Here is a 57,671-nt window from a genome sequence, read left to right on the forward strand (position 1 = left end):
GAGATGGGGAGATGGGGAGATCTGACAAGGGTAGGTTTTTAATATTATCTGTTAAGGCAGGACTAGGAAGACAAGGAGGGAAAGTAGACAAGGAAGATTTTATACGCACAATGGTCTTTTGACGGACTGTTCTTGTTACCAAGAGAATATGATTTTGTACGGTTTTCCTCCCTTGTCCACTGTCCTTCCTTGTCCACCAAGTCTAGCCCTCACGACAATGTAAAATACCTACCCTTGTGAGGATGGGGAGATGGGGGGATGCAATTTGAATGGTTTGATTAATGGCTTACGCCGTGCGTTAGCACTACAGTTAATGTCCTAAGCACTTTGGCGGTTGCTATACTAAAAAACAATAGTTTGTAAAGAAATGTAAATATTGTCATGCAGGATAAAGTCGTTGTCATTGTCGGTGCTACGGGCGGTATTGGTTCAGCCTTAACTCGTAAACTTGCGCCCACAGGAGCTAAATTGGTACTCGCAGCTAGAGATGCAGTGAATTTAGCCACATTGGCGGAGGAGTTATCAGGGGAAGTCTTAACAGTTCCCACAGACATTACTCAACCCCAACAGGTAAAGGCATTAATGCAAGCAACTATTGCCCAGTTTGGTCAAATCGATGTTTTGGTAAATGCGGCTGGTGCAGGTATCCTCAAACCTTACAACAGTATAGAACCAGCCGATTTAGATAGGATGCTGGATCTAAATTTAAAAGGCAGTTTTTACACCACTCAGGCTGCTGCTGAAGAGATGCAAAAACGTAAGTCTGGTCATATCTGTAATGTGGTGGGAATTCTAGGAAAGCATTCGATGTCAATGGCTGCGGCTTATTCTGCTTCTAAGTTTGGCGTTGTTGGTTTTAGCAAGTGTATGGCCGAGGAACTCAAGCGTTTTGGAGTCAAGTTCACCCTGTTCTATTTTGGTGGCATAGATTCTTCTTTCTGGGACAATGTGAGTTTAAAGGTAGACCGAAAAAAAATGCTCAGTTGCGAAACTGCTGCTAATGCCATTTTTTATGCGTTATCTGCCGAACCTCAGGCTGTACCAATGGAAATTAATATTCAACCGGATAGTCACCTATTTTTCTAAGTTCACCATTCTGGCTGAGGGAATACATGAAAATCTAGTATAAAAGGCACAATTGACTGTATATAAGCTGTTGCGCTGGATTTTCAGAGATTATGCTCCAAATTGATCACGTTCACTTTTATGTAGAAGATGCCCAATGGTGGCGAGATTGGTTTGTCAAGCGTCTGGGGTTTCAATCGGTAGTGAGTTCAATTTTCCCTACTCTTGTTAATCGGGGGAAATCGTTTCATACTTGCACGGAAGTTGTCAAAAATGGCAATGTCTATTTTTTACTGTCTTCACCATTGTTACTCACCAGCCCGGTAGCTGAGTTTTTGCGTCATCACCCCCCTGGTGTGGCAGATGTGGCTTTTCTGGTGACAGATGTGGAAACTGTGACAGCAAGAGCTTCTGCAAACGGTGCTAAAGTCTTGCAACCTGTCCAAAATGAGGTGTCCTTCAAATTCGCCAAAATTGCGGCTTGGGGTGGGTTGACGCATACTTTGATGGAAAGACAGGACGTAAAAATAAAGGATGGGGAGAGAAATCTTCCACCAATCCCCAATCCTCAATCACCCAACGTTTTTACGGCTATTGATCATGTAGTTCTGAATGTGGAAGTCGGCAATTTACAAGCTGCTGTCAGTTGGTATGAAAATATTCTTGATTTTCAACCCCAACAAAGTTTTAAAATTCAAACCAATCGCTCTGCTTTGTCGAGTCAGGTGATGATTTCCTCCAACGGTGGCGTACAGTTACCGATTAATGAGCCGGCTTCTCCTAATTCGCAAATTCAGGAGTTTCTAGATGTGAACAGGGGGGCGGGAATTCAACATATTGCTTTACGCACGCCTAATCTTGTGAGTGCGATCGCTCGTTTTCGGGCGGCTGGTTTATCTTTTCTCTCTGTCCCCCAAACTTATTACACTCAGCTACAAAAGCGTTTAGAGGTTCCTCTGTCACCTTCAGAACTGCAAGCGATCGCACAACAAGAAATTTTGGTAGATTGTCAACAAGATGCTCCTTTAGGGGCTTTACTATTGCAAATTTTCACCCAGCCGATTTTTTCTGAGCCGACTTTTTTCTTTGAGTTTATTGAACGCCGTTCCCAAGCTCAAGGTTTTGGCGAAGGTAACTTTCGGGCTTTATTTGAAGCCATTGAAAGCGAACAAATTAAACGCGGATTTGTCAGTCAGTAGACTGGGGACTGGTTATTCAATTACCTTTTTCCCAATTACCAATCACTGAGATAATGTTCATAAAAATTCCCATTATTTACTAATGCTGAGACTAATTACTGATTTCGACGGACCGATTATGGATGTTTCTGAGCGGTACTATCGTGTTTATCAATTGTGCTTGGATAAAACCCGATATGCTGATCAAGTAGTGACAGAACTTTCTAAAGCGGAATTTTGGCAACTCAAGCGATCGCACACCCCTGAAAAAGAAATTGCCTTAAAATCAGGTTTAGACCCAGAACAGGCACAACAATTTTCCCTTCTCCGCAAGCAAACAGTACATACAGAGCCTTACTTTGAGTATGATACCCTTGTTGCTGGAGCCGAAGCAGCCCTCACCAAAGTTCAAGAAGCCGGCATTGATTTGGTAGTGATGACGATGCGTCGGGTGCGGGAACTGGACTACGCTTTCAATAAATATAATTTAGGTAGATTTTTTCCAGAAAATCGCCGTTATTGTCTCAGTAACGACTATGTAAAAACCCGTGATGTTGAAGATAAACCTCTACTAATGGCCAAAGCATTAGCGGAACTTCCCCCTGCTAGTGATACCTGGATGGTGGGGGATACAGAAGCCGACATCACCGCTGCGAAAAGACATAGTATTAAAGTCATGGGTGTAGAAAGTGGAATCCGCGATCGCAGCCAATTAGAACTTTACCAACCAGACTTAATAGTTCAGAATTTGAGCGCCACTGTAGATTTAATTCTCTCTTAGTATTAGAGTTAGCTGGTAGTAAGGGCTTTAGCCCTTATTCAAGGACTTTAGTCCTATCTACAAACCGAACATGATATTAGACAGAATTCAAGCCGTTACGGCGGTAAATTATTTGTGCCTTTCTACTCAAAAGCTTGTTGAATCTGCTTTTTAGTTGTTAATTTTTGATTTTTAATGGCGAGAAAGCGGTATTAGAGGATTAATATTTTATTTCTTAACTAGGGGTTGCTGAATAAAACCAAGACCCGTATAAATCAAAGGTTTGAGGCTGATAAACAGGAAAAAAAGTGCAAAGATATAGTGTCTACAGGATGAAAAACCTTGCACTTTTGTGGAGTTCAAGAGATGGAAAAGAAGTTTTCATATCGCCTCCAGCATAGCTGCCTCCAAGCCCATGACTTACGTCACGCTGCGCGAACACGAGAAGACTTTCTCAGCAAGCCCTAACTACACCTAGGGTGTGGACAACGCTCACAAAACCCTTGATACAGTTAGCATTGCCACCCTACAAAACTTAAAATCTTGCAGATACAGCAGAATTCAGGAGTCAGGAGACGCTTCGCAGACCTCCGGTTCAGGAGTAAAACAGGCTTGGTGTCTAGGTTTCAATTTAGATTCTGTACCTCATTGATCTGCAATCTGCTATATCATTGATGATTTCTATAGGTTGAATATTAGGAATAATTTCTAGAAAAAACTCTATTAATTATGTCTATGTGATTGAGATCAAAGTCTTGATTTACGAGATTTTATTTGGAATCATGATAAATAAGATTACTTGAAATCAAGTTTAATCTTACTAATGAGTTACAAAAAACTCACATAGAAATATAAGGAGGAATTCTCATGGCTAATATCCAAATTTCTAAACTGCTTCCTGCTGGTTATGAACTATTTAATGATGCTGCCGGCTTTTTGGATGAACTAGCTACTCAGGAATTGCAATCTGTTGTTGGAGGTGGTCATCACTCTTGCCATAATCACCACAAACACAAATCCCACAGTGGCTCATACAACAACTACAGCAACCATAAATCTCAATCTTGGTGGTAAGTAACTCATCAATTAAAAACAATAGCCGTTAGTTAACAGCCAATCATATCAACAGGAAGAGTAATTTTGATTACTCTTCCACCTTTTTTACGTACTACTTACTCAATAAATTGCATTTCTTGGCGTTCTTCTTTAGGAAGTGCTTTGCTCTTGTCGGTTTGTAAAATTTCTACTTCCAGCGATAAATTAATTGCTGAGAATTTATCCGCCACAGAATTGCAGCTACATTAGTCAATAAACAAGTAACTGCTAGACCCAGTAAAATATAAGTTGGTAACATCACCACGCCAATTATAAACCAAGTGTAAACGTGCATAATCATGATGAAAGCAAACATACTGGCAAATCCTACAGCTTGCCAGACTTGAACTGTGGGGCGGTTTATGACTGTGAGGATAAGTGTTAACAATGTGGCGAGTACGTTCGCAGGTACAAGGAATGAACAAATACCTGCACAGTTTGTGCGAGAAAATTCAGCTAAAGTTTGGAAATCAAGCATTAATTTGTGTTAGGTAAGATTAGCTTATTATTAATTTTAACTTTTTTATTTATTTAACTACACTTAGATTATCATGAAAGTGATTACTCACATCATTTTTTTACATATTTTAAAGAATTCATAAGAATTCACCTGACTAAGATTTATAACAGATATGGTGGACAATGCCCACCATAGCTGAATTAACCCATCAAAATTACAGTATCGATAACGTGAATTACACCATTATCAGCGACAATATCTGCTGCTAAAACTGTGGCATTTTTCACTTCAAAACCATCATCACAATTAATTTTTATGGGGGAACCTTCCACAGAAGTAACCGTACCTAATTTCGCTAAATCAGCCTGGGTCAGCTTTCCGGGAACCACATGGTAGGTTAAAATCCGTGCTAACTGAGGAATATTTTGTAATAAAGTTGTAATTGTGCCTGGGGGTAACTTAGCAAAAGCATCATCAGTCGGTGCAAACACAGTGAATGGACCAGGACTTTTTAATGTTTCCACTAAACCAGCAGCTTGGACAGCTGCCACCAAAGTTTTAAACGAATCATTACTAACTGCAATATCAACAATATCCGCCATTGATGTCACCTCGTATCTGCCAAAAGTTCTAAAGAATAGTAAATCATGTTTAACTTTTATTAAAAAAAATCCTGGTACAATATCCTCTGATGATTTTCTTAAGATTTGTTTATAGATGAAATGGGCGATATTACCTACGCAATTTTGGGAACTGGTGCATTAGGCGGGTTTTATGGCGCTAAACTGCAAAAAGCAGGTAATGAAGTCCACTTTTTGCTCAAAAGCGACTACTTAGAGGTAAGTCAACATGGTTTAGTCATAGAGTCTAAAGACGGTGACTTTACCCTCCCCCAAGTTCTTGCCTACAGTGATGTAGAAAAAATGCCCGGCTGTGATGTAGTAATAGTAGCGCTAAAAACGACACAAAACCACTTGCTACCGCACATATTACCACCAGTGATCAAGGATGATGGAGTGGTGTTGGTATTGCAGAATGGACTGGGCATAGAAGAAGAAATTGCTCAAATTGTCGGAAATGTGAGAATTATTGGTGGGTTATGTTTTCTTTGTTCCAACAAAGTTGCCCCAGGACATATTCGGCATTTAGACTACGGACAAATTACCTTAGGTGAATATAAATCCAACTATCAGGCCGCAGGAATTACAGAAAAAATGCAGCAAATTGCTGAGGATTTTCAAAATGCGGGGATATCAATAGAACTAGCAGAAGATTTACTGTTAGGACGTTGGAAAAAACTAGTTTGGAATATTCCCTACAACGGATTATCTGTAATTCTCAACGCTAGAACCGATGAATTAATGGCAGATGTTCACACTCGCCAGTTAGTTGAACAATTAATGTATGAAGTAGCATTAGGGGCGAAAAGTACAGGGCGTGTAGTTCCTGAAAGCTTTATTCAAACAATGCTTTCTTACACTATCAAGATGAAGCCCTATCGTACCAGCATGAAAATTGATTTTGATGAAATTCGTCCTTTAGAAGTAGAAGCAATTTTTGGCAACCCATTACGAAAAGCCGAAACTGCTGGTGTAAATTTACCGCAAATTCGCTGTTTATATCAGCAGTTGAAGTTTTTGGATACGAGAATAATTCGTAATAGTGCCTACGGCAAGCTACCGCCAACGTAATAGTGCCGAATGCAGGTTATGCCGTAATGAAGATGTTTGAAAAGCCTAAATTCATACTTGTCTGGGCGATTATAAATCGCGGCTATACAGGCAAAACCCATGTGGTCAAGAGCGGCTACACTTGGATATGACATTCCGAATGCAATTTTATCTGGATTCAGGTCACGAATTACTAGTAGCTTCTGCTACTGCATGGGCGGATGCCTATCCTGGGTGTTTGGCGTTTAAGTGTATTTAAGTATAGTGATCAATTATCTATTTGTAATACATTATATAGGACTCCTATTTGATTTTTTTTGGCGCAGTCTACGCTTGCAAGAATAATTACACGTCTATATACTTCTTCCCTCCCTGCCCACACAATTAAAAATTGAGCAGCATGGTTAGCACTCTTGTCAGTATTCCCGGTTATAGCATCACTGAAGAACTATACAATGGTTTAAGAACCCTGGTTTATCGAGGGGTTAGAGAGACTGACTTCTTACCAGTGGTGATTAAACTGCTGAAAAATCCTTATCCAACTTTTGGCGAACTCTTGTCATTTCGCAATCAGTACACCATTGCTAAAAATCTCAACTCCCCCCTAATTATCCAAACCTATAGCCTCCAAGCCTATCAGAACGGTTATGCGCTGGTGATGGAAGATTTTGGAGGGATTTCTCTTCAAGAGTGGGTAGTGGGGGGAAGGGTCGAATCTTTAATGGAGTTTTTGGAAATAGCGATCGCACTCTGCAAGGCCTTAGATATACTTTACTGCGAGCGGATTATTCATAAAGATATCAAACCTAGGAATATTTTAATTAATCCCGAAACCAAACAAGTTAAATTAATCGACTTTAGTATTGCATCTTTACTGCCACGGGAAACACAAACACTAATCAATCCCAATGTGTTAGAAGGAACACTTGCTTATATCTCTCCAGAACAAACAGGAAGGATGAATCGGGGGATTGACTACCGCACTGACTTCTATTCAGTCGGTGTAACTTTCTACGAATTACTCACTGGAGTTTTGCCATTTCGATCAAATGATCCGATGGAGTTGGTGCATTCTCATATTGCGAAACTTCCACCCCTAGTACATGAAATTAACCCACAAATCCCGTCTGTAATCTCAGCGATTGTCAGTAAATTGATGGCAAAAAATGCTGAAGATAGATATCAGAGTGCGTTGGGATTGAAGTTTGATTTAGAAAATTGTTTACATCAGCTACAAGTTAATGGTATAATTGAGGGCTTTGAGATTGGGAAACGGGATGTGTGCGATCGCTTCATCATCCCTGATAAACTCTATGGACGAGAAGCTGAAGTATCAACCCTACTCCAAGCATTTGAAAGAGTTAGCCTTGATGCAACAGAAATGATGTTGGTAGCCGGGTTTTCGGGAATTGGGAAAACTGCGGTTGTCAACGAAGTTCATAAACCGATTGTGCGTCAACGCGGCTATTTTATCAAAGGGAAATATGACCAATTTCAACGGAATATTCCCTTCAGTGCATTTGTGCAAGCATTTCGGGATTTAATGGGGCAATTGCTATCAGAAAGTGACGTTCAAATTCAGCAATGGAAAAATCAAATATTATCAGCAGTTGGCGAAAATGGACAGGTAATTATTGAAGTCATTCCCGAATTAGAAAAAATCATTGGCGAACAACCACCAGCAGTAGAATTATCAGGAACTGCGGCACAAAATAGATTTAATTTATTATTTCAAAAATTCACTCAAGTCTTGACCAGTGCAGAACATCCCTTAGTAATGTTCCTTGATGATTTACAATGGGCAGATTCAGCATCACTGAAATTAATCCAGTTATTAATGGCTGATACAAATCATCTTTTATTAATTGGTGCATACCGTGATAATGAAGTAGATCCGGGACATCCATTAATGTTGACTTTGAGTGAAATTCAAAAAAACCAAGCAACTATTAATACTATTACTTTAACACCCCTGAGTCAATCCCAAATCAATCAATTAGTCGCTGATACCCTAAAAAGTACGGAAAATTTGGCATTACCCTTTTCCCAATTAGTCTATCAAAAAACTAAAGGCAACCCATTTTTCGCCACCCAATTTCTCAAAGCCCTACATGAAGAAAATCTCATTCAATTTAACTTGGAGTTAGGCTGTTGGCAATGCGATCTGTCCCAGATTAATCAACAAGCCTTGACCGATGATGTTGTAGAATTTATGGCGTTGCAGTTAGAGAAGTTACCCTTAGCAACCCAGAATATTCTGAAGTTAGCCGCTTGCATTGGCAATCAGTTCGATCTCACAACATTAGCAATTGTTTCAGAACACTCAGAAGTAGAAACCGCAGCCAATTTATGGAAAGCATTGCAAGAAGGTTTGATTTTACCAATTGGTGATATTTATAAGTTTTATCAACAAGAGTCATTAGTCATTAGTCATCTGTCATTAGTAGATAGTCAAAAACAAATGACCAATGACAATGGACAAATGACAGTTTCTTATAAATTTTTACACGATCGCGTTCAACAAGCAGCCTATTCCCTAATTCCCGATGACCAAAAACAAACGACTCATTACCAAATCGGACAACTGCTTCTACAACAGATTTCCGCACAAGCTAGAGTTGACCGGATTTTTGAAATCGTCAATCAATTAAATCACGGAACTGCTTTAATTACCCAACCAACTCAACGAGAAGAATTAGCCCAACTCAATTTAATTGCCTGTCGCAAAGCTAAAACTTCAACTGCCTATCAAGCAGCGCGTGAATATGCGACAGTGGGATTGTCTTTGTTGGCAGAAAATACTTGGCAGCAGCAATATGAAATGACCCTCACCTTGCATGAATTAGCGGCAGAAGTAGCACTGCTAAACGGTAACTTTGAGGCAATGGAACAATTCATTGATACTGTTATTCAACAGGCACATTCCTTACTAGAAAAGGTTAATGTTTACTGCATTAGAATTCAAGCAAATATCTCTCAGGGTAAACTCACTGACGCGATCGCACTTGCTCAACCAGTCTTACAACAGCTTGGTGCCACTTTTCCTGAAACACCCACACCATCAGATTTGCAACAAGAAATCCAAGAGATTGAGGAACTGATTGGAGATAGGCAAATTGCCGATTTGATTAACTTGCCTCAGATGCGAGATGCCGAAAAACTCGCTATTCTGAAGATTGCCAGTATCATTAGCCCAGCAGCTTACCTCACTGGTTCAGCGTTGTTCCCATTGCTGAATACTTTGTCCGTTAAACTCTCGATTCAGTACGGTAACACATCGACTTCTACTTACGGCTATGCGAACTATGGCAATATTCTTTGCAATTTCTTTCAAATCGTGGATACAGGAACGCAGTTTGGTTCCCTGGCACTCCAAATTATCTCAAAACTCGATGCCAAAGCAAGTAAAACAGATGTTTTGATGCTATCGGGGTTGTTTATTGTACACCGCAACTCTCACATTCAAGAAACACTACCCCTCTTGCAAGAAGGTTACACCAGTGCGTTAGAATTTGGCAACCTGGTACTTGCTGGGTACAATGGCCACAGTTTTTGTCTCAATTCTTTTTGGTGCAATCAACCCCTGGCTACCTTAGAGCAGGATATTTGCGCCTACTGCCATAGTTTGATGCAAATAAATCAATTGACAACCGCAAATTATTGTCGGATTTATTGGCAACCGGTTTTAAATCTGCTGGGTGTTGCAGAACATACCACCCTTTTGTCTGGAAAAGCCCTTGAGGAAACAGAATTTCGACCGCAGCTACAATCCGCCAATGATGGATATGGATTGTATATTTTCTATTTATATAAATTAATGCTTTGTTTCTTGTTTGGAGAAATTGAGCCAGCGAAAAATCATGCTAGTGAAGTCAGGCGCTATTTTATGGCTGGTGCGGGATTAGTCAGCGAACCAGTATTTTATCTTTATGATTCTCTGCTAACTTTGGCACAATTAAATCCACAGTTAGATGAAATATCAGAAGCATTGCAGGGTGTCATAGAAAATCAAACTCTTTTACAGCAATGGGCGGATCATGCACCCATGAATTATCAACATAAGGTTGATTTGGTAGCGGCAGAAAAATGTCGAGTGTTAGGACAAAAAGCCGAAGCAATTGAGTTTTACGACAAGGCGATAACTCTAGCCAAAGCTAACGAATATACCCAAGAAGAAGCACTTGCTAACGAACTGGCAGCAAAATTCTACCTAGATTGGGGCAAAGAGCGCATAGCCGGGGAATACATGGTTGCAGCCTATTACGCATATTCTCGTTGGGGTGCAAAAGCCAAAGTCGCTGATCTAGAAGCTCGCTATCCGCAACTACTTAGACCTATATTAGAGCAAACCCGTTCTCCTCTCTCCACTCACGAAACTCTGTTTACATTGGGTAGTGTCACCTCCACTAGTTCGGCCATATCCAGTAGTAATGTTTCTCTGGCTTTAGATTTAGCTACTATTCTCAAAGCTTCTCATACTATTTCCGCTGAAATCGAACTGGAAAATCTACTTTCATCGTTGATGACCATCGTCATCGAAAATGCGGGGGCTGATAAATGCGTGTTCATGCTTATGCGAGACGATCGCCTGTTAATCAAAGGGTCAATTACCACAGGTTCAAAGCCAGTTGTCTTGCAGCGTATTCCCATTGAAGATAGCCAGGACATTCCCCACAGACTGATTTACAAAGTCTTGCATGACAAGCAAACTGCTGTGCTGGTGAATGCAAGTGCCGATCGCACCTTAGCCAACGATCCATACATCATCCGTCAGCAGCCCAAGAGTATTTTGTGCAGTCCGATTTTGCATCAAGGGAAATTGAGGGGCATTTTGTATCTAGAAAATAATCTAGCAACGGGAGCATTTACAAGCGATCGCGTGGAATTGCTAAATTTACTTTGCGCTCAAGCGGCGATTTCTTTGGAAAATGCTCGATTGTATGAGCGATCGCTAGAGTATTCCCAACAACTAGAGCGATCGCTCAATGAGTTGAGTGCGAGTAACTCTCGCTTCCATAAGCTAGTAGACAATGTGCCTGGGGTAGTTTTTCAATATGGCATGAGTGCCGATGGGTTTATATCGTTGAGCTACATCAGTGCCAATTGTTACAGCTTGCTGGAAATTACCCCAGAGCAAGCCATGTCCAATTGGCAGTTTTTGACAGATATGGTGCATCCAGATGACATCGCAAGTTTTCGGCAGTCCCAAACTCACACCATTCAAACCGAATCTTCCTGGCACTGGGAAGGGCGAATTATCACCCCATCAGGGATTATCAAGTGGATTCATGGGGAATCTCAAATCCAAAGATTTGCCGATGGCTCTATGGTTTGGGATGGATTATTTTTGGATATTAGCGAACGTAAACGAGCAGAGCAAGAACTGCAAAATGCCCAATTACAAATAGTGCAAAGTGACAAAATGTCTGCACTGGGTAACTTAGTTGCTGGTGTCGCTCACGAAATGAATAATCCCCTCGGTTTTATTGCTGCTAGTCTCACACAAGCTAAACCTACTATCGCTGATATTGTTGAACACTTGAAACTCTATCAACAAAATCTACCAAATCCAGCCGATGAAATTATAGACCACGCTAAAGAAATTGATTTGGATTATAGCTTATCAGACTTGCCCAAGATAATTGATTCTATGTCTATAGCGTGCGACAGGCTCAAAAACATCAGCACCAGTTTACGTACTTTCTCTCGTGCCGATCAAGATTACAAAGTGCCATTTAACATTCATCAAGGTATTGATAGCACAATTTTAATTTTGAAACATCGCCTTAAGGCAAATCAACACCGTCCTGCTATTGAAGTTGTGAAAAAATACGGTAATTTACCTCAAGTAGAATGTTTTCCTGGTCAATTAAATCAGGTATTTATGAATCTACTGGCAAATGCTATTGATGCCTTGGATGAATCTAATCATGGAAGCAACTTTGAAGGAATTAAAGCTAGTCCTAACCGCATTATAATTACAACTTCAGTAGAAACTAATCTAGTTAAAATTGCCATTGCTGATAATGGTAAAGGGATGAGTGAACAAGTAATATCAAAAATATTTGACCATTTATTTACTACAAAAGCTGTTGGTAAAGGCACAGGATTAGGATTAGCAATCGCCCAGCAAATTATAGTGGAAAAACACAACGGTTCGCTTTTTGTGAATTCTACACTCGGTGAGGGATCTGAATTTGTCATTACCTTACCCATTCTGGCTGAAATTCCAGGTTAACTTTTTGGAGATTTTGCAAACCATATGTTCATAAAATTCCTATAAATCCAGCTTTTTTTCCGGTAAATGAGTTCAGATTGTTGCAAGAAGAGTGGTGATTTACATTTTTTGTGTTATAACCCTCACAGAAAATGAACTAAGGCAGACGACTACTCTATGGAACCAGACAAGCTGGCCCGGTTTAAAGAGTACGGTGAATTTATCCTCAGGAAAATTGACTCAGTACCCCAACGTCCTTCCCAACAAGAAGATTGGGTTCCTACTAGCCTCGATGATTGTTTAATGCGCCTGCGGGAGGCTGCACAGAAAACTGTAGAACTGGCTACCTCACCCGTAAAAATCGGCGTTATGGGTGAATTTAGTAGCGGGAAAAGTTTACTACTGGGTAGTCTGATTGGTTATGCAGATGCTTTACCCGTCAGCGAAAATCCCACAACTGGGAACGTTACTGCCATTCATATTCAGCCCCAGGATGGCTTTGTTACCACCAAAATAGATAATTACACGGTTGAATATTTATCTCATGAAGGTGTGAATGAGTGTTTGCACTTCATGTTGGGGGAAGCAAACCGCCGCGCTACCGCCGCCGGACTACCACCGTTACAAGTCTCCAAAATCAAAACAGGCAAAGATATTTCTATCTGGTGTGAGGAAGCATGGAAAAGCTCAAGTAATTTAGAGTTACGCTATTTGCTGCGAGAGTTAGTGTTATTTCTGCGGGCTTATCAAGCTTATGGTGAGGCTTTATGTGGTAGTCATTATCACATTGATGCTGCTACAGCCCATGAGGGATTACAACTAACGGAAATGCCCATGGCTATCCAAACTCTCAAATTTGAGGATTTACCTCCAGCCCATATCCGTTTACCAAGTGCGCCCCAAAGACTACAAACGCAATTATTACAAAATAGCTTTCTCTTGATTCGCCGTGTTGATATTGATGTGAAAATATCACAGGAAATTTGGGATGTAAATGGTGCTGAGGAATTTGTACTGTTAGATTTTCCCGGCTTGGGGGCGGCGAATTCCGGTGCAAGGGATACCTTTTTGTCACTGCGGGAATTGGCACAGGTACAGACGATTCTGGTGTTGCTCAATGGTAAATCACCGGGAAGCGATCGCGCTAATAAAATCTTCACGATGATGCAGCAGCAACGACCAGGACAAGATTTAAAAGATTTAATTCTTGTCGGTGTGGGACGTTTTGACCAATTACCTCTGGATAGTGAAGGTGGCGAAAGAATACTGGATTTTTTAATTGAAGATCATCCCAATTCTCAACCTTTGCAGACAGATATAGTTTTCCAAAAACTGAAAGTTCTACAAACTATGATTGATGGGGCGGAAGCTTTTACTAGCCAAAAAGACCGCATCGTTTTATTATCTCCATTGTTAGGATTAGCTGAACTAGCAAAACGTTCGACAACAGTTAAAGCAGGGTCAGAAGAGTTTATTGCTAATTTAGATTATCCTGATTATCTAGAACGGTCGAAGCGAATACAACAAAAATGGGGTAAATTAAGCGAACGGTTGTTAACAACTGAGACGCGGAATAATCTAGGTAGACAGTTAGGTTATTTTGCCCAAGATGGCGGTATTAGTAAACTGCGAGAATTGATTCAAAATCATGTTGCCACACATGGTTTAAAGCAATTATATGAAGATACTCGGAGGGCGGCTGATGTAGTGCGTCAGCAACAAGAACAGCTAAAAGATATCATTGAAGAAATTCACGAACAAGGTATTCCCACAGTTGATAATCCGGCTTTAGTTGAATTGCGGTTAGGAATTGAAAGTTTAGATAAAGCTTACAGAAACTTTCAAAAAGATTTGGGGAAAGAACCACTCAAAGATCGGCGGGGAGTTGTTGTCAGCGATGTCATTAAAGACGAATTGACTTATCGAATTCTCAATTGGAGTCAGTGGACTTTACTATTTAATAAATCCCAAAATGGGAAAATTGCTTTAGCAGAATCTAAAGGTGCGGCGGGGAAATTATTTGACAGAGGAAATAGGATTAATAATTCCTTACCTACCAAGAGTGATGACTTTTATCCAGAATTTGAAAAGACCATTAAAGAACTGGAAGATTTTGCCCGCGATCGCATTCGTCAGGCAGTGGTAGACTTGTTAGGTAAATTAGCCAGTCAAGTAGTTTTAGAACGGGAAAATTTACAGGCAATTCTCAAGCCAGAAATAGAACCAGTTATTGAAGAAAGGTTTGGAGTAGAAGCAGCAGACTTATTTTATAAACTCCTCTTAGGATGCGACCCTAATCAATGGAAAGAAGCAATTATCTTAGAAATCAACAGCCAAGATAAAGCGATTTCACCAGAAATGATGTTTCCCCTAGCGCGACGAGATGAGAAACACAACATTGGGCAAATTTTTGATTGGTCGCCAGAAAAAAACCAAAATTCACCTCGTTCTGCAAATCATCAAATGTTTGTTTTACGTCTGCGAGATGAAATCACAGCCAGCGCCAGTCTTCATCTTGTCCAATATGTCAGCGAAGTAAATCAGCAAGTTAATGCCGAATTAGAAGGGATTTTGGATCAAATTATTCCCAGTTTACAAAATCTATCTAAAAAAGAAGAATTACTCCGATATATTGCAGCAGGAGACGCACCTCCAGAATTAGCAATTCCCACTTGGTTACAGATTCTTTCAGGTATTGCCGAAATTAAGGAAAGTGATACCTATGAGTATCTTTAATAGGCGGGGTTGCAGAAGAGATAATTTTCCCAATAAATCATGACCAATGACCGAAGAGGACGCGGAGAGTCGCCTGTGTCCGACGTTCGACGTAAATGGTTTCCAGCCCCCGACTTGAGTGGTGGAGAAGAAAAAAGACATTCCTTGCTGGAATCCCCTGGCTTTAGACATGGGGTGTAAGAGCGTCTCCGTGTCCCCGTGTCCCCGTGTCTTCTTCAATAATAAGGAACCTACATAATGCCTGTGGAAATTAGCCTTCCACCTCGTTATCAACTGCGTGTTAAAGACAATAAAAGTTTGGATTTACCTGCTATTCAAATTGTGGCAGCTAATAGCAATATCCCGCATATTTCTCGTATTATCTGCACCGTCAGAGGTACGCCAACGAAACTAGCCGCAGAAATTCAACAAAAATATAAACACTTTAACTCGGCTACACCTAAAAAAATCTCTAACTTATGTCAACTAGGCCAATATCCCTATCAGTTAGAGGAACCCATCACAGAAGTAGTAAACTGTACTTTACAGGTAATTGTTGAGTATTTTGACTCTAATGCTACCGGAAATCCAATTTTATCTATCCGCAAGCATCTGAGTGTTTCCTGTAATCTTTGGTTTTCACCAGATTTTCAAACAATAGCAATGGATACGCCAATGAACCCTTTTGAATTAGATACCTATCTAAATAAATTAAGTCAGCAATTGAGTGAAAAATTGAACGAAAAATCTAAAAAAAGATTTCCTGGTTGGTTTGCTTTAGATTTTGGGACTTCTAATTCTACAGTTACACTTTTCGATCCTATTGAAGTTCCAATTGCGGAAATTTTACCACGAGAACAAGAACTCCGATTACGTCAACGTTTAGCAGATTGGTTAAATTCTCCTGTTACTTCTGCTTTACCTGAAGTGAGTGTGGGTGAATGGGAAAAGTTTATTGCTAATATTAGCAAAAATTTAGAAATTGAACCAGAACAGTTAAGTGAAGTTTTTGAAAGTGATAACAAAGAGCAATTTTTAGAAGCTATTCGCCAAATCGAATTATGTCTAGGAAACAGTGACCGATTTCGTCGTGCTGTCAGTAAAAAACTTTATCAAATCTATCATGAAGTCTTCCGTGTCCCGACTTTAGAATCACAGAACTTAATTCCTATAGTTTTAGATATTGACAGACGAGATACAGAAATTCCCAGTGAAATGGAAGTATTGCAACTAGCGCCATTAAAGTTGGGAATGGGTAGAGAAGCCAGAGATAATAGAAAAAAAGCGATCGCATACGGTGCGTCAAAGACAAACCCGCAAGGTACAACTACTTCTGTTAAAGAAATTATTAGCCGATTTCACCACTCTCCGAAACGCTACTTTGGTCAAAATCGTACTTTCCCGGTAATCATAGACGGGGAAGAAGAAAATATTCAAGTTAATCAACTAATTCAAGCTGCTTGGGCGCATTTGATCGAATTAACTGAAGATTATCGCCAACGCGCTAGACGCAGATTTTCTGAGGGAGATTTATTAACAGCAGTTGTCACATACCCGACAGTCGCACCTCCAGTAGTTCGCAAAGAAGTTAAACAACTGGTAGAACAATTGGGAATTGATGATGTGCAAACAGCCTATGATGAAGCTGTTTCTGTAGCCATATTCTTTTTATGGCGAGAATTTGGGGGAAATTTAAATATTGGAATTGAATCTTTTAAAACTCGCTGTCGCCAAAATGGCAATAAATGGTCACAAAATGTTTTAGTTTTGGATATCGGCGGTGGGACTACAGATTTAGCTTTAATTGAACTAACATTAGAAGATAAAACTCCATTTTTTGCTGATAATGAAGACCGAGGTTTAGGCGGACGTTATTATAAACTAACTCCTAAATTATTAGGTTCTTCAGGACATTTACAATTAGGTGGTGAATTAATTACTTTGCGAATTTTCCGGCTTTTAAAAATTGCCCTGGCTGATTTTCTTTTAACAGCATTAACTAATGGAGACATCGAAAGCGATAAATTAGATGACCTAATTAACTCTGAATTAAATGAACGCTTTTTAGAAGAAGGTAATTTTAAACCTGGAAGTTTATTGAAATGTGTAGATAAAGAAAATCCTGAAGGTGACGTTGCATTCAAAGATGCTTTAGATACAGCCGAAAAAGTATTACCTACCCGCTGGCAACAAGCACCCCAACGCCTACAAACATTTTACACACTTTGGGATCATGCCGAAGCGGCTAAACTTAAATTAGGACAAAAACCACCCGGTGACGGTTCTTTATTTGTTTTTACTCTTTCTGAACAACAAATTAGTGAACTACTAGCCCAAAGTGGAGTTAAGTTTCAAGTGATCATTCCTGATGCTATTTCTCTAACTATAGACAGTCAGCAATTTGAACGCAGTGCAGTTTCGCCAATTAAAGAAGCAATTGGAATTGCAAAAGGACTAATGGAAAGTCGCTTAGATTCTGGAGATAGTCAAAAAGTAGATTGGTTAATTCTCTCTGGCAAAACTTGCAATCTTGACTTGGTACAAAATCAAATTTACCAAGAATTTAGCAAATCTCCCTATTTTGTTTGGAACCCAGAACGAATTACGTTTGTTTTAGAATTTACCAAACTCGCGACCTCTGCTGGTGCTTGTTATGCTGAAAAATTACGCCGATTAAGATTTGATCCTGAAGAATCAAAAAGTCTACTGCGTAAAGGCGCAAACCAGTTAGAAATAGATGTTAAAAACCTATTTTATTATTTACCTTGTAACTTCAAACGTAAAACCCAAAGTAACGAATTGTTAGGAATATTTAACGCTGGACAAGAACTCTATCAACTTGCTGCATGGGAAAGCGTCGCTAAAGTTCGTACTCATTGGCAAGGTATACAATTAACAAATATTATCTATCGTCAAGACTATGAAGATGGCGATTTACGTCTCTGGGGTAGCTTTGATGGAAAAACTTTAATGGAGAAACTAGGCATGGAAGAAGCACAGTTTCTCAAACAAATTAAAGTCCAATTTGAAATTGACCAAACATTACAATTTAGCGTTTTGCTATGTCAAGGAAATCCACATTATTTAATAGATGTTGCTGGTATTGATGTCAATTCAGCTATATCAAAAGATTTAGAAACATCAGATCTATTCGCTGATGGTAAATTAAAGTGGAATATTGCCGTTGAAGGTTACTATAAAGACTTAAATGATGGTGATATTGCTATCAATGTTTTAGAGTCAGCAACGGTTGATCTACCAAATGCCTATCATTTAGTATTTGCAGTTGATAATAATGAAAATAAACGACTAGAAACATTTCACTATTTACAAGATGGTGTGACAGAACCGGGCAAAGGTTTAATTAGTAATGCTTTACCACCTTTCCCTCAAAGTGGACAACACACTTTCTATGTTTACCAAACAGATAGTGAAACTAATACAAAAAAATGGATACGCATTGGTTCACTGAGTAAGCCAGATATTACTACAGATTACCCCTGTCAATATCATATTACTCTCGACAACAAAGGTATATTGCGAATGCACGCGGGTGAAGTTCCCTACTGGACATCACACAATCAAGAATGTCTCCAACAAGAAGGATGTGTTTATCGTGCAGAATTGGAATTACAACCCAATGAAGTTGATAAAGAACGCGATCCTTTTTGCGGAATACATTAAAGTAATTCGTAATTCGTAATTCGTAATTAAGTTATTCTTGATTTTCTCCGCGTCCCCGCGTCCCTCCATCTCCCCATCTCCCCATCTCCCCATCTCCCCATCTCCGTGTCCCCGCGTCCCCCCATCTCCCCATCTCCCCATCTCCCCATCTCCCCTGCAATGCAAATTCACTATTTCTCAGCCTCATGATGCAGCATTTACGTCAATTAATAGAAATAGAAAATTCAGAATTAGCCCAAGTGCTACGATTTGGTTTATATGGATTAGAAGCGGCACTAAATCAGGCGCGAGAGGAATATTCACAAGACCCAGGAATTGAGTTATGTGATCAGGTTTTGCAAGAACTTTATGAACTTTTACGACCGATACCATTTGCACAAGTTGAGGATAGTAGAGGATTAAAATTAATTCATTTGCAAAAAGCTTTTAATTCTGACTCAGAACTAAATTTTTATCTAGGAAATTCTCCTTTACAAAGCCAAACAGATGCTGACTTGTGGAATGAAATTCAACGCTATTTGCTGCGAGTTCCTGAAGATTTAGCTACATCTTGGAGACAGTTGGCTGGGGAAATGGCGCAAGAAGTTGGCGCGGTTGAAGACAATCAAAATCTTGATGAATTGCCATTTATTCGTGATGAGTTAATTTATCCTGGATTGAGTGGAACTGTTCAAGCTAAAGGGCTATGTTTATCTCAAAAAGCACTTTTGAAAACAGAGATAACCCGGATTTATCCAACCTGTGATTTACAGTTATTAGCTGGGTTTATACTTTTATATATTAAATGTATTGAGATAGAACCAAATTTACATCATGCTTTGAAGAGCGTGTTTAGTTTTGATGTGGTTTCTTTACACACCAACCCAGAACAGCGCCATCTCTATCTTGAAGCATTGAGCGATCGCTTGCAACGTACCGAAAAAGCTGAGGAAAATACTGACCCTATCTTCAATCTACGTGCTTGGATTGACATGGATGAAGCTATCCATTCCTTAGTATTTATTCCCCCAGCCGAGCGTTATTCCTGGTGGGGGAAGTTACAACAAGAATCACGACGTATCCTCAAAAAAGTTGCGAATAAAGCCATTAAAGCAGGACATGATATCCGCATTAAACAATTATCAGGACTGTATGCTGATAATTGTACTTTTTCCAAAGATGACATCCAATTAGATTGTGGCGGTACACCAGGAGAAGTTTTAACTTGTCTGCGAGTGTATGCGCGAATTAATCACGAAGAAAATCCGGGGCGGGTTCTATTTCGGTCTTTACGGTAAAAAGGAAAACGCGGGGAGGGGGAGACGCGGAGACTGTGGGACGCGGGGAGAGGAAGACGCGGAGAAAATTAAGAATTAGCTGTCACCTGTCAGCTGCCCCCCGCCCCCTGCTTTACTGCATACGCGGAGGTGTAGGACGAGGTGTACGAGGAGCCGGTGAAGGCGAAGTTACAGGTGAGGGGGTTGGCGAGGCAAATAAAGTTTGTGGTGTATTCATAGCTTGAGAATCTTGAGGTATTGCGGCCAAGGTAGCAGTCCCCAAAAATGCAACTAAAGTCAACCGTGCGAAGGATCTCATATTTTTATCCCTGTCAAGACTTATGCTACTCTATTTTGATACATCCTCAAAACCTAGCTATCTTGCTATAGTTAGGCTCACTTATGTTTCTATAAGTAGAAAAATGCATTTAGAAAAATGTCTAAAGTTGATATTTAAGTGAGATGTAATTAATTAATGTCAAGATCAAAATACGGAGTTGATAGAAAATGCTAAAAAGCAGATGGAGAAACAAATATAGATGATTCAACCGCGCAAGCAATTTGCTCAACATTGGTTAAAAAGTGAAAAGGCACTCGACGCAATTGTCAAGGCAGCAGAGTGTAAAAGTAGCGATCGCATTTTGGAAATTGGCCCTGGTACTGGAATTCTGACTCGGCGGTTGTTACCCCTAGTTAAATCCCTAGTCGCTGTGGAAATTGACCGCGATTTGTGCAAATTACTTGTCAAACAACTAGGTCAGAGGGAAAATTTTTTACTGCTGCAAGGGGATTTTCTGACTCTAGATGTATCATCTCAACTGTCTGCTTTTCCCAATTTCCAAAAGCAAAATAAAGTTGTTGCCAATATTCCCTACAATATTACAGGGCCAATTATTGAAAAATTACTCGGTACGATCGCTCACCCGAACCCAGAACCATTCGATTCTATTGTCCTACTGGTACAAAAAGAAGTCGCCGAAAGATTATATGCTAAACCTGGCTCCAGGACTTTTGGGGCTTTGTCAGTCCGGGTACAGTATTTGGCTAATTGTGAGTTAATTTGCACAGTCCCCGCTGCTGCATTTGAACCACCACCAAAGGTCGATTCCGCAGTAGTGCGATTGCGTCCTCGTCAAATTGAAATTCCCGCCCATGATCCCAAAAAGTTGGAAAATCTGCTGAAATTAGGGTTTGGGTCTAAGCGAAAAATGTTAAGAAATAATTTGCAATCGGTAATTGACCGCGAGCAATTGACTCAATTACTGGAACAATTAGGAATAAATCCCCAAGTACGCGCCGAAGACCTCAGCGTTGAACAATGGGTGTCACTCACAAATCAGTTATAGCAGGGAACAGGGAACAGGGAACTCTTAACAGTAAAAAAGCTTGAAAGTCTTTTGGTGTATGGGTTTAATGACAAATTTATGTACTAACATACTTTATGTCCTAACCTACCTGGCAACTGCTATAAATGATAACTGGTTACTGTTAACTAATAACTAATATGCGTTCTTATAGTTTAATTGCACCTGCCAAAATCAACTTATATTTGGAAATCATCGGCGACCGCCCTGATAGATATCATGAGTTAGCAATGATACTGCAAAGCATCGACCTAGCAGACCAAATTGATATCCAATCTGCCAGCACAGAGACGATTCGCGTTCACTGCAACCACCCACAAGTACCGACAGATAATAGTAATTTAGCATACCGAGCCGCCGCGCTAATGGCGACAAAGTTTGCCGACGCGTATAGAAACTTTGGCGGTATTGACATTACTATAAAGAAGCGAATTCCTGTAGCAGCGGGTTTGGCTGGTGGTTCCACAAATGCAGCAGCGGTGTTGGTGGGGATAGATTTACTCTGGAACCTGGGACTAACTTTTGCCGAATTAGAAGAATTAGGCGCTACCCTAGGTTCTGATGTGCCATTTTGTATTTCTGGGGGAACTGCGATCGCTACAGGCAGAGGTGAACAACTCTCTCCTTTACCAAGTTTAGATCACATCCACATAGTCTTGGCCAAATACCGGAGTTTAGAAGTTTCTACTCCTTGGGCATACAACACCTATCGTCAAGAATTTGGTAGTACTTACATTAGAGATACCGCCAATTTAGCAGATCGTGCTAATGCAGTCCATTCGGGAGAAATAGTCAAAGCTATTGTCAATAAAAATACCGTAGAAATCGCCCAAAAACTGCACAATGATTTAGAAAAGGTAGTCTTGCCAGCTTATCCTCAAGTTTTGCATCTACGCGAATTATTTGCCACTCAACCAGGGGTTTTAGGCACAATGATGTCTGGTTCTGGCCCTTCAGTATTTGCTATTGTAGAATCGGCAGAACAAGCAGAAATTGTCAAATTAAAAATCCGAGAAGCAATTCCTGATCAAGATTTAGAATTATTTGTGACTCGGACAATTACACATGGAATTAAAATCGCATCATGAATGAACCAAATATCACCCCTTCCGCAGATACTAACGCCCAAGTACCACCGACTCCCCTACGCTGTATCATGGGTGCGGCTATGTCAGGAGGATTTGGATTTGCCATGTATTCCTTGATGATAGCGATCGCTACAACTTTTGCCAGCAAACCTATCCATTCAGATAACCCCATGGTAGTGAATATTGGTTCTGCTGTCCGTACCTTAGTTGTAGGTGTAATCGCTTTAGGAACTGGGATATTCGGAATCGTGGCGCTTGGTTTATTAGCTTTGGCGGTACAACTATTATTACAGCAATTGACAAAGCCTAGAAACAGTTAATTAAGTCTGACGCGGAGACACGGGGATGGGGAGACGCGGGGACACGGAGACGCGGGGACGCGGAGACACGGGGATGGGGAGACGCGGGGACACAGACACACGGAGACAGGGAGACACGGTGACGCGGGGACACAGACACACAGACACATGGAGACATGGTGACACGGTGACACGGAGAGTTTTTTTGATATGATCAACTACTTAACGGTAAATCATTTACCCATGATGAGCGGTTTTTGATGACTTGTAGCTTTGCAGTTTTGGGAATTTGCCCAAATTGATTTTGTTTTCTCCAAATTGTTGGAGCTAAGTTGTGATATTGGCGAAACTGGCGGGAGAAATGACAAGCCGTTTGATAGCCGAGTTGTGTCGCAATTTCTTCAATAGTCTGATTAGTATTTTTCAGTAAAGTACAAGCAGCTGCCATGCGGCGCTTAACAATCCAGACATTCACAGTCTCTCCCGTTTCTTTACCTACTTGGGTAGTTAAGTAAGCCGAGGAATAACCAACAGCTTGTGCCACATCAGACAATGTGATCCCTTTGTGATAATTAGCTTCAATATAGTCGAAAACTTCTTTGAGGTGGGTAACAGGCGGAAAGATGAACTCAGAATTTAATGAACCATCTGACAATTCTGGGGCTTGATGAAAGTTAGCAGCATAAGAGTATCTAAGGAGTGCTTGCTTTTCTAGTCGGATTGCGATCGCTTTGAGCAAATGATTAACTGTCAAAGGCTTGGTAAGATAGTCATCTGCGCCCAAATCCATCGCTTTTCTCATAGATGCCATCGTGTTACTAGCTGTGAGAAAAATGAACGGAATAACAGCTGTGACATAATCTTGACGCAGCTTAGTAACAACAGTGTAACCATCCATACCTGACATCATCAGATCGCAAATCACCAAATCTGGTAAATGTTCTTGTACTTGTTGGATACCAACCAGACCATTTTCCGCTCCTATCGCCACAAAGCCTTCAGCCTCAATACCTTTTAAGAAGAGATCACGGGTAGGTGCATCATCTTCAATCACAAGAATTTTTTTCGACGATTCGCGTATCATTTTGTAACCAATATAAAGTTTTCAAAGGGAATGATTACTAAACTCTTCGCTGATGATTAAGCCGAGACACAATTAAGGTGGATTTGAGAATATAGCAGATTGCAGATCAATGAGGTACAGAATCTAAGTTGAAACCTAGACACATTCGCCAGTTTTACTCCTGAACGGCAGTTGCTTTATGCCGGGGAACCCGTCCACCGCACTGCCTCCTCCTGAACCGGAGGTCTGCGAAGCGTCTCCTGAATTCTGCTGTATAGCAGTCCTTTTCGGAAACATATAGGGAATAGAGAACACAGTTATTGATGAAAAATCAAACCTCTGAATAGGGAACTGATGGCAGCATCACAGTAAATGTTGTGCCTACACCAACTTTAGTCACCCATGTGACTTCTCCGTGATGTAAATCTACAAGAGTTTTAACAATCGATAAACCTAGTCCTGTACCAGGAATATTATCAATATTACTACCTCGATAAAATGGCTCAAATAGTCTTTTTTGATCTTCTTCAGTAATGCCAATTCCTTGATCTCGAATCTGAAAGACCACTTTTCCCTCCTCACAATCAAGTATTAAATCTACTGTGCTGTCAATTGGAGAATATTTAATTGCATTATCAAGCAAATTAGTCAAAATCATATCCAAAAATTTTTTATCAATCCATGCTGTTGAGCAATCACCTCGACTGTAGAAATTAATAGAGTTATGGCTATCTTTCAGCAGTCTTTTTGCCAGCAACTCCTCGCAGAACTGAAGCAAACTAATTGGTTTTTGATCTACATTTATTTTTGCTGATTCTGTTTTAACTAAGGATAGAACATCATCCAAAATTTGGTTTATTTGTTCGACTGCTATTTGAATATGTTCCAGGAATGGTCGTATTTTATCCCCTGTCCATTGATGGATATGTCGCTGGATTAAGCTATTAGAAAAATACACAACGTTTAATGGTGTACGAAATTGGTGACAGATAATAGAAACAAAATGCGCTCTGAATTCGCTGAGTTGTTTTGCTTGTTCTAAAGCCTCATATAATTCTGACTCTGCATATTTGTAATTGGTGATTTCAATACCGATAATCACTTCAAATTTTTTACCGTCAACATCTAGGTTACCATCTAACTGAGATACAGCACAAGCTATCCATTTCTCTGTACCGTCCTTAGTCAGTATCTTCATCTCCTGATATTCACAATTGGTTTTTTCACATTGCCTTAATTGTTTAGTTTTGATTAGTTGGGCTTGTGTTTTACTTTTACGTTATTCTGGACACAACCCTATAGAATATATACCTTACCGTACTTATATCAGATTGCTCAAAAATAATTGCCTACTTGCTGGTTCTCAGCAAAATCAAACTGCCAAAAAAGATATGGAAGTGTTTAATATCAAGTCAAATTGGATTCATTTCTGAGAAGGTAAAAAATTGAGTTTATGCCTAGATACATTTCTCATAACTCCTCACGAGAAAAGTTGAAGAATGAAATTTCATAACTCATAATTCAAAATTCATAATTCATAATTCATAATTCATTCTCATCATGATTTACCCAGTTAGTATCTTTAATAGTCGGCTGCAACCTATCCTCAGAGAAATTGTTTCGCAAAAAAAGCTAGAAGTCGTACAAATGCAGCAAGAAATGTCTTTAGCTTCTTTACAACGTCAATTAACTGCTGCTCCGACTGTACGAGATTTTTTTACGGCTGTGCAGCAAAGCCTTGACAAACCGAGTTTGATTGCAGAGGTAAAACCAGTATTACCTACTCAAGGTGTGATTAAACCAGAATTTAATCCAGTAGCGATCGCTAAGGCATATGAGCGTGGTGGAGCAACTTGTCTATCTGTAGTTACTGACCAAAAGTTTTTTCAGGGTGGTTTTGAGCATTTGCGTGCTATCCGTCATCGAATAGCATTACCTTTACTGTGCAAAGATTTTATTCTCGATCCCTGCCAAATTTATTTAGCAAGGGCTGCGGGTGCTGATGCAGTATTATTGATTGCGGCTATTCTTTCAGATCGAGAGATACATAACTTTTTGCGTGTGATTCACTACTTGGGAATGAATGCTGTAGTGGAAGTCCATAACTTAACTGAATTGGATCGGGTACTGAAGTTAGAAGATTTACGCATAGTGGCAATTAACAACCGCAGTTTGGAAGATTTTAGTGTCAATGTTAGCACCACTCAGCAATTAATGGCAGCGAGGAGATCACAATTACAAAACTTAGGTATTATCGTGATCAGTGAATCAGGAATCGAAACTTCGGCTGATTTATCTCTCATTGCTGATGCTGGTGTTAATGCCGTCTTGATGGGAGATTCTTTATTGCAGCAAGCAGATTTAGAAGAAAGTGTTCGGAGTTTACTTAAGCCTAATTCCCCTGTCTATAAAGACTTGGTAAAAAAGGCAGTATAAAATTTTCTGAAAAACCGTTCTTTTCGTCTTGATTGAAGCCTTTAAACCCCCCTTTTCTATCAGGGAATGGGATAGGGGGTTAGGTTTCCAAGGCTGATCGCTTTGGAGTATATACTCAAAACGGTTAGAAACTTAACTTTTTCTTGACAAAAAAATAACTTCTACGCCTCTCTCCGTTTACGGGGAGAGGTTTGGAGATGGGTTAAGTTTTGAGACGTTTGCAGTATAGACGGCTGGGAACTTTACTTTTAAACGCAGAGGTACGCAGAGTTTTTGTTCAAGTTTTCGCTCTCTCATTTATGCAATACTGTAAAGTTCAGATATTAGGCATTTTTAGTATAATACATTGAAAATATCTTCTGGCATAAATCTATACTTTGACAACTTTTAAAGTTCTCAAACTAGTATCTGCACAACCAGTAATAAATCCGCCCATTGTCTGAATTTGTTGCAGATATTCTAAAGCTGATTGTGTGATTATTTCTCCTGGCATTAATACTGGAATTCCTGGAGGATAAGGACAAATAATTTCTGCACAGATCCTTTCTTGGGTTTTTTCTAAAGGTAATATCTCACTTTCAGCAAAAAAAGCCTCACGAGGAGAAAGACAAGAAATATAGTCTATTTTATCATCGTTCCTATATTTACATATATTGTACTGACTTGTCAATTGTGGTATCTGAGTCAGACTTTTTACTCCGTGAATTAAGGCGTTAATATCCTCCTTTGTGTTTCCCAAGCTAATGATAAATATCAGATGTTGAAGAGAGGAAAATTCTGGAGTTACACCCATTTGATTAAGAATTTCTTCGGCCGCAAAACCTGTTAAACCTAATTTAGAAACATTAATTGTTAATCGTGTTTTATCTAAATCTATAAATCCCGGTGATTTTTCTCTCTTAGCAAGAGGAGTAGATAAACCGGGAATTTGATTAATTTGACTTCTGGCTATTTCCGCTAATTGCAAAGTCTCAAACATCAACTTTTCTCCGTTAATAGCCATTTGTTGACGTGCAGCATCTAGAGAAGCTAGAAGTATAAAACTAGGACTTGTAGATTGCACTAATTGCAAAGCTTTATTGACTCTATCAATATCAATTCTATTTCCTTGAATATGTAACATTGATGCCTGTGTCATTGCACCAAGGGTTTTATGAATAGACTGCACTGTTAAATCTGCACCTGCGACTAATGCTGAAGTCGGTAATTCTGGGTGAAAATGGAAATGTGCGCCATGTGCTTCGTCTACGAGAAGGGGAATATTGTATTGGTGGGTAAGGTTTACAAATGCTTGCAAATCTCCACAAACACCGTAATATGTAGGATAAACTGTCAGCACTGCTTTTGCATCTGGATGTTTTGCTAATGCTGCTTTTACTGCTTCCGGTGTAATGCTGTGAGCAATATCTAAATCTTCATCATATTCAGGCTGAATAAAAATAGGAATTGCACCAGAAAGAATTAAACCAGAAATAACCGAAGAATGCACATTTCGCGGCAGAATTATTTTTTCTCCCATTCTGCAAGTAGCGAGAATTGCAGCTTCAATTCCACAGGTAGAACCATTAACTAAAAACCATGTTTTTTCAGCACCAAAAGCTTCCGCTGCGAGTTCTTGTGCTGCGAGAATTGCATTTTCTGGTTTGAATAAATTATCTAATTCTGCTAATTCTGTTAAGTCAGCGAGAAAGACATCTTTACCTAATAAATCAGTTAAAAGTGGGGAAATGCCCGCACCGCGTTTATGTCCTGGGGTGTAAAAGGGTGCGTGAGGACGGGTTTTACAGGCTTTTAAGGCATCTATAAGGGGGGTTTGGTTTTGATTGAGCATTTTTGGGTAAACTGATTTTTCTGAAAAATATACTGAAATAGTCTCTATAGACATTAGGTATATAAAAGCGTTAAATTGTCTTAAGAATTTATAAGTTTAGTCTGCCAATACCATGCCAAAACACAAAACGCAAGATGAATTTATCAAAGAAGCTCAGGCTAAACATGGAGATTTTTATGACTATAGCAAAGCACTTTACATAAGCTCTAACACCAAAGTCATTGTAATTTGCCCTCAGCATGGGGAGTTTCAAATTACTCCTAGCCATCACCTTCAAGGTGTAGGTTGTCGTAAATGCTTTAATGAGAGAATGCGGAATGATCAAAATAATATCATTGCAAAATTTCGTCAAACTCACGGCGAATACTATAACTATGATAAGGTAATTTATAAACGAATTGACTTAAAAGTTACGATTGAATGTCCCCTTCATGGTGACTTTGAACAAGTACCAAAAGCTCACATAGCTGGATCAGGTTGCGCTAAATGTGCCGTTGAAGGACAAGCCTTATCAAATCAGGAATTTATTATAAAAGCTCAAATCAAACATGAAGATAGATATGACTACAGCCAAGTTGTCTATATCAATAACTCTACTAAAGTAGCTATCATTTGCCCAACGCACGGACTTTTTAACCAACTGCCAAGTAATCATCTTCGAGGCAGTCAATGTCCTCTATGTTCCAAAGAAATTATTATGGCAAAAAAACATAGATTTGAATATAAAAATGTTACTTATCCTAGTATTAAATCTGCTTGCAAAATTTTGGGTAAAGATTACTGGATTGTTCTAAAAAGATTAGATGCTGGTTGGACTTTAGAACAAGCTTTTGATGACGAACCTCATAATCCTCGACATCCTTTTGAATTTGATGGAATTGTCTTCAATGGAATAGAAGATGCTGTTCGTAAACTCAATGCTCCTGTTAGTTCTACCACTGTTAGAAGAAGGCTTGCAGAAGGAATGGATAAAGAGCAAGCTTTATTTACTCCTCCTAAGTTTGGGTACGATAATGGAGTAATTTATGTAATTACTAACTGTATAAATGGTAAGCAATATGTAGGATTGACCACAACATCTATAGAAGAAAGATGGGAGAGGCACTTAGATCAAGTCTCTAGAAAAGAAGCTTCTCTCATTCACAAAGCAATCGCTGAATTTGGAGAGGAGAATTTTACACTAGAAGTTATTGATCAAGCTTCTGATATTGGAGAATTGCGAATTAAGGAGCGTGAGTGGATTAAGAAACTTAATACTTTTAAGCCTAAAGGTTACAATGTAACTTTAGGTGGAGAGGTGGGTGGTGCGCCAGGTAAGCCGACAAGAATTCCTGGAGATCCTACGCTTTATCCATCTGTTCAAGCAGCAGCCCAAGCTTTAGCTGAACGAGAGGGAATTAGCCAAGAAGCTGCTGAGAAAAGAATTTATACAGGTCGGGTTGATGCCAATAAACCTCATGGTATGTCTAAAACCAAAATTTATAAGTATTGGGACAGATTAGTTCACCAATCAGCTAACCCCAACTCTAAAGAGTACAATGGTTACATTATCTGTGAAAATTGGCAGCATTTTCATAAATTTTTTGAGGAAATGAATGAGGGATATCAAGAAGGTTTATGTCTTAAGTTGATTGATCCTTCTCTTCCTTATTCTAAAGAAAACTGTTCATGGGTTCCTAAGAGTGAATTACATAAAATTCATGGGATGGTAGGAACTAGGCTTTATGGATTATGGACTAATCTAGTTCGCAATATTGCTAATCCTGAATCAGATGCTTATAGAGGAACGCCAATAGATGATCGTTGGCGAAACTTTATTTTGTTTTATGAGGATATGGGCAATGAATATGAAGAGGGAAAACTTCTCCAACTGAAGAACTCAAGCCAGCCATACTCTAAAGATAATTGCCAATGGGTATGGCAACATGGTAAACAACAGGCTCATCCATTATTTGGAAGTTACTTGTATAAACTTTGGAGACGAATTGTAAACGAGTCTTGCAATCCACAGTCTAAAAATTACAACGGTTCTGAAATTTGTGAACGCTGGTGTGATTTTGCCTTGTTTTGTGAAGATATGGCTCTAACATACAAAAAGGGGCTTAAACTAATTAAGCTCAACTCTAATATGCCCTATTCACCAGATAATTGCGAGTGGAAAAACAATCGAGAAGCAGCCCAAACTCATGGAATGGTAGGAACAAAGTTCTATCAAATTTGGGCAAGACTAAAGCATCATCGTACTAATCCAACTGCCAAAAATTATGAAGGAACATCTCTGTGTAAAAGTTGGCAGATGTTTGAAAACTTCAAAGCTGATATGTATGATTCGTATCAAGAAGGAATGGGTTTGAAGCTAATTGATCCAAGCAAGCCTTACTCTAAGGAAAATTGCTGTTGGATGACCAGATGTGATTTGCTTAAAAAACATCCCATATCTGACTCAAAAGATTAATTTATTTAGCACCAACGTCTTAGTTAAACGTAAAGCAGTACAATTCTTAGCTAAAGCTAGATTACAGCAATTCCTGCTATATAATAATTCCAACTTTCAAAAAATATCCCCATGATTGAAATTGTATTTCTCGTTGAAGATGATCCAGACGGTGGTTATACAGCCACAGCATTAGGCCAATCAATTTTTACTCAAGCTGATGATATAGAAACACTGCGAGTAATGATTCGTGATGCTGTTCGCTGTCATTTCCCTGATCAAGAAAAATGTCCTAAAATTATTCAGTTACAAAATATTCTCTAAACAACATGAACTTCAAAGATATCAAAGAAAAATTATTCCCAATTATCAAAGTCATATCCATAACACTTATCACCAGTGCAATAGGCTTAGAATTATGGAATATCCAAACATCAATAACTAACAGTCAACTACCAAGTATCTTAACTCCCGCTTTGATAATTGCTCATGTTGCATTATCGGCTCATTTTCTAGAAGGAATAATTGCGGCTTATTATGCACCCGCTCAAAATCAGACACCAATCAAATATGGAACATATACATTTTTTGTCGGTACAATTGGGTTATTAGAATTGTTTGACAATAAGTAAATAAGCATAGCTTGCCCGTAGCGCTTACGGGAAGCCTTTATATAGGACTAATATTTGATTTTTGAAATATACGTAGGGTGGGCATTGCCCACCGTTGGAGGGTTTAGTAAGGCATAGCCCTACCTACACTACTTAAAATTTTATGGCTACGCTACGCAAGCTATCAAATATCATTTATGATTCCTATATATAAATTAAAATATATAAATTAAAATTACTCCTACAAAAAATCAAGGCTGTCACTTCATTTCTGCGTAAGTCCTATAGTTTTCTTAGTCAACCAGAGTTCTCAGCTAAATATATCGCTCTTACAGCATAGAACCCTATGTGTCGAATGGTAGAAGATTTTAGAGACAAGACGAAGCTAATCTGTTTATAGGGTTTTCTAGTCTACTGAAGTACCAAGTTATCTGCTTTCATCCTCTTCTCTATGCGGTTAATTCTTTCTTGCTGTACCTCATGAATGTGGAAATCTCTGTATACAATCACAACATTTGCTCCCCTTAAACTAAAACCAGATTTTAGCCACTTTATAAGCACTCAAAACTTGTTTGCTCATTTTGTCTGTCAGGAGAGAGAGTCAAACATCTACTAATAGATTGGCTTTTTTAGATGGATAATAGATGGTCTTTTGATACTGACAATCAATGAGCAGAATTAAGTAGAGTAATGTCAATAATTAAAGGTTTGTAGAGAGGTCTTTAGACCTTAAATTAGGGCTGTAGCCCTAACTACGAGCCAATTTCAAAATTTGATGATTATGGAGGTCTTATTGTTGATTAAACTTATGTAGTTTTTACTTGAGATTTAAGGAGAAAAGAATGATTTTTTCAAATTTGATCATGACTTTAGAGTCGTGCTATTTACATTTAGGATTAGCACCGATAAAAGCAACTGCTAAAGTGTTAACTCCCGTACAAACACCATTGATTTTTTCTAGTCCTAAATTTTTGTTGGCTTTGCTATGTGGTGTATTCATGGCATTTGCTTTTCAATTATTATTCACAAATCTCTCTGTAGCTGCGGGAATTTCAGCTATAGGAACTGGTGCATATTCTGATGTTGATGATACACAAACATTAGGTGGAAGTATTCGCAAAGTTGAAGCGAAGATTGGGACTTGGGCAATTTTTTCTTCCAGTATTGCATTGTTTATCGCTTGTTTTTTAGCGGTTAAACTCAGCTTAATTCAAAGTGCGTTTTTGGGTGCAATAATCGGTGTCGTTATTTGGTCTACCTACTTCACAGTCATTATGTGGCTGGGTTCTAATGCTGTAGGTTCATTAATTGGTTCTTTTGTTAGCACTGTAACGAATGGTATTCAAGGTTTGTTGGGTACAGCGACTTCTGCTATTGGTGCTAATGTTGCTCAAAGACAGATGGTTTCTACGGCTGAAGAAATTACCGCCGCAGTGCGACGAGAATTAACTTCTGGTTTTGATGCTGACAGTATTAGAAATACTTTGCAAAGTTCTTTGAGTTCTTTACAGTTACCACAGCTAGATGTCAAAGAAATTAGAAGTCAATTTGACCAGTTGTTAAAAGATGTAGATTTGCGAGATATCGGCAATAGTGAACTTCTAAAAAATATCAATCGTCAGACTTTTGTTGATTTAATCAGCAGCCGGACAGACTTTTCTCAAGAAGAAGTAAATAAAATTGCTGACCAACTAGAGGATGCTTGGAAGCAAGTTTTAAATCGCCAAAATACGACGGGAAAAGTGCTGGATTTATTGAAGTCTGCTAGTCCAGAAGAATTAAAATCAGAAAAATTAGGTGAAAGGCTGCAACAACTGATCACTGTTGGGGGAAACGGTAAGCAAACCAATGGTGTGCTAAAACAAGCTATTCAATATGGCTTAGGTGCAGCAGGAACAGCAGTATTAGAAAGAGCTAATATTTCTGATATCAATGTTCAAGAAATCACAACTGAATTGCAAAAAATTGGCAGTAAAGCTCAAGATGTCGATGTCAATAAAATTATTGAACAATTGAAACAGGTTCTGAATAAAACCAGTGAACAAGCAAGTAAATTAGGTACTCAATTAGGTGGAAGATTATCCACGCAACCTCAGAATAATATCAAGGCAGATGTAGAAGAATATATCCTTAATTCTTTCCCTTGGCATTTTAACCACCTGACGATTCAAGATGAATTTAGAGAAGTCATTTATGACCCCAATGCCAACCCCAGCAATGTTCGCCATAATTTAGAAGAAATCAATCAAGATTACTTTTCTAATTTGTTGCAACAACGGGCTGACATCAATGAAGACAGGAAGCGAGAAATTGCGGAACAATTAGAAAATATTCGCCAAGAAGTTCTACCCATTGTTCAACAAGCAGAAAAACAGGAAAAATCACAAAATCTTCGCAGTCAAATAGAAGATTATTTGCGGAATGCGAATAAAGAAGAATTAAATCCAGAAGGGATTGAGCGCAACTTTGGAGTTATTCTAGAAGATCCAGAAGCTGGTTTTGAAGATTTACAGGAACGGTTGAGTGAATTTAATCGGGATACTTTTTTACCATTACTTCAGCAACGCCAAGATATTAGCGAAGAAGAAAATAACAATATTATTGGTCAACTCGAAAGCACCCGTGAGAATATTATCAATCGGGCTAGAGAATTGCAAGAACAAGCCAGAAATAAAGCTGATGAATTGCGTCAAAGAGTAGAAGATTATCTGCGGAATACTAACAAAGAAGAACTCAATCCTGATGCTATCAAGCGTGATTTTCAAGTCTTGTTAGAAGACCCGCAAGCCGGAATAAATCTTTTGCGTTCTCGCTTATCACAGTTCGACCGAGATACGTTAGTACAATTATTAAGTCAGCGTCAAGATTTAAGTGAAGAAGAAATTAACCAAACTCTAAACTCTTTGGAAAGAGTACGAGATAATATTCTGCAAGCACCACAAAAAGTTGGTGAAAAAGCGCAAGAGCAGTATGAACAAACAACAACAGCAATCAGGGAATATCTGCGAAATACCAACTTAGAAGAACTCAATCCAGAAGGTATTCAGCGAGATTTGCAACAGTTGTTGAATGATCCCAGAGAAGGTGCTGTAGCATTACGTAATCGCCTTTCACAATTTGATCGGGAAACATTAGTTAAATTGCTGGCTGGACGCGAAGATTTGAGTGAAGAGCAAGTTAATCAAATCATCGACTCTGTACAACAAGCGATCGCTAATATTATTAAAGCACCCCAACGTTTGGCGCAACGCACGACTAAACAAGTGCTAGATTTTGAAGCCAATCTGGAAAATTACCTCCGTAACACCAACAAAGAAGAATTGAATCCTGAAGGAATCAAACGCGATTTGCAATTGTTGCTGTCTTCACCCCGCGCAGGTATTGGGACTTTAGGTGAGCGTGTTTCCAGAATTGACCGTTCTACATTGGTAGCTTTGCTTTCTCAACGTGAGGATATTTCTGAAGAAGAAGCAAACCGAATTGTAGACCAAATTGAATCTGTGCGTGACTCGATAGTTCAACAATTCGAGCAAATTCAGCAAAGAATGCGATCGCTAGTTGACAGTGTTTTTGGCAGAGTTCGCGACTATCTCAACGCCTTAGACCGTCCCGAACTCAGTTATGAAGGCATTCAGCATGATGTTGCTAAAATCTTCGATGATCCGCAAGCTGGATTTGAAGCATTGCGCGATCGCTTAAGTCAATTTGATCGTGATACCCTAGTTGCTCTCCTCAGTTCTCGTTCAGATATCTCCCCAGAGCAAGCTAATCAGATTATCAATCGTGTTGAATCAGCGCGGGATAGCGTATTACACCGAGCCGAACGCATCCAGCAAGAAACCCAAAGAAGACTCCAAGCTATTCGAGAACAAGCCAAACAACAAGCAATTGATAGTAAAAAAGCCCTTGCAGATGCGGCTTGGTGGTTATTTAACGCCGCTGTTGTCTCCCTAGTTGCGTCAGCAATAGGTGGAGTTTTAGCCGTAATTACTCCCAATCTATTTGTTTAAAGGCGATTTCCCAAGAATCATCTTTTTAAATGTAGAGATGTTCCATGGAACGTCTCTACAACGTTTTTTACATCATTATCAAGTTAGACTGACCATGATTAATCCCGCTGCTATCTCCATACCCGAACCCCAAATTCCCACTCCTGAAACCAACCCCCTACCACCACGTCCTCAGCCTACACCACAAGAGCCAACCATTCCCCCACCTTTCCCGGAACCAGTACCAGAAACAGTCCCCGCACCAATTCCCCAAACCGTACCAGCACCAATTCCCCAAACCATTCCTCAACCTGTTTGAATTATCTTTATAGTGGATAGTTGAAACCAAAATCTAAAATTTACAATGCTAAGAGCCGGAATTGTCGGACTTCCCAACGTCGGAAAATCAACCTTATTTAACGCTGTAGTGGCTAACGCTAAAGCCGAAGCCGCTAATTTTCCATTTTGCACCATCGAACCGAATGTTGGCATTGTCTCAGTACCAGACGACCGGTTAAACGTTTTGGCAAAAATTGCTACTTCAGTACAAATCGTACCCGCCCGTGTCGAATTTGTCGATATTGCCGGTTTGGTGAAAGGTGCAAGTCAAGGAGAAGGACTAGGTAATCAATTTTTATCCCACATTCGGGAAGTTGATGCGATCGTTCATGTCGTGCGTTGTTTTGAAAATGATGATATCATTCACGTTGCCGGTTCAGTTGACCCAGCGCGAGATATTGAAATCATTAATTTAGAACTTGGTTTATCAGACTTATTCCAAATTGAACGCCGTATTGATAGAACTCGCAAACTAGCACGCACCAGCAAAGATGCACAATTTGAAATTACAATTCTGGAAAAATTAGCCGCAGCTTTAAATGAAGGTAAATCAGTTCGTCAAGTCAGTTTGAATGCAGAAGAAGCTGAAATTATTAAAGGCTTAGGATTACTTACCAATAAACCAATTATTTACGCTGCTAATGTTTCTGAAGATGACTTAGCAACTGGGAATGATTTTGTGGAAAGAGTGCGAGAAGTTGCTGCTCAAGAAAATGCTCAAGTCGTGATTGTTTCTGCACAAGTAGAAGCGGAATTAGTGGAATTACCAGAAGCAGATAAAGCTGACTTTCTGGAATCATTGGGTGTCAAAGAAGGTGGTTTAAAATCTTTGATTCGTGCAACTTACACCCTTTTAGGTTTGCGGACATATTTTACCTGCGGCCCCAAAGAAACCCGCGCATGGACAATTAATGCCGGAATGTCTGCACCCCAAGCCGCAGGAGTAATTCATTCTGACTTTGAACGGGGATTTATTCGCGCTGAAACTGTTGCGTATAATGATTTAGTAACACATGGTTCGATGAATGCAGCCAAGGAAAAAGGTTTAGTCAGAAGTGAAGGAAAAGAGTATATTGTCCAAGAAGGTGATGTAATGTTATTCCGTTTTAATGTGTAGCAAGTAGATCAGGTGCGTTAGCCACAGCATAACGCACCCTTGCTCAGAACTAACTTTTTATTCACGACTAATTTAAGATTGCTACAGGAATCATAAATGATATTTAAAAAATTTTAAATTTCGTAGGGTGGACATTGCCCACCAAACCCTTGTTAACGAAGGCAGGAGGCAGGAGGCAGGAGGCAGGAGGCAGAAGGCCGTTTTTGTAACGGGGATTTATGCCCCGCTCCAAAAACTTTTCGCCTTTTAAGGCGAGGTTTTAGACCCGATTGTTTCGATAAATTTGTCATTGCCCACTCTAAGTATATTTAACCCATATTCCGCACTTCAAAAAGTAGCATAATCAAACTACTCAATTCAATTAAAGATTTATCTGGAAATTCTTCCTGCTCTAATTTCGTTACTTGTTTGTTAGCTTTTAAAACTTCTTACTATGTTGATATTTAGAAAATTCGCAAAGCTTTTTTGTGTACTAAAGTGAAGAGTAAATTGGCTGAATATCACATTTTCAACACTCTCAAAATCTAAAATTGACTTGGGGTTTTCATCTCATAATTAGTAAGAGATGTTAAAACATGATCTTGCCAGCGACCTGCTATAAATAAGTAGTCCCGCGAGTATCCATCTGTCAGAAAATCTAATCGTCTCAATAGCTTTGCACTTCTTACATTAGTTGGTATGTAGTTAGCCATAATTCGATGAAGTTTTAACTCATTGAATACATACGCGATCGCTCCTGTTAGAGCCTCAAACATATAACCATGTCCAACCGCTCGATAATCGAAATTGTAACCCAGATAACAAGCTTGAAATGGTCCCCGCATAATTCCTGTAAAGTTACATTGTCCAACGACAGAACCAGATGGATTGTTTTTTGAAAAAATTACTAACTCTAGTGACAGATACCAAACCTGGATATGATTGAACAAGTGGAACTGATACTTTGAGGAATTTTGACTCAAATTCTTGATGAAGTTCCAATGGGACTCTGACACGAAAAATGCGAGTGATCATTGAATGTAACAAATTTATAGTATTTGTAGGGTGCGTTAGGCAAAACCGGAACGCACCATTAATCAAGTTTACTAATACTTGTGCTGTCTAGCAGACATGGATGAGATTTATTGTCAATGCGTAACTCCTAAAGTTTTGGTAAACATCAAACAATGTTTATATAAAGCTTCAGTAAACTTGCTTAATTCTACTTTCTGGGTAAAAAATAAGTAGTGTAAGATAATTTTATTAATACCTACTAACAAAAAATACCTAATGATTTTGCGAAATAACTTCCTTAAAGGTGCAACTGGACTTAGCTTGCTCGCATTAGGAACCTTAGTATTCACCCCTTCAGCGCAGGCGGCTGCTTTCAGTGCAATTCGGATTGGTGATATTGATGGGTTCGGGTACGGAACAGCAACAGGATACCAAGGCGCATACGGCGGCCCTGCGAATGTAGATGGAGTTGGTGTACTCGGTACAGGTGACTTTCTACCCGATCTGAACCAAAACGGAGTACTAGCCACAGGTGCAGGAGACGATTTTGATAATCGTTCAGCAGCAGAGAAAGCTGGAAATTTTTTAACGGGCGGAGGGTTTACTGACAAAGGGAGTACGGGTTCAGAATATACCGATATCTCACTATCCACCAGTTTTCGCAATACGTTTCCGAATGCGACAACGCACCCCTTTCCAGGAGATGGCAATCCTGCAACGTTAAGCAACCAACCAGGCTTTAAGTTTGATTTCTTTGTGAATCAAAGCGATATCATTGCTAACGTTCCTCTATTTTTCAATCTCGTTTTTGGTGACTACGAGGTTATACCTGCACAGGTCGATTTCACCCGTGCTGATGGTACAACGTTTACTAGAGCCGTAACCGCACAACCCGGTACACAAGATGGCCTCATTCAAGCCGCTTTTGTACAACTAGACTTTAGTGATGTGTTTACGGCGAATGGCTCAATTTATGATGGTTTTCTGAGAGTTGACTTTAACGCGCCTAACGAACCTTACACTGCATTTGATTTTGCTGAAATTAGCACGTCACAAATTTCCATTGATCCTAAACCTGTACCCGAACCTGGGACTTTATTAGGGTTATTGGCGATGGGTGCTTTTGGAGCAGGTTCGGCGATTACGAGAAAGCGAGTTTCTCGCTCTGTTTGACAATGCCTATGCGGTAGGGATGAATAGTTGTAGGGTGCGTTAGGCAAAACCGTAACGCACCATTAATCAAGTTTACTACCTACGTATCTGTTAATTACATAAATTAGATTGTATAGATTTACGAAGTGTTACGGCTGCTAAAATACTCACTGCTGTAAGGTAGATTCGCTGTAACCACAAATTACTCAATTTCAAACTAATAAGGTGGCTACATAACCAAAAAATTCTCCTATATGTGAAGGAATTTTATCTGTATTCTGACTCCTGACTCCTGAATTCTTAAATCAAATATTATCCTGGGAAAGAATAGCAATAATATCAGCAAGCTGTCGTGAAGTATCCCGTTCTTCTGGAGTTTCCTTTCCTAAAGATGTTTCTTTAACGAAGCGATAAATATCTGCTGCACCTTCAAATGTACGTTCTGTCAAACCAACTGCACCAAAGGTATCTGCTATTTCTTCCATTTCTCCTACCCAACGGTGCGCTTTCGGTAGCATTGTCGGAATTTGACGATTCAGATACTCTAACAATTCTTTTTGACTAGTAGATAATTCTTGCCAAAGTTCCTGATCTAAATTAAGACGATGAGCAGCAATTAGTAATTCCGTGCTAATAGCTGTTAATCCTTCACCTTTTGCATGAGTTAACCTTTGATACCGTAAGGCGTTGATCACTGTGAAAAACTAATTCCACCAAAAATCATGACCATCCTCATTCAAAAACTAGGATTTTATGTTTGTTTGAGATATCGCATTTGATTAGCAAACCAAACTGCCAACACTGCCACAGCAATACCACAGACGATGAAACAAGTTTTATAACCGGTATTATCTACAATCCGACCTAAGACAACAGCACCAATACCCTGCCCCAAAAATAGATTAAATGCAAACAGAGAAACCGCAGTTCCCCGTGACTCAGGAGATAGTTCTGTGGCTTGAGTTTGTAAGGTACTGTGCATCATGTTTAAACCAAGTCCAAGCAGGATGATACCCGGAATAAATAGTATCCAAGATGGCAAGATGGTAATGGATAAGTAACAGCTACCAACCAATAAACCACCAACCATAACTAACCCTTTTTCACCTAATTGTTGTACGAGCCGTTTAACGGAAATGCTGTAAAGTAGTCCACCCATACCCAAGCCACTGAGTAGGATTCCAATAGTGATATATGGTAGATGATAGTTATCTCGAATAAATGCACCAATGTATGCAAAGCCACCGTATAAGAAGAAACCTTCAATAAACACCGCAGTGATGACTAGACGAGCCGCCGGTTTAGTCATCAGTTGCAAATATGGTTTCAAACTTGAGGAAATATTACCTGTTTGGGTTCGAGACTGATGTGGTATGTGCCGTGTTGCTTGCCAAAAAATGATCGCCACCAACATGGACGTAACCCCAAACAATAAAAAGATTTCACGCCAACTGATAAATTGCCCAAAGATACCGCCTAAACTGCTACTGAGGATTTGACCTAACATTAAGGCGCTCAGATAACGTCCAATTGCTGTTTGTCGTTCTGCATAGGGAAAGTTATCACCGATATATGCTATGGAAAGGGGGATAACCGCCGCTGCAAACATTCCGGTGAGAAATCGCAATAAGATTAAGAGGGGAAGATTGGGTACAAAGGCACACAAGGCTGTACCAATGGCAAAGATGGATATTCCTACGGTCATCACTTTGAGTTTGCCAATCCTATCTCCTAAAGGCCCATAAATTAATTGAAACAGTCCATAGGGAATTGTATATGCGGAAATAATTGCGGCTGTATTTCCTACGGTAGTTCCAAAGTCATTGGCAATAATACGGAGCAATGGATCAACGACTCGCATATCTGCTATGACCATGAAGGAGATAGCACCTAATAATAGTAATGAGACACGCGGATTATTTATTTTTTCTGCAATGATTTTAGTCACTGGTATTTCTCGTAATTACGTTGTAGAGTTCAGTAACTGATTGGAAGAGGTAGTTTTGAGTTTGATCCATTTTGTCAAAATTGGTAACTGTCGAGTAAACCAGATTGCTTCAAAAAGGCAAACTATACCGCACCCCATTACTGTATACGACGCACCGATGTTTTGGGCCAGACTGCCAACCATTAAGTTACCCAAGGGTAATGTGCCAATGACAGCTAAAGAATAGAGACTCATAACTCTACCCCGCTTATCGTCTTCCACTAAGGTTTGAATAATTGTGTTACCGCAAGAAACCTGGAGCATACTACCCCCACCGATGACAACGAGAATCAATAAGGATAGCCAAATTTGACCAGATAGGCCAAAGGCAATTAGTCCAATGCCAATGGTTGCTGGACACAATGCCATTACCCGTTCTAAACCTAATACTTGCCGACGCAAACTGAGATAAACGCAGGCCAGGAGCGAACCCACGGAACTAGCTGCACTCAATAAACCCATCGTACCCCCGTCTCCTTTGAGAATATCTGCGGCAAATATGGGGAGGATGGCCATGTAGGAAGCACCTGCTAAACCATGCAATGTTAATAGTAATAGAATGACGCGAATTGGTAATGCTTTGTAAACATAGCTGAATCCTTCTTGCAATTTTTGCCAGGTGTTGTTGGTTTGGGGTATGTCTGACGTTAAATTTGGTTTTAGTCTCATTGCTGCCAGTGTCACCAAAGCCACAACGTAGCTGAGGCTATCGTAGAGGAAGCAATATTTAGCTCCGACAGTAGCTAGTAACATTCCACCAATAGCAGGCCCAATTAACAAAGAACTACTGAGCATGGCAGAATAAAGGGCGATCGCATTTCCCAAATCATCACGGTTATCAACTGTTTGGATCACAATCGCATACCGCACTGGCATATCTAATCCTTTCAACAATCCACCCAAAATAGCGACAATCATCAGTAACCAAAAATTTACCAATCCTAAAAAGGTGAGTGTGGTGAGAGTGAATGAGACGATGATTCCCAATACTTGCACCAGCATTAGTAAATTTCGTTGATTCCAGCGATGGCGCAAAGCGCCCGCCGGAAGGCGATCGCACAAAACCCCAGAAAATGGAGTTAGCAATAGGGTAGGGATAAATTGCAAAAACCCAGTTAAACCAAGCAACCAAGCAGACTTAGTCAAGTCATAGATTAACCAGGAAATCGTTACCTGGGTCATGAATGTCCCAGACAAGGACATGGTTTGTCCACTAAAGAAGAGTCGAAAGTTCCGGGATTTAAATGCCGGGAGATGCAGATAAATCGTTCTTTGCAGCCAGAAAATCACAATTGCTCTGATTTTATTTAGGTCATCTAATCATTAGTGTTACATAGTTTTTAAAATACAAACACCTTGATTTTGGAAAATTACTGCATTTTTGGAAATTAAAATAAGGCGTTAATATTGCACAAGAAAAGTGCGTTAGCCTCTGGCATAACACACCCTAATAATTAATGTTTTACCCTTGTAGATGAAAATGCCTAAACCGTAGTTTTACTAAGCAGCAACAGGAACAGGAGTAGCAAACTTAGCATATCGCTCAATATAGAACTCTTTAGAGTTAGCGATCGCCTTCACTGATGGACGTTCTTTAAGAGCGTGTTTCCACTGTTTCAGACGAGTGAATTCCGCAGGTACTCCAAAGCCACGATAATGCTTCAGAGCAGGCCAACGTTCAAACCAAGGGAAGAAGGTAAAATCAACCAAACTGATAGATTCACCAAACCAATAAGGCCCTTCTCCTGATAGTTTCCCGAAAGCTTCGTTTTCAATGAATTCCAGGTGTTTGTAGAGTTCTTGTTTGGCTTCTTCTTGTTTTTGGGGATCTGGATTCCGCAAGAGAGTAGAAAAAGCAGGAACTAATCTAGTATTGGCAAAATCAATCCAGATGCGAGCTTGAGCTTTAGCAATAGGACTGTTGGGTAAAAGCGGTGGATTTGGGAAAACCTCATCTAGATATTCATTAATTACTGCTGATTCCCAAACGCTATTTTCTCCATGTGTAATTGCGGGTACTTTTCCGTAGGGAGAAACCTTTGTAAATCCTTCCGGTTTATTCTGCAAATCAATTTCAATTAAATCGAAATCTATACCTTTTTCTTGGAGTACCAAGCGTGTACGGTGAGCATAAGGACAAACTACCGCGCTGTAAATCTTGATGTCAGCCATGTTGAGATTCCTTTGTGAATTAATCTTTTAACAAAGATGATGTATTTCCCCACTCTCCACTAAATACAAATTCCTGTAATGGCTTGCGGACGCGAAGAGCTAATTCTCGTTCTCTTAATCCGTCAGTAAGAATTTGTGGATCTCCTGGATAGCCAACTGTTAAAGCAGTTGCAGGATCATATTCATCTGGGATTTGATATTCTTTTCTGGCTTTATCCACATCAAATCCCGCTATCTGATGCACAGATAAACCCAAAGCCGTTGCTTGAATGGCTAGATTTTCCAATGCCAACCCAACATCATGAAAAGCGTGCCGATTTACCTTGCCATCATCAAAGTGCAGTTTAGCAACCGCAAGTATCAACACAGGCGCATTTTTCGCCCATCCTTGATTGAACTCAACTAGGACACTAAGTAGACGATTATATTCTGTTGGGTCGTCTTTAGTGGCAACAATAAACCGCCAAGGTTGATGGTTATAGGAAGAAGGGGCCCAACGAGCCGCTTCTAAGATTGAGCGTAACTTGTCTTGTTCCACAGGTTGGTTGCTATAAGCTCTGGGACTCCACCGACTGCGAATCAACTCATGGACAGGGTATTGCGTTGGAGCAAGTTTTTCCGTCATTCTCTATGGATTTCCTTCTTGATATATTATATCTCAATGATTGCTGGTATATCTGTTGCCACTGTCTACAGGCACAAGTGAGGAAAATTTATTTCTGCAAAACCAAATTATATAGTACGGTATTTTGATAGATTAATCGTGGTTTATTTAAGTTACTTAATGAATTACCAAAATTAAGCAAATGACAAACACAGCATTGATTGTTGGTGCAGGAAGCGGACTGAGCGCCTCATTAGCTCGGTTATTGACAAAAGAAGGCTTCACCGTAGCGTTAGCAGCACGGCAAATTGATAAACTCTCTGCTTTAACTCAAGAGATTGGCGCTGTGAGTTTTGCGGCTGATGCTTCTAAACCGGATGATGTAAATCGGCTTTTTCAGCAAGTTGAAGAAAAACTAGGAGTGCCAGAAGTAGTGATTTATAATCCCAGTTGGCGAGTTAGAGGGTCATTAATTGAGCTTGACCCTGCTGATGTTGCCAAGACACTGGAGATTACTTGAGGGGGCTTTTTAGTTGCACAGGCAGCTGCGAAACGCCAGTTAGCTTTAGGTAGAGGCGCAATTTTCTTTACAGGGGCTTCCGCCAGTGTGAAAGGTTATCCTCAGTCTGCGCCTTTTGCAATGGGTAAATTTGCCCTACGCGGTTTAGCTCAAAGTATTGCCCGTGAACTTGCACCGAAGAATATTCACGTAGCTCATTTTGTTATTGATGGGGCAATTCGTTCTGCAACTCGTCAAGAGTCTCCTGACAAACCTGATAGTTTTTTAGATCCAGATGCGATCGCTCAAACTTACCTTAACATTCTCCATCAACCGCGCAATGCTTGGACATGGGAAGTGGAACTACGTCCTTGGGTTGAACCATTTTAAAAAATTTAACTTACGGCGATGGTAGGAAAATTAAATTTTCTGGCCATTCGCATAGATAAAATAGTTATCCGTCAAATTTACTTGGGTTTTAAACCCAATTTTTTCTAGATGCGCTTGCAATTCATCAGCCTGATAGAAAATTTTGACTATAGTAAATTCTTGCCCATTATTTAATTTTGGTATTAGTTGAACAATTTACAGCTTTTATTTTAACGCTAAAAATCACTCTTCTATCACTTTAGTTGCTCAACAATGGACGGTATTTCATTGAGTTCATCAATAATTACATCTACATCTTGAGGTTCTGCCCAAACTGAGTTACGTTTCCAAATAGCTTTTAAACCTGCTCCTTTTGCTCCCAAAATATCAGCTTCTGGATGATCACCAACAAATACACTTTTTGCACAAATCTAGTAATGTAATCTATTTTATCAATATGACTCAGTTGCAGTGCAAATCTATCATATTGTGAATTGATAAACTGTTGCAGTGATACCTCACGGTCAAGTAATGTTCCATCTAAGTCAAAGAGAACTGCTTTAATCATATAGATTTAGTGAATTCTGATAAAATCATTAAATTAATTTTTCTTGATTAACGATTGGCTACAGTTAATTCAATAGTCAAATATAATTCTTCTTCCAAATATTGGGGTTGTTTTTGTCGCTACATAACATAATGGTTTTTTAGTTTAATTATTTTTCAACTTTAGGAAATATTTAAAATATGTTGAATTCTGCATATTTAATAAAGAATTAATTAGCTTTAACGGTATTGTCATAAATCCATTATCAATTGCCAGAGTTGGTATTTTACCTGTCGGTTTGTAATGCAATATTTCGCTGTTTGGATCTCCAACAGTGACTTTTTGCATCTCTATCAGATGACTGATATTTAGTTCCAGTACAGCTACCCGTGCTATCCGTGCGTAAGGAGAGTTAGAAGTGTAGAATAACTTCATGAGAAACGTATACTAAAGTTTTTAATAGGGGTAGAAACCAGAGAGAAAATCATAGCGATCGCTCATTTGATAGGTAGATATTCACGCAGAATTTGAGCGATCGCTGTAATTTCTCATTCTTTGGCTTTTTTAATAGAAATTGGTTCTATTTTTCTTTCCAAGCAACTAAGGCTGTAATTGGCAGTTCTTCAGTAAATTCTCCAGAGGGTTCGACTTCTAGTAAGGAAGCTCTTAAATCTGCTTCAAATTTCTCGCGGTTTTCACCAAAGAAAGAGGGTAAACCAAAGGCGGTGGAATAGATGTAGCCGATGTAAGAGTCTATCGTCCAATGTTGGGGAGATTTTATTTCGTAAGTTTCTAAACGAGAGAAAGAGGACTGCTTGAGGACTTCTTCATGGGGTACTGCTAAAGGTTTCCATTCACCTTCTCCACCTTTACCTGTGCGTCTACGCTCCCCTAACCACCGTTTAACTACTGCGATCGCAGTTTGTTTCCAAAGATGATCGCTTTCCCAAGCGTTATCATTAGTCTTGAGGATGGCAATTCCACCACCATCAATTACTAGATTCTCTAGTTTGGAAAGTACCAATTCTCGCTCCATCCAGTGAAACGATCGCCCCATTGTCACTAATTGAAATTTACCTAATTCCTCAGAAATTGACTCTGCACGGTCATGAACCCAGCGAATATTCGTTGCTCCCACTGCTGCGGCCTGTTCTTGGGCTTCTTTGAGCATTTCTGCATCTGGATCAAGTCCCACTACTTCCGCAAAACGATTATGAAAGGGAATCCCCACTAATCCCGCACCACAACCAAGGTCTAGCAATCTTCCCTGACCATCGAGTTTAAACAAATCTGTTAGCAAGTCAAACAACGCTTGGGGATATTTCGAGCGATAACGGGCATAATACCAAGCAGCACCTTGAAATAAAGTTGAATCGTAGGTAGAAATAGTTGTAACCATTAGTTTAAACTCCAAATTCTCATGAAACCCTCTTCTGTTTGGGAAAAATCACTACTATTTATCTTTTCAATACCAAAACAAACGCAGACATGACTGTAGACAGCCATCTGTGCATCACCCTAAATGGGTGTGGATAATTGATGGGCTTAATACTTGGGACAAAATAAAAACTACTCTTTGTTGACCGACTTAACGTAGATTATTTTAGGAGTATGGCATGACTACGGGTAAAATTCAAGTCTTTTGACAATAAAATATTATGGCTGCCTAAACCTAAAGCTATCTAATTATTATAATTTCTAAATATACCAAAGAGAGATACCTATGGCAAATGCAACTGCTACAATTCCCTACCGATTAGCGAGTAATGAGTACCAAAGTGTTATGGACGTTAGCCTTAACGCATCAATAAACTGTTATGGTGCATTACTACGGAAAAAGATAGCAGGTAGGATGCTTACCGCACAAGATAGGATAATTTACAGCACTTCCCGGTGTTATGAGGTACAAGAACCCCACCCCCGCAAGCGAGGAGGGGGCTAAGATGTACCTTATATAATTGGAAACTGCTGTATTTCCAGGAGTTCCCTTAGCCTGAATAGCATTTTGATTGAAAAGTTTGGCTATATATTTAGCCTAGCTAACAATTAGCCATTAATAAATTTGGTTAAAGGTATATTTAATTGAATCCAGCACTTGTCTTCTCGCTAGAGTTATGTAATGATACTTGTAAACTACGCTAAATTGGTCGATAAATTGTAGATTATCTTTCAAGTAGAATATCTGACAATTGCGATCGCACCCACCTTAGTATCAAATGCTTCGCTAATACTCACAATATCTACTCAGTACGAATTGGGCTTGAAATCTGTAATCACGACTTACAGAAAGGTTTTCTAGAACCAATGAAAGAAATTATTCAGAAATTTAGAAATTTAATTACAGATGGTTTCTACTAACTTTGCTCTCAAACAGCGTCCTAATGTAGTCTTCATTTTAGCTGACGATTTAGGTTGGGGTGATCTGAGTATTGATGGACAAACAAACTATCAGACACCCCATTTAGACCAATTAGCAAAAGAGGGAATACGTTTTAGCCAAGCTTATTCTGATTCCCCAGTTTGTACACCCACCAGAATTGGTTTTTTTACAGGACGTTATCCAGGAAGACTAGCAATAGGAAATTATGAACCCTTACTAAGTTTTCAGCAAATAGGAGACACTGTTGGACTACCTCCAGAACATCCCACCATAGCCTCTTTATTAAAAGCAAATGATTATGAAACAGCCTTAATTGGAAAATGGCATTGTGGTTATTTGCCCAAATATAGCCCATTAAAAAGTGGCTTTGATGAATTTTTTGGTAACTTTAGTGGAGCAATTGATTACTTTCGTCATGTAGATACTAGTGGAGAACCTGACCTCTGGGAAGCTGACGTAAAAGTTGAGGAAATAGGCTACATCACAGACATATTTACTGAACGTGCTGTAGATTTTATCAAACTTCCTCGTAGCAATCCTTTTTATCTCAGCTTACATTACACTGCACCTCATTGGCCTTGGGAAGGGGCTGAAGATATAGAACTAAGTAACGCTTTAATTGGTAGAGATAATCTACAAAATTGGGTTAACACAGGTACAGCAGAATCTTATGCAGCAGTTGTACAGAGTCTAGATCATGGTGTTGGTAGAGTATTGCAAGCTTTAGAAGATACCGGAATAGCTGAAAATACCATCGTGATTTTTGCTAGTGATAATGGAGGGGAAAAGTTCTCTAATTTTGGGACTTTTCAAGGCAAAAAAGGAAATTTATATGAAGGTGGAATCCGAGTTCCTACCTTTATTCGTTGGACTGGAGTTATTGCCCCAAATCAAATAAGTGATCAAGTAATCATCACCCATGATATTACAGCTACAATTCTGGCAGCAACGCAAACTAATTCCGACCTTAATTATCCTTTGGATGGTGAAAATTTACTGCCTATTATTCAAGGTGAAATTCCTGCTCATGCTCGAACATTATTTTGGAGACATAAGGGAAATAACCGACCTGGTTTACCGCTCAGAGTTAAACAAGGTGCGGTTCGTAGTGGAGACTGGAAGTATTTGAAAGTGGGAAAAGATGAATATCTTTTTAATCTTGCTCATGATGAAAAAGAAGAAATTGATCTCCAAGTAGAACATAGAGAAATATTTGAAGAATTAAGGTCTAAATATCAGACATGGGAATCTGAATTAGAACCTTATTTAGTTTGAATCAATGGCTTGAGTATGAAATCAATCAAAATTCGTGATTATCAGCCAGAGGATTTAGAGAATATTGTTCAACTTTGGTATGGAACATGGCATCAAACCTTTCCCCATCTCCAGCACCCACAACCATATTCTGAATGGAAACAAAAATTTTATGAATTAGTAAAGGACGGGGATATTTTTGTTGCTGACGTTGAAAACAAAATTGCTGGTTTTGCAGTTATCCTGACGAAAGAACAATGTTTAAGCCAGCTTTTTGTAGATGAGAATTACCAAAATTTAGGTATTGGGTCAGCATTACTGAATCTTGCTAAAAGATTGTGTCCTCAAGGACTGAATCTTTACACATTACAAGAAAATATTAAGGCTCGTGCATTTTATGAAAAACACGGTTTTAAAGCGAGAACATTTTCAATTAATGAATTTAACGGTCAACCGAATGTTGAATATTATTGGGAACCTGAACCTGTTTTAGCATCTTTATCTTTTAACAGTTTAGAAAAACATAGTTGACGAATCAGGAGGACAAGGAATTGATTACAGAAAATGAACTACAACTAACTGCTGACGTGCTGGTAATTGGTGGTGGCCCTGCCGCAGCTTGGGCAGCATCGGCCGCCGCATCTCAAGGTGTCAAAGTAATCATTGTTGATAAAGGCTTTCTCGGTACAAGTGGTGCTGCTGCGGCCAGTGGTAATGGCATCATGGCTCCTTCTCCTGAGAATTGGGAAAAAGTTGTATCAGAACGTTATCGTGTGGCCAAAGACCTCGCTAACTTGCGTTGGATCGAGCGTGTGGTCGAAAAAACTTGGCTGAGTTTGCCCTTAGTGGAAAGTTGGGGTTATCGCTTTCCTAAAGAAAACGGTGAATCAGTACGCCAAAGTTATTATGGCCCGGAATATATGCGAATCCTTCGCAAACACCTTTTGCGAGTGGGTGTGCAGATTCTAGATCAAAGTCCGGCTTTAGAACTGTTATTAGCTGAAGATGGCTCGGTAGCAGGTGCTAGAGGTGTGCAAAGACAACATCATCGTGCCTATACTGTTCGCGCAGGTGCAGTAGTTTTAGCGAATGGCGGTTGTGCATTTTTGAGTAAAGCCTTGGGTTGCAATACCAACACAGGTGATGGAATGCTGATGGCAGTAGAAGCCGGTGGTGAACTCTCCAGTATGGAAGCTTCAAATCACTATGCTATCTCCACCGCTTTCAATGCCACAGTGACAAGAGGCGTTCCTTTTGGCTGGGCTAGTTATACTGATGAAGAAGGTAATGATTTGGGTGGCTATATCAATGGTCGTCGAGATCCATCCTTCCTTCCCAACGCCTTGATGAAAGGCCCTGTTTATGCTCGTTTAGATCGAGCCAGTTCTGAAGTCAAGGCAGTGGTTGAAAAGTCTCATTTCATCGCTTTTCTACCTTATAAAAAAGCTGGCATTGATCCCTATACAGAAAGAGTTCCCGTGACCTTGGTGTTTGAAGGTACAGTCCGTGGTACAGGGGGAATTCGGATTATCAATGATAGTTGCGGTACAAAAGTGCCAGGACTTTACGCGGCTGGTGATGCGGCATCACGGGAGTTTTTAGCAGGTTTAGCTTCGGGAGGTGGTGGCCCTAATGCTGCTTGGGCAATTTCCACAGGACAATGGGCAGGAGAAGGTGCAGCTGCTTTTGCCAAGAGTCTGGGGATTCATGCAAATGAACGGGTAGTGCGTCCTGCTGGACAAGTGGGATTGCGATCGCCTATGGCGGGGCGTAGCCCATCGCAGTCTTCAACTTCAGAAACATTCGATAGTGAGGCGATCGCACGTGCTGTCCAATCTGAAATATTCCCGTTAGAGAAGAATTACTTGCGTTCTGAGCAGAAACTTTTAGATTCCCTCGCCAAATTAGAAACACTGTGGCAACAGGTAAAAGGCAATCCAAAACAAGATACAGTGCGCGATATGGAATTTTCTCGGCGAGCGGCTGCTCTCACGGCAGTAGCACGTTGGGCTTATTTTAGTGCCTTACATCGTCAGGAAACCCGAAGCGAACATATTCGTGTGGACTATCCTGAAACCGATCCCAATCAGCTTTATTACCAAGCTACAGGAGGCTTAGATAGGCTTTGGGTTAGGCGTGATTGGATTAAGGATGAAATCGGTACACCATCAGTATTAACCACTCAAACTACATACTCTGTATCCAAATCTTAACGGAAGATCATGATCGAACTTGTCAGCCATAAACTCTGTATTAATTGCAATCTCTGCGTCCAAGTTTGTCCTACCAATGTCTTTGATGCAGTTCCCAATCAACCACCTGCGATCGCCCGCAAGGAAGATTGTCAAACTTGTTTTATGTGTGAGGCATATTGTCCTGCGGATGCGCTTTATGTTGCACCGGAATCTCATACCGAGATTGCAGTCAATGAGGATGATTTAATTGCAAGTGGCATTATGGGTGAATATCGTCGGATCTTGGGTTGGGGATATGGCAAGAAAAACAATAGTGAGTTAGATACTGCTCATAAACTGCGTCAACTGCCCCGTCCTTATCAAAGTTAATTTGAGGCAACAACATGGGCAAAACAGAGTTCAAACTTGTAATTTTTGATTGTGATGGAGTGTTGGTTGATAGTGAACCAATTATCAATCGCATTTTTGCAGAAACGCTCACTGAATTTGGTTTTCCTATCACCCATGCAGAAGTAACTCAAAAATTTATAGGAAAATCTCTCAAAACTTGTTTAGAGATTATCGAGCAATCCTACCAGAAACCATTGCCGAAAAATTTTATTGAACTTTGTAAGGAACGAGAATTCGCTGCAATGCAGCAAGAGTTACAGGCAGTTTCGGGCATTACCGAACTATTGGAGCAAATTACCTTACCAAAATGTGTAGCATCAAATAGTAGCCAACACCATATTCAATTTGTCTTGAAATTAACAGGACTTCTACATCAATTTGAAGGAAAAATATATAGCTGTTATGATGTTTTGCGTCCTAAACCTTTTCCTGATGTATATCTCTATGCAGCCGAGCAAATGAACACAAATCCAGAACATTGTGTTGTAATTGAAGACTCTGTACCGGGTGTGCAAGCTGCGTATGCGGCAGGAATGACCGTTTTTGGTTATGCCCAACATAGCTATCCTACTGCTCTTACTGCTGCTGGAGCGAAAATAGTTTTTAATGATATGCGGCAACTTTCTCAACTGCTTCTTTAGCGTTGGGAAGCTAAAAATTATGAACTCATCTCTAAAGAGTACGATGGCTGTGCGATATCACCTATGGTTAGCCATAACAAACAACTCTCTATAAGACAAGTCAACATAGATGAAATTCCACTCCTTCACCAAATCCTGATAGCTTGTGGTTTGAACTTAAAAGAACGGTTTGGTCTGAGTCACTGGATGCCACCAAATTATCCTCTTGAAGAAATGCTCAAGGATGCCATAGAACAGGATATCTATGCCGTCACAATTGGTAAAAACCTTGTTGGTACTTTCACGCTGGAAATGATGACAACTGTTCCATTGAGCTACATGAGGTATGGAAACATTATTTGGCAAATACCAGAAGATGTTCCAGCAGTGTATGTCCATAAACTAGCAATTCTTCCAACTTGGCAAGGAAAAGGACTAGGAACTTGGTGTATGCAAACTATTGAGAAACTAACAATTAAACAAGGTTACTATGCTGTTCGGTTGGATGGAGTGAAGACACACCCAAAACTCTTGTTTTTCTATCAAAACCAAGGCTATCAGCAAGTGGGGGAACTAATTTACAACTCAGATATATGGGTTGATGCAATTGTCTTTGAGAAAGTTTTAAAGTTTTCTTCTCCAGGTATTGCATTTGGCAATAGCCTTGTTTGAGGTTTGATATCCGCAACCCTTTTCCCTTTTACACTTTGAAACTTGCAAAACTACGGTAATTTGATACACTTGGCGTGGATTAGAGATGGAAAAATTGTTTAATTTACTTATTTTTTACCTACTATTGAGGAGATGAACTATGACTCAGGAACAATGGAGCGCAGTTGATCACTACATCACCAATCTGCTTGTGCCGTCCGATCCTGCCCTGGATGGGGCGCTGAAATTGAGTGATGAAGCTGGACTCCCACCACACAATGTTTCACCCAATCAAGGCAAACTACTGTTGCTGTTGGCGCAGATTCACGGGGCGAAGACAATCCTGGAAATTGGCACCCTAGGCGGTTATAGCACAATCTGGCTGGCGCGCTCGCTACCTGTTGATGGACACCTGATCACTCTAGAGGCTAACCCAAAGCACGCTGAAGTCGCCGACACCAACATCTCTCATGCTGGTCTATCTGACCGTGTTGAAATCCGTGTTGGACTGGCAGTGGAGACACTACAACAACTTGCCACAGAGAGGCGGACATTTGACCTGATTTTCATTGATGCTGACAAACCAAGCAATCCAGATTATTTTACGTGGGCGCTCAAGCTTTCTCGTCACGGTACTTTGATTATTGCCGATAATGTTGTCCGCAACGGGGCAGTAATTGATGCAGCTAGTGAAGATCCCAGTGTTCAGGGGGTGCGTCGCTTCAATGAATTACTTGCCAATGAGCCACGAGTGAGCGCCACGGCAATTCAGACAGTAGGTAGTAAAGGTTATGACGGCTTTGCTTTAGCTCTTGTTACCTCAATATCTGCATTGTAAACAATTAGATATGTTCTTAAAGCTACCTACTTAATCTGTTTTCGTGACGCATAGGGAGGACGTGTGAGCAACATCAAAATAGCAGGTGAGGAGATCGAGATACTGCAATGTTTCCCCATCATCAAACAACTTCGTCCACATCTGACTGAGCAAGCATTTATTAAGCAGGTTCAGCGTCAGCGTGTTAAGTACGGTTATACACTCTGCTATCTAGAAGACTTAGGAAAATTACAGTGTGTTGCTGGGTTCAGAATATCAGAATGTTTGTGTGATGGGAAATATCTATATGTTGATGATTTAGTGACTGATGAGTTGCAGCGATCGCTTGGATACGGTGAAAAGGTATTTGAATGGCTTGTCAACTATGCTCGTGTAAACGGCTGCAACGAGATTGGGCTTGAATCTGGAGTTCAAAGATTTGCTGCACATCGATTTTATATGAAGCAGAGAATGCGTATCTCTAGCTCGGTTGCGTGAACAAGGTGCTGTATTATTGGGCAAAACTACTACATCTGAATTTGGTTGGAAAGGTATTACAGATTCTCCCCTAACTGGTATCACTCGTAACCCTTGGAATCTGGAACTCACGCCAGGAGGAAGTAGTGGTGGTGCAGCAGTTGCAGCCGCCTTGGGTTTGGGAACAATTCATTTAGGTAAGGAATACGTGGTTCATTTTTCCGTCACGACTTGCGAAAAATATCTCTCAAACCCTCATTACTCTGTGAACTCCGTGCCTCTGTGGTATGCTTTACGGCACGCTACGCGTTAGCGGAGCTTAATGCCTCCGGCACGCTACGCGTAGCTTGCTTCCCGTAGGGTACGCTTTAGCGATACATTTTTCCGTGACTCGTGCGTAAGTCCTGATTATATTTAACATAAAATAAACAGATTTTTTAACCCATTAAAAATATAAAAATCTTATAATACGGTAAATCTATAGATTTTTAGTAGAATAGATGTTAATTTAGAATCACATCCTCTGGTATGTCGTTATGAACACATACCGAACAAGTGGACAAGTACGAAAACAGTCCTAATGGATTAAGAGAATTCACATGAGCAACAAATATATTGAAGTCAAACAAGTGGCTGGTTTCATTGGTGCAGAAATCAGTGGTGTAGACCTTTCACAACCACTACACGATGATGCGGTCAAAGAAATTCGTGAAGCACTGTTGAAGTGGAAAGTTATCTTCTTTCGTAATCAAAACATTGACCATGCAGCGCAGATTGCGTTTACAGCCCGCTTCGGGGAAGTAACTTACGCCCATCCCCACGAAGATGAGCCAATCGAAGGCTTCTCCCAAATCCTGCCCATTGACCGCAGCCGCTATGAGCGCCGTAACGGTTTGCGCCGTTCTAGCTACGAAAGCCGCTGGCACACCGATGTAACAGCAGCTATCAATCCACCTGCGGCTTCAATTTTGCGTGCAGTTAACGTTCCTAGTTTCGGCGGTGATACCCAATGGACTAATTTGGTTGCAGCTTACGAAGGTTTGTCAGCCCCCTTACGTGCATTGGCAGATACACTAAAAGCAGAACATCGTTTTAATGCTCGGTTAAACATACCCAGCAACAGCAAACTTGCCCAGCGTATTGCTGCCAATCCCATAGTTTCCATCCACCCAGTAGTTAGGGTGCATCCAGAGACAGGTGAACGCGCATTGTACGTGAACCCAGGTTTTACTTCCCATATCCTGGATGTGTCTCGCCAAGAAAGCGACCTGTTGCTGGAGTTGTTCTTTAATCAGATCACCAAACCTGCTTATACCACCCGCTTCCGTTGGAATAACGGTGACATAGCCTTCTGGGACAACCGCGCTACCGCACATTTAGCTCCCCAAGACTTGGATCATATAGAAGTTGAGCGTGTACTTTATCGCACCACTATTACAGGGGATGTTCCTGTTGGGGTAGATGGTTTCCGTTCTCAAATCGTTGAAGGTGAAGTTTTCAACAGTGAATTACCCACTGTTTTAAAGCAAACAGCCGAAAAGTTAGAACCAGAACTAGCTCTTTCATAAGCTAGAAAATAGTAAACTGGGCTGTGGTTAAATTCTGCAACCCGGTTTATGCAACATAATCTATGAGCGACACAATCTATATTTCAGATTTAGACGGCACACTGCTCACCAAAAATGCGGTTTTGTCAGACTTCAGTAAAAGCAAGTTGCAAGAACTATTGCAAGATGGACTTCTGTTCACGGTTGCCAGCGCCCGTAGTGTAGTTTCTATGGGTGTAGCTTTGGATGGGTTGAAACTACCTCTGCCGATTGTGGAGTTTAATGGAGCTTTTATTTCTGATTTAGAATCTGGTCGTCATGAGATTATCAATAGCATTGAGCCAGAAATTATTGAAGATATTTATCAAATTATTTCTAGCTTTAAATGTGTCCCTTTTATTTCCAGTTTTAATGGTGCGGAAGATTGTTGTTATTACCAGGAAATAATCAATGAAGGAATGGAGTGGTATCTTAATGATCGCCTATTTCATCAAGATAAACGATTACGATCGCTCACTAAGTTAACCGATTCCTTCCGCGACCAAATAGTTTGTCTTACCGTCATTAATAAAACTGAAATTCTATCTGAATTAGAAATTATCATCCGAGAAAGATATGGAGACAAAATCCAAACTTATCATTATGAAAATAATTATGCTCCTGGCTGGCACTGGCTGACAATTCATAGTTATAAAGCAACAAAGGCTCAGGGCATCCTTACCCTACAAGAAATTTATGGATTAACCAGCAATAAATTGATTGTGTTCGGGGATCATAACAACGATATTGAAATGTTTAAAATTGCCGATTATGCAATTGCCGTTGATAACGCAACGGTGGAATTAAAGCGCCACGCAAATCATATCATTGAGTCCCATGAAGTCGATAGTGTTGTGCGATATATCTACCAAGATTGGAGTCAACAGACCTCGCTTAAATTAGTTTAGATTACATCTTGGAGAGAAATACCATGTCAGAATCATCTAAGATACAAAACTTGCTTGCAGATGAGGTGTTAGCTCATTACGAACTTGGTTTAGAAGCTCAACGTTTATCTAAGCGGACAAATCCAATTGAATTAGCCCGTACCCAAGAAATTATCAGCCGCTACTTGCCTCCTCCACCCGCAGTCATTTTTGATGTTGGTGGCGGTTCTGGTATCTATGCTACTTGGCTTGCCCAGCAAGGCTATGAAGTTCATCTGATTGATCCAGTTCCCTTACATTTAGAGCAAGCGCGGAGTGCTTCCCAGGCTCAACCAGATCATCCAATTGCAAGTATTACATTTGGTGATGCTCGCCAATTAGATCGGGCAGATGCCAGTGTAGATGCTGTGCTTCTACTTGGGCCACTGTATCACTTGATTGAACAAAGCGATCGCCTTCAAGCTTTACGCGAAGCTAACCGGATTTTAAAAAGCGGAGGGCTGGTATTTGCCGTTGCCATTTCTCGTTTTTCTTCTCTAGTAGACGGGTTGTTTCGTGGATATCTGGATGACCCAGAATTTGTAGAAATTGTCAAAGGCGATTTAGCTAATGGCCAGCACCGTAATCCTACTAATAATCCAGCTTACTTTACGACCACTTTTTTCCATCATCCTGATGAACTCAAAGCAGAAGTAGAAGCAGCAGGTTTAGTTTGTGAACATCTTTTAGGTATCGAAGGGCTAGGTAAATTACTACAGAATTTTGAGGAACATTGGAGTGACCCAAATCGCCGTGAAACGCTCCTACAAGCTATTCGCTGGCTGGAGGCTGAACCTTCCACATTAGGAATTAGCTCCCATATTTTGGCTGTTGCTAAAAAAGAGTAACAGTTCTCCCCAAAACGCATATATAGCAGGAGTCAGAAGTCAGGAGTCAGAAGTAAAGCCCTCTTGTAGTGGGAGTTTCATGAGCAATTGATGTCCTCACTACTCTGTCTACGGCTATATCAAACGAGTAATCAAAAGTATAAATTACTATTATATTTTCCGAAATAAACACTGCTCTATCAGTTAACTTGAAGCCAGAAAAATGCTCCTAAATGCCGCAGAATCCCCAGCGTCCAGTGTACGCTTTGTTGGGGTTCCTTTATGCAGGCTTTCTGCTGGCTTTTAAAAACAAAGGCCATTGCACTAATTTAGTTTTACCAGGCTCATTCCAGATTGTTTTCAATTTTATCTCCAGTTGGTCAACTGGGTCGTTTCCAAGTTCTGCTGAATAGCGTTTCACCGCAGACCAAGTACGGAAATACCCTAATAATTGCTGTAAATTCCACTCTACCTTCATTGAAAAATTTTTTGGGATGTTAATTTCATCAAACGGAAGGACTAAATCACGATAGCCATTTTTTACTTGGCGATTG

At 40.0% G+C, this 57,671-nt stretch carries 52 protein-coding genes and 2 pseudogenes (1 of these 54 running past the window's edge); 36 read left to right on the forward strand and 18 right to left on the reverse strand.

Going from position 1 to position 57,671, the window contains the following annotated elements:
- Positions 1-381: 381 nt before the first annotated feature.
- The 4 genes from H6G59_RS19810 to H6G59_RS19825 all read left to right on the forward strand — a co-directional run bounded on the left by H6G59_RS19810 (position 382) and on the right by H6G59_RS19825 (position 4,077).
- Positions 382-1,086 carry an SDR family oxidoreductase gene (locus H6G59_RS19810; RefSeq protein ID WP_190717483.1) on the forward strand — a complete coding sequence of 235 codons (705 nt, stop codon included), beginning with the start codon at positions 382-384 and terminating at the stop codon, positions 1,084-1,086.
- 92 nt (positions 1,087-1,178) lie between these two features.
- Entirely contained in the window at positions 1,179-2,264 is a 1,086-nt protein-coding gene (hppD, locus tag H6G59_RS19815; protein ID WP_190717485.1) for a 4-hydroxyphenylpyruvate dioxygenase, read from the forward strand.
- 82 nt (positions 2,265-2,346) lie between these two features.
- Entirely contained in the window at positions 2,347-3,024 is a 678-nt protein-coding gene (locus H6G59_RS19820; protein ID WP_190717487.1) for an HAD family hydrolase, read from the forward strand.
- An 846-nt stretch (positions 3,025-3,870) separates the two neighbouring features.
- Positions 3,871-4,077, forward strand: coding sequence for a hypothetical protein (locus H6G59_RS19825; protein WP_190717489.1), 207 nt, complete (start codon positions 3,871-3,873; stop codon positions 4,075-4,077).
- A 169-nt stretch (positions 4,078-4,246) separates the two neighbouring features.
- Here the strand turns inward: H6G59_RS19825 and H6G59_RS19830 are convergent, their stop codons facing one another.
- Positions 4,247-4,576, reverse strand: a complete 330-nt coding sequence (locus H6G59_RS19830) for a hypothetical protein (protein WP_190717491.1) — start codon at positions 4,574-4,576, stop codon at positions 4,247-4,249.
- Between the two features lie 182 nt (positions 4,577-4,758).
- Positions 4,759-5,160, reverse strand: a complete 402-nt coding sequence (locus H6G59_RS19835; protein ID WP_190717493.1) for a fasciclin domain-containing protein — start codon at positions 5,158-5,160, stop codon at positions 4,759-4,761.
- 120 nt (positions 5,161-5,280) lie between these two features.
- Between H6G59_RS19835 and H6G59_RS19840 the strand changes: the two genes are divergently transcribed.
- The 5 genes from H6G59_RS19840 (at position 5,281) to H6G59_RS19860 (ending at position 18,844) form a co-directional block, all read left to right on the forward strand.
- Positions 5,281-6,249, forward strand: coding sequence for a putative 2-dehydropantoate 2-reductase (locus tag H6G59_RS19840; protein WP_190717494.1), 969 nt, complete (start codon positions 5,281-5,283; stop codon positions 6,247-6,249).
- A 379-nt stretch (positions 6,250-6,628) separates the two neighbouring features.
- A complete protein-coding gene (locus H6G59_RS19845) occupies positions 6,629-12,466 on the forward strand; it encodes a trifunctional serine/threonine-protein kinase/ATP-binding protein/sensor histidine kinase (RefSeq protein ID WP_190717496.1) in 5,838 nt (1,945 codons plus the stop codon).
- Positions 12,467-12,622: 156 nt separating this feature from the next.
- Positions 12,623-15,181, forward strand: coding sequence for a dynamin family protein (locus H6G59_RS19850; protein WP_190717498.1), 2,559 nt, complete (start codon positions 12,623-12,625; stop codon positions 15,179-15,181).
- A gap of 39 nt (positions 15,182-15,220) precedes the next feature.
- A complete protein-coding gene (locus tag H6G59_RS19855) occupies positions 15,221-15,361 on the forward strand; it encodes a hypothetical protein (protein WP_190717501.1) in 141 nt (46 codons plus the stop codon).
- 57 nt (positions 15,362-15,418) lie between these two features.
- Positions 15,419-18,844 carry an acetate and sugar kinases/Hsc70/actin family protein gene (locus tag H6G59_RS19860; RefSeq protein ID WP_190717503.1) on the forward strand — a complete coding sequence of 1,142 codons (3,426 nt, stop codon included), beginning with the start codon at positions 15,419-15,421 and terminating at the stop codon, positions 18,842-18,844.
- A 31-nt stretch (positions 18,845-18,875) separates the two neighbouring features.
- On the opposite strand, the gene H6G59_RS19865 is transcribed toward H6G59_RS19860, so the two are convergent.
- Entirely contained in the window at positions 18,876-19,031 is a 156-nt protein-coding gene (locus tag H6G59_RS19865; RefSeq protein WP_190717505.1) for a hypothetical protein, read from the reverse strand.
- 1 nt (position 19,032) lies between these two features.
- Here H6G59_RS19865 and H6G59_RS19870 point away from each other — a divergent pair, with 1 nt between their 5' ends.
- Positions 19,033-20,121 (forward strand): hypothetical protein, encoded by a 1,089-nt coding sequence (locus H6G59_RS19870; protein WP_190717643.1) that lies wholly within the window; start codon positions 19,033-19,035, stop codon positions 20,119-20,121.
- 112 nt (positions 20,122-20,233) lie between these two features.
- Here H6G59_RS19870 and H6G59_RS19875 read toward each other — a convergent pair whose 3' ends face one another.
- Positions 20,234-20,419, reverse strand: a complete 186-nt coding sequence (locus H6G59_RS19875; protein ID WP_190717507.1) for a hypothetical protein — start codon at positions 20,417-20,419, stop codon at positions 20,234-20,236.
- Positions 20,420-20,639: 220 nt separating this feature from the next.
- Between H6G59_RS19875 and rsmA the strand changes: the two genes are divergently transcribed.
- From rsmA to H6G59_RS19890, 3 genes are all read left to right on the forward strand, one after another.
- A complete protein-coding gene (rsmA, locus tag H6G59_RS19880; RefSeq protein ID WP_190717510.1) occupies positions 20,640-21,446 on the forward strand; it encodes a 16S rRNA (adenine(1518)-N(6)/adenine(1519)-N(6))-dimethyltransferase RsmA in 807 nt (268 codons plus the stop codon).
- 158 nt (positions 21,447-21,604) lie between these two features.
- Positions 21,605-22,552 carry a 4-(cytidine 5'-diphospho)-2-C-methyl-D-erythritol kinase gene (gene ispE / locus H6G59_RS19885; RefSeq protein WP_190717512.1) on the forward strand — a complete coding sequence of 316 codons (948 nt, stop codon included), beginning with the start codon at positions 21,605-21,607 and terminating at the stop codon, positions 22,550-22,552.
- Complete coding sequence (locus H6G59_RS19890; RefSeq protein WP_190717514.1) at positions 22,549-22,872, forward strand: DUF3082 domain-containing protein; 324 nt, start codon at positions 22,549-22,551, stop codon at positions 22,870-22,872. Before ispE ends, H6G59_RS19890 begins: the two co-directional genes overlap by 4 nt.
- A gap of 193 nt (positions 22,873-23,065) precedes the next feature.
- Here the strand turns inward: H6G59_RS19890 and H6G59_RS19895 are convergent, their stop codons facing one another.
- Together H6G59_RS19895 and H6G59_RS19900 are read right to left on the reverse strand one after the other, a co-directional pair.
- A complete protein-coding gene (locus H6G59_RS19895) occupies positions 23,066-23,935 on the reverse strand; it encodes a response regulator transcription factor (RefSeq protein WP_190717515.1) in 870 nt (289 codons plus the stop codon).
- Positions 23,936-24,245: 310 nt separating this feature from the next.
- A complete protein-coding gene (locus H6G59_RS19900; RefSeq protein ID WP_190717517.1) occupies positions 24,246-25,112 on the reverse strand; it encodes a sensor histidine kinase in 867 nt (288 codons plus the stop codon).
- Positions 25,113-25,167: 55 nt separating this feature from the next.
- Here H6G59_RS19900 and H6G59_RS19905 point away from each other — a divergent pair.
- Both H6G59_RS19905 and trpC read left to right on the forward strand, forming a co-directional pair.
- Positions 25,168-25,347, forward strand: a pseudogene (locus tag H6G59_RS19905) (HetP family heterocyst commitment protein); the annotation flags it as partial.
- 127 nt (positions 25,348-25,474) lie between these two features.
- Positions 25,475-26,350: an indole-3-glycerol phosphate synthase TrpC gene (gene trpC, locus H6G59_RS19910; protein WP_190717521.1), complete on the forward strand. Its 876-nt coding sequence runs from the start codon at positions 25,475-25,477 to the stop codon at positions 26,348-26,350.
- A 370-nt stretch (positions 26,351-26,720) separates the two neighbouring features.
- Here the strand turns inward: trpC and H6G59_RS19915 are convergent, their stop codons facing one another.
- A complete protein-coding gene (locus H6G59_RS19915; RefSeq protein ID WP_190717523.1) occupies positions 26,721-28,181 on the reverse strand; it encodes an aminotransferase class I/II-fold pyridoxal phosphate-dependent enzyme in 1,461 nt (486 codons plus the stop codon).
- 112 nt (positions 28,182-28,293) lie between these two features.
- Here H6G59_RS19915 and H6G59_RS19920 point away from each other — a divergent pair, with 112 nt between their 5' ends.
- The 6 genes from H6G59_RS19920 to ychF all read left to right on the forward strand — a co-directional run bounded on the left by H6G59_RS19920 (position 28,294) and on the right by ychF (position 36,671).
- A complete protein-coding gene (locus H6G59_RS19920; RefSeq protein WP_190717526.1) occupies positions 28,294-30,636 on the forward strand; it encodes a GIY-YIG nuclease family protein in 2,343 nt (780 codons plus the stop codon).
- Between the two features lie 111 nt (positions 30,637-30,747).
- Positions 30,748-30,939, forward strand: coding sequence for a 2-oxoisovalerate dehydrogenase E1 subunit beta (locus H6G59_RS19925; protein WP_190717528.1), 192 nt, complete (start codon positions 30,748-30,750; stop codon positions 30,937-30,939).
- 5 nt (positions 30,940-30,944) lie between these two features.
- On the forward strand, positions 30,945-31,247 hold the full coding sequence (locus H6G59_RS19930; protein WP_190717530.1) for a hypothetical protein: 303 nt from the start codon (positions 30,945-30,947) through the stop codon (positions 31,245-31,247).
- An 821-nt stretch (positions 31,248-32,068) separates the two neighbouring features.
- The gene (locus H6G59_RS19935; protein ID WP_190717532.1) at positions 32,069-35,236 is read left to right on the forward strand and encodes an MFS transporter; all 3,168 of its coding nucleotides are present in this window, start codon (positions 32,069-32,071) and stop codon (positions 35,234-35,236) included.
- Between the two features lie 94 nt (positions 35,237-35,330).
- Positions 35,331-35,534, forward strand: a complete 204-nt coding sequence (locus tag H6G59_RS19940) for a hypothetical protein (RefSeq protein WP_190717645.1) — start codon at positions 35,331-35,333, stop codon at positions 35,532-35,534.
- A 45-nt stretch (positions 35,535-35,579) separates the two neighbouring features.
- Positions 35,580-36,671, forward strand: a complete 1,092-nt coding sequence (ychF, locus tag H6G59_RS19945) for a redox-regulated ATPase YchF (RefSeq protein WP_190717534.1) — start codon at positions 35,580-35,582, stop codon at positions 36,669-36,671.
- A 524-nt stretch (positions 36,672-37,195) separates the two neighbouring features.
- Here the strand turns inward: ychF and H6G59_RS19950 are convergent.
- Positions 37,196-37,666, reverse strand: coding sequence for a GNAT family N-acetyltransferase (locus H6G59_RS19950; RefSeq protein ID WP_190717536.1), 471 nt, complete (start codon positions 37,664-37,666; stop codon positions 37,196-37,198).
- Positions 37,667-37,940: 274 nt separating this feature from the next.
- On the opposite strand from H6G59_RS19950, the gene H6G59_RS19955 reads away from it, so the two are divergent.
- Entirely contained in the window at positions 37,941-38,837 is an 897-nt protein-coding gene (locus tag H6G59_RS19955; RefSeq protein WP_190717538.1) for a PEP-CTERM sorting domain-containing protein, read from the forward strand.
- 284 nt (positions 38,838-39,121) lie between these two features.
- Here H6G59_RS19955 and H6G59_RS19960 read toward each other — a convergent pair whose 3' ends face one another.
- From H6G59_RS19960 to H6G59_RS19980, 5 genes are all read right to left on the reverse strand, one after another.
- Positions 39,122-39,511 carry a DUF1932 domain-containing protein gene (locus H6G59_RS19960; RefSeq protein ID WP_190717540.1) on the reverse strand — a complete coding sequence of 130 codons (390 nt, stop codon included), beginning with the start codon at positions 39,509-39,511 and terminating at the stop codon, positions 39,122-39,124.
- A gap of 56 nt (positions 39,512-39,567) precedes the next feature.
- Entirely contained in the window at positions 39,568-40,764 is a 1,197-nt protein-coding gene (locus H6G59_RS19965; protein ID WP_339327983.1) for an MFS transporter, read from the reverse strand.
- Positions 40,765-40,779: 15 nt separating this feature from the next.
- On the reverse strand, positions 40,780-42,093 hold the full coding sequence (locus tag H6G59_RS19970; protein WP_339327984.1) for an MFS transporter: 1,314 nt from the start codon (positions 42,091-42,093) through the stop codon (positions 40,780-40,782).
- Between the two features lie 210 nt (positions 42,094-42,303).
- The gene (locus tag H6G59_RS19975; RefSeq protein WP_190717543.1) at positions 42,304-42,975 is read right to left on the reverse strand and encodes a glutathione S-transferase family protein; all 672 of its coding nucleotides are present in this window, start codon (positions 42,973-42,975) and stop codon (positions 42,304-42,306) included.
- A gap of 19 nt (positions 42,976-42,994) precedes the next feature.
- Positions 42,995-43,600 carry a nitroreductase family protein gene (locus H6G59_RS19980; protein ID WP_190717545.1) on the reverse strand — a complete coding sequence of 202 codons (606 nt, stop codon included), beginning with the start codon at positions 43,598-43,600 and terminating at the stop codon, positions 42,995-42,997.
- Between the two features lie 181 nt (positions 43,601-43,781).
- On the opposite strand from H6G59_RS19980, the pseudogene H6G59_RS19985 reads away from it, so the two are divergent.
- Positions 43,782-44,468: pseudogene (locus H6G59_RS19985) on the forward strand (SDR family NAD(P)-dependent oxidoreductase).
- Between the two features lie 233 nt (positions 44,469-44,701).
- On the opposite strand, the gene H6G59_RS27120 reads toward H6G59_RS19985, so the two are convergent.
- The 4 genes from H6G59_RS27120 to H6G59_RS20000 form a co-directional block, all read right to left on the reverse strand.
- Positions 44,702-44,878: an HAD hydrolase-like protein gene (locus H6G59_RS27120; protein ID WP_422602808.1), complete on the reverse strand. Its 177-nt coding sequence runs from the start codon at positions 44,876-44,878 to the stop codon at positions 44,702-44,704.
- Complete coding sequence (locus H6G59_RS19990) at positions 44,806-45,015, reverse strand: HAD family hydrolase (RefSeq protein WP_199332088.1); 210 nt, start codon at positions 45,013-45,015, stop codon at positions 44,806-44,808. The genes H6G59_RS27120 and H6G59_RS19990 overlap by 73 nt, the downstream gene beginning before the upstream one ends.
- A 144-nt stretch (positions 45,016-45,159) precedes the next feature.
- Entirely contained in the window at positions 45,160-45,429 is a 270-nt protein-coding gene (locus H6G59_RS19995; protein ID WP_190717547.1) for a glutathione S-transferase N-terminal domain-containing protein, read from the reverse strand.
- Between the two features lie 145 nt (positions 45,430-45,574).
- Complete coding sequence (locus H6G59_RS20000; protein WP_190717549.1) at positions 45,575-46,393, reverse strand: class I SAM-dependent methyltransferase; 819 nt, start codon at positions 46,391-46,393, stop codon at positions 45,575-45,577.
- Positions 46,394-46,717: 324 nt separating this feature from the next.
- Between H6G59_RS20000 and H6G59_RS20005 the strand changes: the two genes are divergently transcribed.
- The 13 genes from H6G59_RS20005 (at position 46,718) to H6G59_RS20065 (ending at position 57,138) form a co-directional block, all read left to right on the forward strand.
- Positions 46,718-46,936, forward strand: a complete 219-nt coding sequence (locus tag H6G59_RS20005) for a hypothetical protein (protein ID WP_190717552.1) — start codon at positions 46,718-46,720, stop codon at positions 46,934-46,936.
- Positions 46,937-47,338: 402 nt separating this feature from the next.
- On the forward strand, positions 47,339-48,649 hold the full coding sequence (locus tag H6G59_RS20010; RefSeq protein ID WP_190717554.1) for a sulfatase-like hydrolase/transferase: 1,311 nt from the start codon (positions 47,339-47,341) through the stop codon (positions 48,647-48,649).
- Positions 48,650-48,664: 15 nt separating this feature from the next.
- Positions 48,665-49,159 (forward strand): GNAT family N-acetyltransferase, encoded by a 495-nt coding sequence (locus H6G59_RS20015; protein WP_190717555.1) that lies wholly within the window; start codon positions 48,665-48,667, stop codon positions 49,157-49,159.
- A 20-nt stretch (positions 49,160-49,179) separates the two neighbouring features.
- Entirely contained in the window at positions 49,180-50,841 is a 1,662-nt protein-coding gene (locus H6G59_RS20020; protein WP_242038927.1) for an FAD-dependent oxidoreductase, read from the forward strand.
- Between the two features lie 9 nt (positions 50,842-50,850).
- Positions 50,851-51,192 carry a 4Fe-4S binding protein gene (locus H6G59_RS20025; protein WP_190717559.1) on the forward strand — a complete coding sequence of 114 codons (342 nt, stop codon included), beginning with the start codon at positions 50,851-50,853 and terminating at the stop codon, positions 51,190-51,192.
- A gap of 14 nt (positions 51,193-51,206) precedes the next feature.
- Positions 51,207-51,854, forward strand: coding sequence for an HAD family hydrolase (locus H6G59_RS20030; protein WP_190717561.1), 648 nt, complete (start codon positions 51,207-51,209; stop codon positions 51,852-51,854).
- 63 nt (positions 51,855-51,917) lie between these two features.
- Positions 51,918-52,505, forward strand: coding sequence for a GNAT family N-acetyltransferase (locus H6G59_RS20035; RefSeq protein WP_190717563.1), 588 nt, complete (start codon positions 51,918-51,920; stop codon positions 52,503-52,505).
- A 190-nt stretch (positions 52,506-52,695) separates the two neighbouring features.
- Positions 52,696-53,322, forward strand: a complete 627-nt coding sequence (locus H6G59_RS20040; protein WP_339327985.1) for an O-methyltransferase — start codon at positions 52,696-52,698, stop codon at positions 53,320-53,322.
- A gap of 63 nt (positions 53,323-53,385) precedes the next feature.
- Positions 53,386-53,799 carry a GNAT family N-acetyltransferase gene (locus H6G59_RS20045; protein WP_190717568.1) on the forward strand — a complete coding sequence of 138 codons (414 nt, stop codon included), beginning with the start codon at positions 53,386-53,388 and terminating at the stop codon, positions 53,797-53,799.
- Positions 53,800-53,815: 16 nt separating this feature from the next.
- Positions 53,816-54,091 carry an amidase family protein gene (locus H6G59_RS27650; protein ID WP_277924645.1) on the forward strand — a complete coding sequence of 92 codons (276 nt, stop codon included), beginning with the start codon at positions 53,816-53,818 and terminating at the stop codon, positions 54,089-54,091.
- Positions 54,092-54,377: 286 nt separating this feature from the next.
- Positions 54,378-55,346, forward strand: coding sequence for a TauD/TfdA dioxygenase family protein (locus tag H6G59_RS20055; RefSeq protein ID WP_190717570.1), 969 nt, complete (start codon positions 54,378-54,380; stop codon positions 55,344-55,346).
- A 62-nt stretch (positions 55,347-55,408) separates the two neighbouring features.
- Positions 55,409-56,272, forward strand: a complete 864-nt coding sequence (locus H6G59_RS20060) for an HAD family hydrolase (RefSeq protein WP_190717573.1) — start codon at positions 55,409-55,411, stop codon at positions 56,270-56,272.
- A gap of 23 nt (positions 56,273-56,295) precedes the next feature.
- Positions 56,296-57,138 (forward strand): class I SAM-dependent methyltransferase, encoded by an 843-nt coding sequence (locus H6G59_RS20065; RefSeq protein WP_190717575.1) that lies wholly within the window; start codon positions 56,296-56,298, stop codon positions 57,136-57,138.
- A 259-nt stretch (positions 57,139-57,397) separates the two neighbouring features.
- Here the strand turns inward: H6G59_RS20065 and H6G59_RS20070 are convergent, their stop codons facing one another.
- Positions 57,398-57,671, reverse strand: the 3' end of a protein-coding gene (locus tag H6G59_RS20070) for a methyltransferase domain-containing protein (RefSeq protein ID WP_190717578.1). The gene runs 479 nt beyond the window's last position; the window shows 274 of its 753 coding nt (coding positions 480-753); its start codon lies off the right edge, out of view — the gene reads right to left on this strand; its stop codon occupies positions 57,398-57,400.

Origin of the sequence: Anabaena lutea FACHB-196 (genome assembly GCF_014698305.1) — a bacterium.
GTDB classification, from domain to species: Bacteria; Cyanobacteriota; Cyanobacteriia; order Cyanobacteriales; family Nostocaceae; genus Anabaena; species Anabaena lutea.

Coding starts and splice junctions, on each gene's coding strand:
- H6G59_RS20035 (WP_190717563.1), top strand. CDS start 51,918: ATGGTTAGCCATAACAAACAACTCTCTATAAGACAAGTCAACATAGAT.
- H6G59_RS19980 (WP_190717545.1), bottom strand. CDS start 43,600: ATGACGGAAAAACTTGCTCCAACGCAATACCCTGTCCATGAGTTGATT.
- H6G59_RS19990 (WP_199332088.1), bottom strand. CDS start 45,015: ATGATTAAAGCAGTTCTCTTTGACTTAGATGGAACATTACTTGACCGT.
- H6G59_RS20065 (WP_190717575.1), top strand. CDS start 56,296: ATGTCAGAATCATCTAAGATACAAAACTTGCTTGCAGATGAGGTGTTA.
- H6G59_RS19940 (WP_190717645.1), top strand. CDS start 35,331: ATGATTAATCCCGCTGCTATCTCCATACCCGAACCCCAAATTCCCACT.
- H6G59_RS20005 (WP_190717552.1), top strand. CDS start 46,718: ATGGCAAATGCAACTGCTACAATTCCCTACCGATTAGCGAGTAATGAG.
- H6G59_RS19900 (WP_190717517.1), bottom strand. CDS start 25,112: ATGAAGATACTGACTAAGGACGGTACAGAGAAATGGATAGCTTGTGCT.
- H6G59_RS19830 (WP_190717491.1), bottom strand. CDS start 4,576: ATGCTTGATTTCCAAACTTTAGCTGAATTTTCTCGCACAAACTGTGCA.
- rsmA (WP_190717510.1), top strand. CDS start 20,640: ATGATTCAACCGCGCAAGCAATTTGCTCAACATTGGTTAAAAAGTGAA.
- H6G59_RS19870 (WP_190717643.1), top strand. CDS start 19,033: ATGCAGCATTTACGTCAATTAATAGAAATAGAAAATTCAGAATTAGCC.
- H6G59_RS19995 (WP_190717547.1), bottom strand. CDS start 45,429: ATGAAGTTATTCTACACTTCTAACTCTCCTTACGCACGGATAGCACGG.
- H6G59_RS19825 (WP_190717489.1), top strand. CDS start 3,871: ATGGCTAATATCCAAATTTCTAAACTGCTTCCTGCTGGTTATGAACTA.
- H6G59_RS20055 (WP_190717570.1), top strand. CDS start 54,378: ATGAGCAACAAATATATTGAAGTCAAACAAGTGGCTGGTTTCATTGGT.
- H6G59_RS19930 (WP_190717530.1), top strand. CDS start 30,945: ATGAACTTCAAAGATATCAAAGAAAAATTATTCCCAATTATCAAAGTC.
- H6G59_RS19850 (WP_190717498.1), top strand. CDS start 12,623: ATGGAACCAGACAAGCTGGCCCGGTTTAAAGAGTACGGTGAATTTATC.
- trpC (WP_190717521.1), top strand. CDS start 25,475: ATGATTTACCCAGTTAGTATCTTTAATAGTCGGCTGCAACCTATCCTC.
- H6G59_RS19855 (WP_190717501.1), top strand. CDS start 15,221: ATGACCAATGACCGAAGAGGACGCGGAGAGTCGCCTGTGTCCGACGTT.
- H6G59_RS19875 (WP_190717507.1), bottom strand. CDS start 20,419: ATGAGATCCTTCGCACGGTTGACTTTAGTTGCATTTTTGGGGACTGCT.
- H6G59_RS19935 (WP_190717532.1), top strand. CDS start 32,069: ATGATTTTTTCAAATTTGATCATGACTTTAGAGTCGTGCTATTTACAT.
- H6G59_RS20030 (WP_190717561.1), top strand. CDS start 51,207: ATGGGCAAAACAGAGTTCAAACTTGTAATTTTTGATTGTGATGGAGTG.
- H6G59_RS19810 (WP_190717483.1), top strand. CDS start 382: ATGCAGGATAAAGTCGTTGTCATTGTCGGTGCTACGGGCGGTATTGGT.
- H6G59_RS19845 (WP_190717496.1), top strand. CDS start 6,629: ATGGTTAGCACTCTTGTCAGTATTCCCGGTTATAGCATCACTGAAGAA.
- hppD (WP_190717485.1), top strand. CDS start 1,179: ATGCTCCAAATTGATCACGTTCACTTTTATGTAGAAGATGCCCAATGG.
- H6G59_RS20010 (WP_190717554.1), top strand. CDS start 47,339: ATGGTTTCTACTAACTTTGCTCTCAAACAGCGTCCTAATGTAGTCTTC.
- ispE (WP_190717512.1), top strand. CDS start 21,605: ATGCGTTCTTATAGTTTAATTGCACCTGCCAAAATCAACTTATATTTG.
- H6G59_RS20060 (WP_190717573.1), top strand. CDS start 55,409: ATGAGCGACACAATCTATATTTCAGATTTAGACGGCACACTGCTCACC.
- H6G59_RS20025 (WP_190717559.1), top strand. CDS start 50,851: ATGATCGAACTTGTCAGCCATAAACTCTGTATTAATTGCAATCTCTGC.
- H6G59_RS20015 (WP_190717555.1), top strand. CDS start 48,665: ATGAAATCAATCAAAATTCGTGATTATCAGCCAGAGGATTTAGAGAAT.
- H6G59_RS19925 (WP_190717528.1), top strand. CDS start 30,748: ATGATTGAAATTGTATTTCTCGTTGAAGATGATCCAGACGGTGGTTAT.
- H6G59_RS19840 (WP_190717494.1), top strand. CDS start 5,281: ATGGGCGATATTACCTACGCAATTTTGGGAACTGGTGCATTAGGCGGG.
- H6G59_RS19820 (WP_190717487.1), top strand. CDS start 2,347: ATGCTGAGACTAATTACTGATTTCGACGGACCGATTATGGATGTTTCT.
- H6G59_RS19860 (WP_190717503.1), top strand. CDS start 15,419: ATGCCTGTGGAAATTAGCCTTCCACCTCGTTATCAACTGCGTGTTAAA.
- H6G59_RS19865 (WP_190717505.1), bottom strand. CDS start 19,031: ATGAGGCTGAGAAATAGTGAATTTGCATTGCAGGGGAGATGGGGAGAT.
- H6G59_RS20000 (WP_190717549.1), bottom strand. CDS start 46,393: ATGGTTACAACTATTTCTACCTACGATTCAACTTTATTTCAAGGTGCT.
- H6G59_RS19915 (WP_190717523.1), bottom strand. CDS start 28,181: ATGCTCAATCAAAACCAAACCCCCCTTATAGATGCCTTAAAAGCCTGT.
- H6G59_RS19890 (WP_190717514.1), top strand. CDS start 22,549: ATGAATGAACCAAATATCACCCCTTCCGCAGATACTAACGCCCAAGTA.
- H6G59_RS19920 (WP_190717526.1), top strand. CDS start 28,294: ATGCCAAAACACAAAACGCAAGATGAATTTATCAAAGAAGCTCAGGCT.
- H6G59_RS19975 (WP_190717543.1), bottom strand. CDS start 42,975: ATGGCTGACATCAAGATTTACAGCGCGGTAGTTTGTCCTTATGCTCAC.
- H6G59_RS19955 (WP_190717538.1), top strand. CDS start 37,941: ATGATTTTGCGAAATAACTTCCTTAAAGGTGCAACTGGACTTAGCTTG.
- H6G59_RS19835 (WP_190717493.1), bottom strand. CDS start 5,160: ATGGCGGATATTGTTGATATTGCAGTTAGTAATGATTCGTTTAAAACT.
- ychF (WP_190717534.1), top strand. CDS start 35,580: ATGCTAAGAGCCGGAATTGTCGGACTTCCCAACGTCGGAAAATCAACC.
- H6G59_RS19895 (WP_190717515.1), bottom strand. CDS start 23,935: ATGATACGCGAATCGTCGAAAAAAATTCTTGTGATTGAAGATGATGCA.